At 43.3% G+C, this 57,671-nt stretch carries 46 protein-coding genes (1 of these 46 running past the window's edge); 23 read left to right on the plus strand and 23 right to left on the minus strand.

The window, feature by feature from the left end:
• The first annotated feature begins 152 nt into the window (after window positions 1-152).
• Window positions 153-620 (plus strand): hypothetical protein, encoded by a 468-nt coding sequence (locus F0261_RS03910; protein ID WP_014979921.1) that lies wholly within the window; start codon window positions 153-155, stop codon window positions 618-620.
• Window positions 621-825: 205 nt separating this feature from the next.
• Here F0261_RS03910 and F0261_RS03915 read toward each other — a convergent pair whose 3' ends face one another.
• Entirely contained in the window at window positions 826-2,169 is a 1,344-nt protein-coding gene (locus F0261_RS03915) for a M24 family metallopeptidase (RefSeq protein WP_171337272.1), read from the minus strand.
• Window positions 2,170-2,329: 160 nt separating this feature from the next.
• Window positions 2,330-2,710 carry a VOC family protein gene (locus F0261_RS03920; protein WP_014979919.1) on the minus strand — a complete coding sequence of 127 codons (381 nt, stop codon included), beginning with the start codon at window positions 2,708-2,710 and terminating at the stop codon, window positions 2,330-2,332.
• 107 nt (window positions 2,711-2,817) lie between these two features.
• On the opposite strand from F0261_RS03920, the gene soxR reads away from it, so the two are divergent.
• The 3 genes from soxR to F0261_RS03935 all read left to right on the plus strand — a co-directional run bounded on the left by soxR (window position 2,818) and on the right by F0261_RS03935 (window position 7,482).
• Complete coding sequence (soxR, locus tag F0261_RS03925) at window positions 2,818-3,294, plus strand: redox-sensitive transcriptional activator SoxR (protein WP_014979918.1); 477 nt, start codon at window positions 2,818-2,820, stop codon at window positions 3,292-3,294.
• Window positions 3,295-3,300: 6 nt separating this feature from the next.
• Entirely contained in the window at window positions 3,301-4,296 is a 996-nt protein-coding gene (rlmF, locus tag F0261_RS03930; RefSeq protein WP_014979917.1) for a 23S rRNA (adenine(1618)-N(6))-methyltransferase RlmF, read from the plus strand.
• Window positions 4,297-4,431: 135 nt separating this feature from the next.
• A complete protein-coding gene (locus F0261_RS03935) occupies window positions 4,432-7,482 on the plus strand; it encodes a diguanylate cyclase (protein WP_014979916.1) in 3,051 nt (1,016 codons plus the stop codon).
• 15 nt (window positions 7,483-7,497) lie between these two features.
• On the opposite strand, the gene F0261_RS03940 is transcribed toward F0261_RS03935, so the two are convergent.
• The 5 genes from F0261_RS03940 to F0261_RS03960 form a co-directional block, all read right to left on the minus strand.
• The gene (locus F0261_RS03940) at window positions 7,498-8,220 is read right to left on the minus strand and encodes a TorF family putative porin (protein ID WP_014979915.1); all 723 of its coding nucleotides are present in this window, start codon (window positions 8,218-8,220) and stop codon (window positions 7,498-7,500) included.
• A 134-nt stretch (window positions 8,221-8,354) separates the two neighbouring features.
• On the minus strand, window positions 8,355-9,572 hold the full coding sequence (locus F0261_RS03945; RefSeq protein WP_014950283.1) for a choline transporter: 1,218 nt from the start codon (window positions 9,570-9,572) through the stop codon (window positions 8,355-8,357).
• A 170-nt stretch (window positions 9,573-9,742) separates the two neighbouring features.
• A complete protein-coding gene (gene betA, locus F0261_RS03950) occupies window positions 9,743-11,395 on the minus strand; it encodes a choline dehydrogenase (protein ID WP_014979914.1) in 1,653 nt (550 codons plus the stop codon).
• A gap of 18 nt (window positions 11,396-11,413) precedes the next feature.
• Window positions 11,414-12,880, minus strand: a complete 1,467-nt coding sequence (betB, locus tag F0261_RS03955) for a betaine-aldehyde dehydrogenase (RefSeq protein WP_171337273.1) — start codon at window positions 12,878-12,880, stop codon at window positions 11,414-11,416.
• 678 nt (window positions 12,881-13,558) lie between these two features.
• The gene (locus F0261_RS03960) at window positions 13,559-14,422 is read right to left on the minus strand and encodes an META domain-containing protein (RefSeq protein ID WP_171337274.1); all 864 of its coding nucleotides are present in this window, start codon (window positions 14,420-14,422) and stop codon (window positions 13,559-13,561) included.
• Between the two features lie 187 nt (window positions 14,423-14,609).
• Between F0261_RS03960 and F0261_RS03965 the strand changes: the two genes are divergently transcribed.
• Window positions 14,610-15,125 carry a DUF962 domain-containing protein gene (locus F0261_RS03965; RefSeq protein ID WP_171337275.1) on the plus strand — a complete coding sequence of 172 codons (516 nt, stop codon included), beginning with the start codon at window positions 14,610-14,612 and terminating at the stop codon, window positions 15,123-15,125.
• A gap of 58 nt (window positions 15,126-15,183) precedes the next feature.
• On the opposite strand, the gene F0261_RS03970 is transcribed toward F0261_RS03965, so the two are convergent.
• The 3 genes from F0261_RS03970 to F0261_RS19860 all read right to left on the minus strand — a co-directional run bounded on the left by F0261_RS03970 (window position 15,184) and on the right by F0261_RS19860 (window position 16,355).
• A complete protein-coding gene (locus F0261_RS03970; RefSeq protein WP_014979910.1) occupies window positions 15,184-15,840 on the minus strand; it encodes a crotonase/enoyl-CoA hydratase family protein in 657 nt (218 codons plus the stop codon).
• A gap of 106 nt (window positions 15,841-15,946) precedes the next feature.
• Window positions 15,947-16,153 (minus strand): hypothetical protein, encoded by a 207-nt coding sequence (locus F0261_RS03975; protein WP_171337276.1) that lies wholly within the window; start codon window positions 16,151-16,153, stop codon window positions 15,947-15,949.
• A 1-nt stretch (window position 16,154) separates the two neighbouring features.
• Entirely contained in the window at window positions 16,155-16,355 is a 201-nt protein-coding gene (locus F0261_RS19860) for a hypothetical protein (RefSeq protein ID WP_232306409.1), read from the minus strand.
• Between the two features lie 349 nt (window positions 16,356-16,704).
• Between F0261_RS19860 and F0261_RS03985 the strand changes: the two genes are divergently transcribed.
• The 7 genes from F0261_RS03985 to F0261_RS04015 all read left to right on the plus strand — a co-directional run bounded on the left by F0261_RS03985 (window position 16,705) and on the right by F0261_RS04015 (window position 24,039).
• Window positions 16,705-18,735 (plus strand): aminotransferase class I/II-fold pyridoxal phosphate-dependent enzyme, encoded by a 2,031-nt coding sequence (locus F0261_RS03985; protein WP_014979908.1) that lies wholly within the window; start codon window positions 16,705-16,707, stop codon window positions 18,733-18,735.
• A gap of 44 nt (window positions 18,736-18,779) precedes the next feature.
• Window positions 18,780-20,018, plus strand: coding sequence for a hypothetical protein (locus F0261_RS03990; RefSeq protein ID WP_171337278.1), 1,239 nt, complete (start codon window positions 18,780-18,782; stop codon window positions 20,016-20,018).
• An 18-nt stretch (window positions 20,019-20,036) separates the two neighbouring features.
• Entirely contained in the window at window positions 20,037-20,921 is an 885-nt protein-coding gene (locus tag F0261_RS03995) for a transglutaminase domain-containing protein (protein ID WP_216600710.1), read from the plus strand.
• 119 nt (window positions 20,922-21,040) lie between these two features.
• A complete protein-coding gene (locus F0261_RS04000; RefSeq protein WP_171337279.1) occupies window positions 21,041-21,823 on the plus strand; it encodes an RNA methyltransferase in 783 nt (260 codons plus the stop codon).
• Window positions 21,824-21,861: 38 nt separating this feature from the next.
• Entirely contained in the window at window positions 21,862-22,863 is a 1,002-nt protein-coding gene (gene ylqF / locus F0261_RS04005) for a ribosome biogenesis GTPase YlqF (RefSeq protein ID WP_171337280.1), read from the plus strand.
• Between the two features lie 79 nt (window positions 22,864-22,942).
• Window positions 22,943-23,434: a WbuC family cupin fold metalloprotein gene (locus F0261_RS04010; RefSeq protein ID WP_171337281.1), complete on the plus strand. Its 492-nt coding sequence runs from the start codon at window positions 22,943-22,945 to the stop codon at window positions 23,432-23,434.
• Between the two features lie 383 nt (window positions 23,435-23,817).
• Entirely contained in the window at window positions 23,818-24,039 is a 222-nt protein-coding gene (locus F0261_RS04015) for an XRE family transcriptional regulator (RefSeq protein ID WP_014950268.1), read from the plus strand.
• A gap of 218 nt (window positions 24,040-24,257) precedes the next feature.
• Here the strand turns inward: F0261_RS04015 and F0261_RS04020 are convergent, their stop codons facing one another.
• Window positions 24,258-25,541, minus strand: coding sequence for a pectin acetylesterase-family hydrolase (locus tag F0261_RS04020; RefSeq protein WP_014979902.1), 1,284 nt, complete (start codon window positions 25,539-25,541; stop codon window positions 24,258-24,260).
• Window positions 25,542-25,869: 328 nt separating this feature from the next.
• Here F0261_RS04020 and upp point away from each other — a divergent pair, with 328 nt between their 5' ends.
• Together upp and F0261_RS04030 are read left to right on the plus strand one after the other, a co-directional pair.
• Entirely contained in the window at window positions 25,870-26,499 is a 630-nt protein-coding gene (upp, locus tag F0261_RS04025) for a uracil phosphoribosyltransferase (protein WP_014950265.1), read from the plus strand.
• A gap of 185 nt (window positions 26,500-26,684) precedes the next feature.
• Window positions 26,685-27,710 carry a LacI family DNA-binding transcriptional regulator gene (locus F0261_RS04030; RefSeq protein ID WP_014950264.1) on the plus strand — a complete coding sequence of 342 codons (1,026 nt, stop codon included), beginning with the start codon at window positions 26,685-26,687 and terminating at the stop codon, window positions 27,708-27,710.
• Window positions 27,711-27,725: 15 nt separating this feature from the next.
• Here the strand turns inward: F0261_RS04030 and F0261_RS04035 are convergent, their stop codons facing one another.
• The 4 genes from F0261_RS04035 to F0261_RS04050 form a co-directional block, all read right to left on the minus strand.
• Window positions 27,726-29,228, minus strand: coding sequence for a tryptophan halogenase family protein (locus F0261_RS04035; protein WP_171337282.1), 1,503 nt, complete (start codon window positions 29,226-29,228; stop codon window positions 27,726-27,728).
• Window positions 29,229-29,378: 150 nt separating this feature from the next.
• Window positions 29,379-32,282 carry a TonB-dependent receptor gene (locus F0261_RS04040; RefSeq protein ID WP_049587165.1) on the minus strand — a complete coding sequence of 968 codons (2,904 nt, stop codon included), beginning with the start codon at window positions 32,280-32,282 and terminating at the stop codon, window positions 29,379-29,381.
• A gap of 351 nt (window positions 32,283-32,633) precedes the next feature.
• Window positions 32,634-33,212 (minus strand): thymidine kinase, encoded by a 579-nt coding sequence (locus F0261_RS04045; RefSeq protein ID WP_014950261.1) that lies wholly within the window; start codon window positions 33,210-33,212, stop codon window positions 32,634-32,636.
• 5 nt (window positions 33,213-33,217) lie between these two features.
• Window positions 33,218-35,236 carry a bifunctional diguanylate cyclase/phosphodiesterase gene (locus F0261_RS04050; protein ID WP_171337283.1) on the minus strand — a complete coding sequence of 673 codons (2,019 nt, stop codon included), beginning with the start codon at window positions 35,234-35,236 and terminating at the stop codon, window positions 33,218-33,220.
• 477 nt (window positions 35,237-35,713) lie between these two features.
• On the opposite strand from F0261_RS04050, the gene F0261_RS04055 reads away from it, so the two are divergent.
• Window positions 35,714-38,224, plus strand: a complete 2,511-nt coding sequence (locus tag F0261_RS04055; protein WP_171337284.1) for a TonB-dependent receptor — start codon at window positions 35,714-35,716, stop codon at window positions 38,222-38,224.
• 73 nt (window positions 38,225-38,297) lie between these two features.
• On the opposite strand, the gene F0261_RS04060 is transcribed toward F0261_RS04055, so the two are convergent.
• Window positions 38,298-39,005, minus strand: coding sequence for a hypothetical protein (locus F0261_RS04060; protein ID WP_216600713.1), 708 nt, complete (start codon window positions 39,003-39,005; stop codon window positions 38,298-38,300).
• Window positions 39,006-39,157: 152 nt separating this feature from the next.
• On the minus strand, window positions 39,158-41,407 hold the full coding sequence (locus tag F0261_RS04065) for an acyl-CoA dehydrogenase (RefSeq protein WP_014950257.1): 2,250 nt from the start codon (window positions 41,405-41,407) through the stop codon (window positions 39,158-39,160).
• 410 nt (window positions 41,408-41,817) lie between these two features.
• Here F0261_RS04065 and F0261_RS04070 point away from each other — a divergent pair, with 410 nt between their 5' ends.
• The 4 genes from F0261_RS04070 to F0261_RS04085 all read left to right on the plus strand — a co-directional run bounded on the left by F0261_RS04070 (window position 41,818) and on the right by F0261_RS04085 (window position 44,627).
• Window positions 41,818-42,372, plus strand: a complete 555-nt coding sequence (locus F0261_RS04070) for an outer membrane protein (protein ID WP_014950256.1) — start codon at window positions 41,818-41,820, stop codon at window positions 42,370-42,372.
• Between the two features lie 105 nt (window positions 42,373-42,477).
• Entirely contained in the window at window positions 42,478-42,735 is a 258-nt protein-coding gene (locus F0261_RS04075; protein ID WP_014950255.1) for a DUF3081 domain-containing protein, read from the plus strand.
• Between the two features lie 185 nt (window positions 42,736-42,920).
• Entirely contained in the window at window positions 42,921-43,856 is a 936-nt protein-coding gene (gene lpxL, locus F0261_RS04080) for an LpxL/LpxP family Kdo(2)-lipid IV(A) lauroyl/palmitoleoyl acyltransferase (RefSeq protein WP_014950254.1), read from the plus strand.
• A 153-nt stretch (window positions 43,857-44,009) separates the two neighbouring features.
• Window positions 44,010-44,627 carry a TcpQ domain-containing protein gene (locus F0261_RS04085; protein ID WP_014950253.1) on the plus strand — a complete coding sequence of 206 codons (618 nt, stop codon included), beginning with the start codon at window positions 44,010-44,012 and terminating at the stop codon, window positions 44,625-44,627.
• Window positions 44,628-44,637: 10 nt separating this feature from the next.
• Here F0261_RS04085 and glnE read toward each other — a convergent pair whose 3' ends face one another.
• Window positions 44,638-47,571: a bifunctional [glutamate--ammonia ligase]-adenylyl-L-tyrosine phosphorylase/[glutamate--ammonia-ligase] adenylyltransferase gene (gene glnE, locus F0261_RS04090; RefSeq protein WP_171337285.1), complete on the minus strand. Its 2,934-nt coding sequence runs from the start codon at window positions 47,569-47,571 to the stop codon at window positions 44,638-44,640.
• Between the two features lie 314 nt (window positions 47,572-47,885).
• On the opposite strand from glnE, the gene F0261_RS04095 reads away from it, so the two are divergent.
• A complete protein-coding gene (locus F0261_RS04095; RefSeq protein ID WP_014950251.1) occupies window positions 47,886-48,791 on the plus strand; it encodes a DUF350 domain-containing protein in 906 nt (301 codons plus the stop codon).
• A 45-nt stretch (window positions 48,792-48,836) separates the two neighbouring features.
• On the opposite strand, the gene F0261_RS04100 is transcribed toward F0261_RS04095, so the two are convergent.
• The gene (locus F0261_RS04100; RefSeq protein ID WP_014950250.1) at window positions 48,837-49,184 is read right to left on the minus strand and encodes a GIY-YIG nuclease family protein; all 348 of its coding nucleotides are present in this window, start codon (window positions 49,182-49,184) and stop codon (window positions 48,837-48,839) included.
• Window positions 49,185-49,422: 238 nt separating this feature from the next.
• On the opposite strand from F0261_RS04100, the gene F0261_RS04105 reads away from it, so the two are divergent.
• Complete coding sequence (locus tag F0261_RS04105) at window positions 49,423-50,487, plus strand: XrtA/PEP-CTERM system-associated ATPase (RefSeq protein ID WP_014977100.1); 1,065 nt, start codon at window positions 49,423-49,425, stop codon at window positions 50,485-50,487.
• A 139-nt stretch (window positions 50,488-50,626) separates the two neighbouring features.
• Here the strand turns inward: F0261_RS04105 and F0261_RS04110 are convergent, their stop codons facing one another.
• The 4 genes from F0261_RS04110 to F0261_RS04125 are packed head-to-tail and all read right to left on the minus strand — an operon-like array spanning window position 50,627 to window position 55,454.
• Entirely contained in the window at window positions 50,627-52,261 is a 1,635-nt protein-coding gene (locus tag F0261_RS04110) for a TIGR03016 family PEP-CTERM system-associated outer membrane protein (protein ID WP_253819178.1), read from the minus strand.
• A 10-nt stretch (window positions 52,262-52,271) separates the two neighbouring features.
• Window positions 52,272-53,222, minus strand: coding sequence for an XrtA-associated tyrosine autokinase (locus F0261_RS04115; protein WP_171337287.1), 951 nt, complete (start codon window positions 53,220-53,222; stop codon window positions 52,272-52,274).
• On the minus strand, window positions 53,222-54,790 hold the full coding sequence (locus tag F0261_RS04120; protein WP_069944660.1) for an XrtA system polysaccharide chain length determinant: 1,569 nt from the start codon (window positions 54,788-54,790) through the stop codon (window positions 53,222-53,224). Before F0261_RS04120 ends, F0261_RS04115 begins: the two co-directional genes overlap by 1 nt.
• A 31-nt stretch (window positions 54,791-54,821) precedes the next feature.
• Window positions 54,822-55,454, minus strand: a complete 633-nt coding sequence (locus tag F0261_RS04125; RefSeq protein WP_014977096.1) for an XrtA/PEP-CTERM system exopolysaccharide export protein — start codon at window positions 55,452-55,454, stop codon at window positions 54,822-54,824.
• Window positions 55,455-55,603: 149 nt separating this feature from the next.
• Here F0261_RS04125 and F0261_RS04130 point away from each other — a divergent pair, with 149 nt between their 5' ends.
• Both F0261_RS04130 and F0261_RS04135 read left to right on the plus strand, forming a co-directional pair.
• Window positions 55,604-57,016 (plus strand): TIGR03013 family XrtA/PEP-CTERM system glycosyltransferase, encoded by a 1,413-nt coding sequence (locus tag F0261_RS04130; protein ID WP_171337288.1) that lies wholly within the window; start codon window positions 55,604-55,606, stop codon window positions 57,014-57,016.
• A gap of 2 nt (window positions 57,017-57,018) precedes the next feature.
• On the plus strand, window positions 57,019-57,671 hold the 5' portion of the coding sequence (locus tag F0261_RS04135; RefSeq protein WP_171337289.1) for an XrtA system polysaccharide deacetylase. The gene runs 187 nt beyond the window's last position; 653 of the gene's 840 nt are visible here — the first part of the coding sequence; it begins with the start codon at window positions 57,019-57,021; its stop codon lies beyond the right edge, outside the window.

Genomic DNA, 57,671 nt, shown 5'->3' on the forward strand with positions numbered 1-57,671 from the left:
GTAAATAACTTTCAGTTTTGTCGTGATCTGTCTGTTTATTTTGCTATTTCTGTAATTAAATTACAAAAATGCTTTATTTTTTGAAAGTATTGTTCATAATGTATTCATCACTCAGGTGATATCTAATTTAGTTACAAAATAGGAATTCAAAAATGAAACTGTCTACTTTCGCAATCGCTCTAACACTATCTGTTGCTGCCACTCAATCTTTCGCAAAAGATGTGGTACTAAAGCCAATTAACGACAACATCGAAACACAAGCATGTTTAACTGCTGCTGAAGATGGTTTTGGTCCTGCATTGCGTCTTATCCGTTCAAAAGGTTTTAACGCAGAAGAGTTCAGTGCATCTGTACGTTGCAACGGCGAATCACTTCGCACTTTTGCTTACATGTACAAAAACAACAAGGCGACTGAAAACGCGAAAACTGTAGCACTTGTTGCTAAAAACCAAGATGTTGCGTCACAGGCTTGTCTAGAAGCGCTTTCAGTAGGTAAAGAAGCGGCACTAGCGAAGTTTGGTTTGGAAGGTGAGAACATTATTTGTAACCACAAAACAATGTCTGATTTTGTTCGCGAATACAGTGTAGAGAACGTAGTTGTTCGCACTGCTGCTGAATAAGACTGCGTTTTAGGATAGCAACCTACTGCTAATATTTAGTACAGTTTCATGGCCTTTCGCTTGAAAGGGCGAAAGGCCTGACACTTTACGTTTCGCTTGATTTAATTCTACGTAAGTCTTCTCGCATCGGCCAACCTTTAGCCGCACCGTTCAGTTTTTTTAATTTCGTATAGGCCTTAAAATAGGAGTAACGCTCCACCTATAGTTATTGGTTTTCATCTGAATGAATCAAATGAAACTCAGTTTGCCTGCCATCTAAATAGGTTACTGACTGACCGTCAAAAAATGCATCTTCTTCCAGCATAATTCTAATTTCTTTGTTCCACTCTTTAATAAAGCTTGCTGCATTGAGTTCTATCGAATAAGCCGTCTGTGCAAACACTGGATAGTCACCTTGAACTGGTACTCCTTCCTGTGCATCCCACATTCCTATCGTTGGACCTGCCGCGTGCCCATGAAAACCAAGCGGGTGGGTGTAAATAGCGGGCGTAATGCCTTGTTCGATAGCCTGCTGTCGCGACATACTCAAAATAGTGTTACCTGTTCTGCCTACTTTAAAATTACCGACCAGAATGTCCTGCAACTGGTTTCCAGATTTAAGTGCTTCCTTAAGTGAAGCTGGCGCGTCTTTTTCACCAGGCTTTAACACGTAAGCATGCTGCTGTTGATCAGTATTAAGTCGAAGGTAAGTAATGCCGAAATCGACATGAATGAGATCGCCCGGCCGAATGATGTTTTCACCAGGACGCTTGCTAAACGCGGTAATTTGGTCGAAGACTTCACTGTCTTTACGTTGAATTGAGACAGTAGGATGAAACCAGTTGGTCAGCCCTAAAGCGCGCGTTTGATCACGCAGCCACCACACCACATCGTCTGTAGTTGTCACGTTAGGGGTTATAACTTCATTTGAAAATGCCGTTGCTATCAGTGAATGACCAATTTGAGTAAGTACCGGATAATATTGCATTTCAAGGTCACTGCGCGTTTCCAGCCAACCGATTGAGAGTCTTTCGCCACTTACAACGCGGCTTTTCAGCGCTTCAGGAAGTACGGCCATAAATTTGTTGTGCTCGGTAGAGGTCATGCCATCAGCGAGTGCAAATGAATCAGACGTATTAATGGCAATTTTAGCGGGATTCCGGGCTTCGATAATGTGTTTCAATGCCTCCCACTGGTCGGGTTGTGCTTCCTTATCCCACGCTTTTTTAAATAGTGATCCTACCGCATATCTTGCAACGGCCAAACGTTCTAGCGGTTGACCATTGCCGGGGTTATAAATGACTAGCATGGTATGACGTCGTGCGGAAATCCAAGTAGAAGGTAACATGGTTTTTAAAACGGGATCTTCGTTGTATTCCCGGGACATTAACACCCACATGTCGATGCCTTCACGCTCCATAATTTGGGGCAGCACGGAATTGAAGCGTTCAACGGTGATCTTGTCAATCAGCTCGCTTCGCTGTTTCATACTAAGAATGTTATTCGCCCATGCGTTTGCCGATAGGGATAACATTGCTAAACCTAAACTTATCGCTAGTAACTTTCTCATCAATGTTTCCTGTCTATTATTATTAAAATGACCACAGTGCGCGTTCATTTTTAGTAAACAAACCTAGCAAAGAAAAATACAAAGTAAAACGCGCACGAGTGAGGTAACGTTAATCTAACACTAAATTTGAAAGTTCAGCTAGGCGTATCACCTGATAGCCCTAGTTATATGAAACGACTTCAATCTCTATGTTTTGCTGAGCCATGAAATAAAAGCGTCTACCTGGTTCATAATCGCCATGGTTAAAAGTATTGAAATTAAGTGCCAAAACCTGCTGCTCTGTTTCGTCTAAATTAGGCACAACAATACCGATGTGGTTGATATTGGCGAGGGTTTTATAATCGCTTTCTATATCATTGATAGTTTTAGGTCTGTAAAGGGCTAGGTAGTCTTTATCGTTTCCTACGTGCACCGTGTAGCCGTCATTTTTGGCGCCGCCGCTCCACCGTACTTTCCAACCAAATAGCGTACAAAGTAAGCTGGCTAGCTCATCTGGGTTTTCAACGGTGATATTCGCGTGCTCTAAGTATGCAGTTGTCATGTGTTTTTCCTTGTGTAGATAATCAACGAAAAACAGCTTAATATCTAAAGCTAACTTTAGATCAAGCGTTTTTTACCCGCTATTTCGAAATTGGAAAAGGGGGCGTTATGGCACCAGAACCTATGGTAAGCATTGGCTTTATTGCTAAACGTACTGGCAATGCTGTTTCATTAATTCGCTATTATGCCAACGAAGGGCTAATTCCTTCTGTGCGCACAAATGGCGGAAATAGAGCATTTCCTCGCTCTGTCATTCGCAGAGTTTCCTTTATTTTGATTGCGCAAAATATGGGGTATTCCCTTTCTGAGATAAAGAATCTGTTGTCTACACTTCCAGACAACAGAACGCCAACACAAGCTGATTGGGCAAAATTAAGCACGGTATTTAATCAGCATATCGAAGCAAAAATTGCAGCGCTGACCAGTTTGAAGACGTCGTTAGAAGGCTGTATTGGCTGTGGGTGTTTGTCATTAGACCGCTGTAGGCTTTACAATACCGACGATAAAGTGGCAGCCCAAGGTAGCGGTGCCCAGTTGCTCGATGAAAACGTGCAATCCCAGTTCTTAGTTTCACACAAAAAGTAGCGCTTCATGCACCCAAAAAATCTTCACAAGAACGGCTATCCTATGGATACGCTGTGCCAGACATACCCAGCGCTCAAGTCTTTTCTCGTTCGTGCTAAAAGCGGCAATACCAGTATAGATTTCACCAGCCCAAAAGCGGTGAAGGTGCTTAATTCGGCCTTACTTCATCACTACTACCGCCTTGAATATTGGGATATTCCTGATGGCTACTTATGCCCCCCTGTACCTGGAAGAGCAGATTATATCCACGGTATTGCTGATTTACTAAAATCAACGAGCAGCAGTGCGCAGGGTGAGCAGAGGCAACAGGGGAAAGATCAAAACGTTCGTGGGCTTGATATAGGCGTGGGCGCAAATGCTATCTATCCTATTATCGGCGTTACATCCTATGACTGGTCGTTCGTAGGGAGTGACGTTGACGACGTCGCAGTAAAAAGTGCTAAAGCTATTGCTAGTAAAAATAGTGTGTTAGCCCATAAATTCCAAGTGCGTAAACAAGCGAATAGAGCAAGTATTTTCAACGGGGTGATTGAAGCAAACGAACGATTTACGTTTACTATGTGCAATCCTCCGTTTCATAAGTCTGCGCAAGAGGCACTGTCAGGCACGCGAAGGAAGACATCTAATTTAACCCGTAATAAACAGAAACGAAGTGGTACAAAGTTCACCGATAATCATGAGCAAGGTTTTGGGCATCGTACATCCAAGCTACAAGGTAAAAATGCCGCTTACCAAGGTAAGGACGCAAACTTAAATTTTGCGGGCCAAGCGAATGAACTGTGGTGCGAAGGGGGTGAACTTGCCTTTATTCAGCGCATGGTTAAAGAGAGTGTCTCTGTAAAAGACAATGTAGAATGGTTCACCTGCTTGGTGTCGAAGAGTGCCCATTTGAAACCAATTAAAACCAGTATTGATTATTACGGCGCTGCGCAGTGTAAAGTGATTGATATGGGGCAGGGAAGTAAATTGAGTCGTTTTGTTGCGTGGACTTTTTCTCGCTAGTTTCATACGAATGTTGATTTGACAGAGTGTGTGATGTGAACAACTATTGTGGTATTGGCATGTTTCGAAGTAACACGGCTCCATCGTTATGAAATTCCAGCTCCAGGCGTCTTTATCTGTTTTTTCTGAGGCTCAATGAAAAACCTTTTCTTTTCACTATTCAATATCGCTTTTTTATATCCTTTTATCATACTTTCGGGCTTTTCAAACACTGATGCTGCAGCTGAAAGTTATCGGGTTGAACAGTGGAGCGTGGCTGGTGTACCAACCTATGATGTCGGTCAATATGTATCTGCAAAGGGGCTGCCTCAAATATCCATAAAAGCAATAGTTAAGGATAAGAATGGCTTTGTGTGGCTTGGCACTGAGAATGGACTTACTCGATTCGATGGACGTAAGTTTGAGTTCTTCAATACCATTAACACTCCCGAGCTAGGTTCAAATTGGATCCATGGCTTGTTTCTTGACGATACGGGTCGACTTTGGGTAGTGACAGGCGTTGGGCTAGTGAGCTTCGATGATGGTAAATTTGAGGCACATAACGTTTATTTTGACGATAAACCAATAAAGCAAGTTATTGCAGGTGCCAAGAGCAAGGTGTGGGTAGTTACTGATTCACTGTGGTCACTTCAAGGTGCCCAAGCAAAGGCTCATGACTACGCAAATGATTCGATTATACACTCATATTACGACGCGCATCAGTTGTGGTTGCTAACAACGCAAGGTGAGTTGCTGCAGACGCGTATTGCATCATCTGTTCAAGAAGTTTGCCGCTATCCTATTGGCAATTTTGCCAATGCAGAACGTTTGTTAGTTCAAGGAGATACAGCCTATATACACAAAGATAAAAAAATTTATCGCTTTAAATTATCTTTTGAAACCTGTCGTTTCAACGTGATGTCAGCAAGTGGCGAAGGTAGAATTAAAAGCCTGTTTAGCACTCATGGTGGTGGTGTTGTTGCAGTTTCAGACAATGGCAAGCTTTTAGATATCAAGCCACGGGCAAAGCCAACTCTCCATCGCTTATCACCCTCCATAGATAATCGCTTTTTACTCGACAATAGCGTGCTGCTCAACGACGAAGAAACGTGGTTTCTAGGAACCAAAACTCATGGATTGATTATTTATTGGAGCACGAACGTAAGGCGCGTAGCACCTACGCAAGATATATCCAGCGCTCGTATTTGGTCATTTTTTTCTCGTGAAAATCGCTTATATGCCGCAACTAATAAAGGCGTGTTTATTAACGATTCAAAAGATAGTTGGCCGCTGATAGTTCCTCCAGGGGCAATCGCAGGTAACGATGCTTACAGCGTCTTTGAAAGTGATGGTGAGCTCTGGATTGGAACTCGAAGAGGACTGTTTAGGGAGCGAAAAGGGACAGCACAGTTTGACGCTATCCCTGAATTCTCCGAACTTCAAGTAAATACTTTATATCAAGGAGAGGATGCGCTTTATGTGGCGACGACAAAAGGCCTTTTCAAATTTAACGGTAATGATTTCAAACATATACCCATATTTGAAAATCAATCAGTTCGCAGTATCTTAAAAGCAAAGGATGGTGTGTTATGGGTAGGCACAGAATCAGGACTGTTTAGCCGAAAAGAAGATAAATGGCGAAAAATTGAGTTATTAAGTGGGTCGAGTGTATTTGTTTCTTCATTGCTTGAATTAATTGATGGAAGGCTATTTGTTGGAACTTATGGACAAGGCTTGATGATGCTTGATGAAACCAAGCAATGGCGCTCGTTCAACATTAAGAACGGGTTAGCTTTTCAAGATCTTTTTAGCGTTACTAGGCGTGATGATAAGCTCTGGTTGAGTGGTGCAAGTGGCATTGCTTATGTTGAAATAGATGACATTAGTAATACACAATTGAAAAGCACGGTTGTTCTGCGAGATGACGGCACTTTTAGCGCGCGAGCTGATTTACGGTGTTGTAATGGCGCGGGTAATTTGAGATCTATTGTATTTAAAGACACCCTATATTTGCCGACATTAAACGGTGTAGTCGCGGTTCAAAAAAGTGAAAGCCATGAGTCGGCGGCGCGAACTACCATTACTGGAGTTTATATCGATGGCAAGAGAGAAAATAGCAATAGTAATCGAATAAACCTGAACAAAAAGAGAAATGCTGAAATTATTTTTTCTCATCCCATTTTTGCGGCAGAGTTTGTTCCAGAGTACCGATATCGTTTAGATGACAGTGATTGGATATATTCCGGTTTACGGGAAGAGGCTTTTTTGGCCAAGTTGTCGGCGGGCGAGACCGTATTTGATGTCCAGTCTAGAACCAATGGCGAGGATTGGCTACCTGGAGATACCATAATACTCTATGTAGAGCCAAATTGGTGGGAGGCTACATGGGCAAAATTAGTAGGGACCTTTTTGATACTTGTCATTGTTTATGTGACCTACCGCCTACGTATTGCCTCTTATAGACGACGAAATGAGATACTTGAAGCGAGAGTCAATGAACGTACTGTAGCTTTCGAACGCGTAAACAGTGAACTTCAAGAGAAAAATAAAGCGCTAGAAGAGGCCGCAATTACCGACCCGTTAACTGGTTTATATAACAGAAGAGCGGTGAAACGTTTCGTACCAAAGATCTTAGATACAGTAAATGTGAAAACTGAACAGAAAAAGGCGTCAGTTGCCATTAATGAGGTGTGCGCTATTTTTCTCATCGACTTAGACAACTTTAAGCAATTAAATGATACGTATGGTCACGACAAGGGGGACAGCGCACTACATCACGTTGGTCAAGCTTTACGTACAGTCAGTCGAAATACTGACCGATTAATTAGGTGGGGTGGAGAAGAATTTCTGTTGGTTGTTCCTTCAATAAACTCAAGTGATATTGATGAGTTTAACAAGCGACTTCATAAGTCTATAGCGCCGCTTCACCATGTACTGGAACTGCCCGAGCCTATTTCAATGTCAATAGGAGCAACCAAGCTTCCTTGGGATGACTGCCAGCTAGATTCCAGGGTTTGGGAACATGCCATTTTGATTGCGGACTGGGCATTGTATCAAGCGAAAAATAATGGTCGAAATACCACTGTTTTTATCAATGCATCTAAAGAGATGGCAGCGTGGACAGACTGGAGTGTAGATGGCCTTTCCAACGCTGCAAATAAAGGTCTATTGCTTTCTACATCGCTAGAAAATAAAAGCGAAGCTTAGGGCGAACCTATTGGTTTAGAAGCTGAAGGTTTTTGATACACCAAATACAATGCGCTCATCGGCGGTATCAAAATCAAGATTGGTGTTTTCAGCAGCAATTTCGAAATCGAACCCTTCATAGCTTGTTTGGTAAGCCAAACGGTAGTGGTAGAAAGAGGTGTCATCACCATTCCACAGCCACTTGTCACTGTCTAGTGAGTTAGATACGTCAAAGCTTGCACGTAAATGATGGTTGGGGGCGAGTTCAAAGGTATGAGCTACCATTGCGATAGCGTGTTTTGCGCCTGTTCCAAAGTAATCCCACGTGTACCAGAAGTTTAGTTCTGAGCTACCGTAGTCACTGGCATAACCAAACTTGGTATACACCTCTGGGTAATTGCCATCACTTGAATCATCGCCACCGTGATAAGAGTAATAAGCGATGCCGTAGTCCAAACTCACCGTTTCGGTTAGCATTTGGTAACGACCCACGTAAAAATCCCATTCAAGGTTTGTATCGCCACCAAAATCTACATTAGATGCCCACGTGCCTGCATAAGTGCCGTTATCAAATGCTTTATCAACACCGCCTTGTAGTGCAGGGTCGTTTTGCGTTTGGCTAACGCCGTTGAAGGTATAATCTGAAACCGCAGAGATATTGGCGCTCCAATCAGCGAATGAAGCTGAAGAATATAACGCTGCGACAATAGCCACTGTGAAAATATGCGTGGATGTAAAAAAAGAATTCAATTTTTTCATTGTTAAACACCTGTTTTTATCGTTGTTTTATTTGGCCCGCTTGCTAGTTAATGCGCGTTTACGCCGGTTTCGGGCAACACTTACCCCCATTGGCTCAAAGTGAGCCAATGTTAATGAGGTAGGATGTGATTTGATTAGTTAAGATTTTCTATCTTGGTAAAGTCGATTTTGTTTTCTTTCGGCGATGTTTTGATGGCCGTCACCGATTTAAACTTCTGACTTAGAATGAAAGCAAAGCAGCTAAAGAAGATAGCGATAACTAACGCACCCACCCACTGAATTTGCAAGAAGTCTAGTTTGAACAGCAGCGTGAGTAACGAAAGCGCCACGATATTGAGAGCAATGTAATTGCCTTTACCGATGCGTTCAACGGTCATGTTTAGATTATCTGTGTACAGTCTAATCAGTGAATCAAGTGAGTTGATCACAAAGACGACACCCACACACACCATGGCTAAATTGGTTATCCCTTCAGTAGGAATACCTGCACTGTGATAGTGGTACAGTACTGAAAACCAAGCCGCAATGGGAATAGATGGAATGACCATCATAGCCAACATGACTTGATAAGTTTTAAGACCGCCCACGAAACGAGACGTAAACTGACCAATCATGATGCTCCAGCTGAACCACCAGAATAGATAGAACTCGTGATACTCATTAATGGGTAATACGAAGTTATCGATGTTCGCAAAGTACCCGCCAATAAGACCTAGGTTGGTAAAATAAGCCGTTATCTCACTTTCGCCAAATACAAATGCTGCCGCCCACATGCCAACAATGAGAGCGATAAATACCCAAGTTGTGGTAAGGCTTAAAATACGCACGTATTTAATGCTAGTGCTCGAATATACGGCAAAAGCAATGGCTGCAAACACAATCAGGTAGAACGCAGGCACTACAGATTCTCCGTCGCCTATCGACGGTAAATACCACGGAAGGTTAGACAGTAATAGAAACGCCGTGAAAGCACAGGTTCCGATGATTACAACGTTGTTTACGAACTTAACAACGGGAAGCTCGAAGAACTTTACTTTCGGTTCGATTACGCAGAAATAAAAACAAGTAAGAAAGTAGAATCCCCAAATTAAGAATCCCCAGAACCCAAACTCAATGGCGAGCGGATTGGTGAAGGCATATTCAGGACTTGCGCTTATGTCAGCATAACCAGCAAATTCAGTGAGCGGGAACATAATAAGGCCCACGTCCAAACCTGAGGTAAAGAGAATGGCAATAAAGGTAAAGGTTCTAACTGGCGTTACGCCGACCACTTTCATGTTGCCCCATTTAAACAAAATATAGGCTACAGAAAGTAGAGTGAAAATAATGCCTGCACTAAGCCATACTGTCATTATCACCCTCCCAATATTGATAAAAATGAAACATGTTTTTTCCTTTTTTTCGTTATTAAACAGCCCACCCAACTACACATTAAAGCCTTATATTCAAGGCGGCATGTAGGCACTGTGGAAGGTGCGCTTGTTTTAACAACAAGCACACTGGTGCGAGATAGTTCAAAAATTTAGCGTTGCTCTGTTTGCCAATGCGGGTGAATATCCACGGGCACATTTTGTGGTGGCAAAGCGGGTTGACCCAGAATGATGTCTGCCGCCTTTTCCGCCACCATGATGGTTGGCGCATTTAGGTTTCCGTTTGGAATTGTGGGGAAGATAGAAGAATCAACCACTCGCAATCCTTCAATGCCATGAACATTGGTTTGAGAATCTACCACTGCCATCTCATCTTCACCCATTTTGCAAGAGCATGATGGATGGTAAGCGCTCTCAACGGCTTCACGCACAAAAGCGTCTATTTCTTCATCCGTCTGAATGTGCTCGCCAGGCTGAATTTCGCCGTCTCTGAAGTCGTCGAATGCTGACTGTGCGATGATTTCTCGTGTAAGTCTTACGCATGCTCTAAACCCTTCGATATCATCTGGATGCTGCAAATAGTTAAACAAAATTTTAGGTGGAACCGTCGGGTTAGCCGACTGAAGGGTTACGCTACCTCTACTTTTAGGTTTGTTGTGACCTACGTGTACTTGAAAGCCATCGCCATCAAACGCGGACTTTCCGTCGTATCGAATAGCGGCAGGCAAGAAGTGGTACTGAATGTCAGGCCACTCCACATCTGCTTTCGAGCGAATGAAGGCGCAAGATTCAAAGTGATTCGTAGCGCCTAACCCAGAACGGTTTAACAACCAGCGAGCGCCGATCAACCCTTTTGAAATTAAGCCCAGTTTGCGGTTTAACGTTATTGGTTGTTTGCACTTGTACTGGAAATAAAATTCCAAATGATCTTGCAGGTTTTGACCCACACCCGGCAGGTGGTGTTTAACATCGACACCTGCTTTTTCAAGAATATCTTTGTCGCCAATTCCAGAAAGTTGCAGGATGTGTGGCGAGCCAATAGAGCCGGCACTTAAAATCACTTCGTTAGATGCGGCGGCAGTTTCGGTTTTACCGTTCACCACATATTCAACGCCTTTTGCGACTTTATCTTCCAGCACGACTTTAGTAACCAGCGCGCCAGTCACTATAGTTAAATTCTTACGCGATTTTACCGGGTCAAGATATTCACGGCTTGCCGAACTGCGTACACCGTCTTTCACGGTCATATGCATAGAGCCGAAGCCTTCTTGCTGCTTGCCATTGTAATCGCTAGTGATGTCGTAGCCCGCCTGTTCGCCGGCTTTAATGAAGGCCGTATAAAGCGGGTTCTTCATTTCGTTACCGTTGTTAACGCCGAGTTCACCATTGCCACCTCGGTAAGCGTCGTTACCTTTGTACCAGGTTTCAGCTTTTTGGAAATAGGGTAGGCACGCCTGATAATTCCAGCCCTCTGCGCCGTGAGCTTCCCATTCATCAAAGTCTTTAGCGTGGCCGCGTACGTATACCATTCCGTTAATGGATGACGAGCCGCCCAACACTTTACCGCGTGGGCAGTGCATTTCACGGTTGTTTAAATAGGGCTCTTTTTCAGTGTTGAATTGCCACGCATACTTGTCGGTATTCATAGGAATAGACAGCGCCGTTGGCATCTTGATGAAAATGCTTTTATCTGAGCCACCGGTTTCCAGTAGCAACACCTTGTGCTTTGGGTTTTCTGATAAGCGGTTCGCTAGCACGCAGCCGGCAGAACCAGCTCCAACAATAATGTAATCAAATGTCTGCATATGTACTCCTACTGCGGCTTAAAACGGGCTCTCAATTTGGCTCATACCTACATAAACCGATTTGGTCTGTGTGTAGCTATTAAGCGTTTCAACGCCGTTTTCACGTCCAATGCCAGACTGTTTGTAGCCGCCTACAGGCATTTCAGCCGGAGAGTTACCATATGCATTTATCCAGCAAATACCGGCTTGAAGCTGGTGGATAACGCGGTGCGCGCGCTGGATATCCTTACTAAATACACCGGCAGCTAAACCTAGCTCAGTGTCATTCGCGCGTGCGATCACTTCGTCTTCATCATCGAAAACTAACACGCTCATTACTGGTCCGAAGATCTCTTCTTTAACGATAGTCATATCGTCAGTGCAGTCAGTGAAAATTGTTGGCTCAACAAAATAGCCATTTGGTGCAGATGCCGGAGAGGCAGCGTTCCCGCCGGTTAACAGCGTTGCGCCTTCTTCTTTTCCTTTTGCAATATAGCTAAGTACCAGCTCTTGGTGCTTTTTAGAAATAAGTGCGCCTAGGTTTACGTTGGGGTCAAGCGGATCGCCCATAACAATGTTGTTTTCGGTACGGGCTTTAAGCTCATCAATAAAGGCTTGATAAACAGAACGTTGAACGTAAACACGGGTGCAGTTAGTGCAGATTTCACCTTGGGTATAAAAATTACCAAGCATAGCGGCGCTAATAGCTTGGCTAATGTCGGCATCTTCGAATACTACAAGCGGTGACTTCCCGCCAAGCTCCATTGTTACGTCTTTTAAGTTCGACGCAGCGGCGCTTTGCATCACTTTTTTACCTGTGCCTACTTCACCAGTAAACGATACTTTCTCTATGTCAGGGCTGTTTGTAAGCCACTGACCTACTTGTGCTGCGCCTTGAACCACATTAAATACGCCGTCAGGTACGCCAGCTTCGGTGAAAATTTCAGCCAGTTTAAGCGCACCCATTGGGGTTTCTTCTGACGGCTTAAATATAAACGCATTACCTGCGGCAAGGGCAGGGCCTGATTTCCAGCAAGCGATTTGAATAGGGTAGTTCCATGCGCCAATACCGGCACAGATACCTAGCGCTTCTTTGCGCGTGTAGAAGAAATCGCCACCCACAGGTTGCTGGGTACCTAGTTGAGTAGGAGCTAGGCCGGCATAGTACTCAATGACATCAGCGCCAGTTTCAATATCAACACAGTCGGCTTCTTGAATAGGCTTACCGGTATCGAGTACTTCAAGCTTTGCGAGTTCGTCATTACGCCCACGAAGCAATGCAACCGCTTTATTAAGAATGCGGGTTCTTTCAATTGGCATCATTGCTGACCACACTGAAAAACCTTCTTTAGCGCTTTTAATTGCTTCTTGTTGAATAAACTCATCAGCCACTTCTACGTGGTAAATTACCTCACCGGTTGCGGGGTTGGTTACAGCAAAGGTTTCTTTGCTTTTGTTTGCCATCGGCTTGCCGTGAATGAAATTCTGATAAGTCGGTAATGACATGCATAAACTCCTACTTTTAAAAGGACTAAAACTTTCGCCAATTTGCGGGTACTGCGAATTAACTTCTATTACGAATACCTAATACGTAGAAATAGTTTCAAAATGATGAATAGTGTTGAAACTATTTTCTCTATTGAGTTGTTGACTTGCTCGAATAGAACACTTTCGCTTTGTAAAAGTCACCCTGTAAAAAACATCATTACCTACTGCGCCCAATACGCATTATTGAAGGTTTTAAAACGTAATGTCGAACGTCTTTTTACTGATGCTTTTATTTTAATTGGTCGTTCAATAAAAATAAATTGTATAGTGTTCTAACTATTGTTTCAACTTGTGAGCATTGTTACAGAAGCGGAATGGTAAGGAGTAACCTGCGAAATTTTCTGGTAACTAAATGATTTTAAATAGTAAAAGTGCAAACATTAAATATATAAAGAATTAGCTATCCCCATGCTTAATTCACTTTTGATTGACCAATTAAAGGTGCGGAAATGTTTAACTGAAACTAATTGAGTTGGAGGTAAGGGTTAATCTTGAGGGGCCAAAAGCAATTGCTCTAAGCAATTTGATAGTGTTGAAAAGAGAAGTTAAAAGGGCAGCTGAGGCCCTTTCATCATGTGAGATAAATATTAAGGTAGAGACTAAGCCTAAAACCGACAAGTAAACGTCGATTTCGGTTTAGGTGCTTAAACTGCAATGGTAATAACCTGAGTTGATCGATAGGGTAGCAACATCCCCTTTATTCCAAAACACTACATTCTTGTTGTTGGTGTATTTTGCCCCCGATGCTGAACGTGATAACTGCACAATGTGATGGGTATTGTTTAATGATAAGGCCAATGTGTCAGGCCCCAGCGTATTTACACGTAATGTAGCGAGATTGGCATTAGGCGTTTCACATTTGTACGTTTTATTCGACTCTTGTTCATTTGAGCCAACCACATCTTGTTTTTGCGATGAAGTTTGGTCAGACAATTTCGTATCTACATTACTTTTTGTCGTACTTGCCGATTTGTTTGTCGTCGATTGAGAAATCTGTGCGGCAATCGCTCTAATCGTTTCATTGCCACTACTGTCGTAAAGCACCAACCAAGTATTTTCCACTATCGAATAACTTGCCGATGCGGCCAACATTTCGATGAAGCGTTGCTCTTGTTTCATCAGTGCAGGCGCACATGACTTTTTAGTGAGAATGAGCTTATCAGTGGAAAAGGATTCAGCTGAGCTTTTATCACTAAATACCGTATCGGCTTCATCAACATCTAGCGCTCCGGTAAACTGATTACAACCTGTACTGCCGCTTACTCTGCTAGTGTCTCCGATTGAATTTACGTTAAGCGTAACATGGCTGAAATCGATAATTCCTGCTCGGTCTATACTTTCAACCTGCCAATGACTATCCGCTAACGTAAGTGGTTTGCCTTCGGTATGCTTTTCACTACCTTCACTTTCATTTGAATAGAGAGAGGAGACCGAGCTGCACGCTGTTAAAGAAAGAAGCGCAGAACCTGTCAAAGCCCAAAGGTACTTCCTGTAAGTCATGAAAACTCCAATTGTTTTTAATCAATTTCACTATGATTCGCGATAGCCAACTAAGTTCATCTTTAATCGTTGAGCTCAAATAGAACGAAGAGCACAACTATACCTCCGCTTTGTCGTCAAAACGACAGTTCGTAAGCGAATGAACGGAGTAAACTAACACCTTGATATAACTTATGGGTGACGCAGTATGAAAAATTTAGAACAGCACTTGAGTGAGTACGCCAAGTACCACAGAGATCAAAGAAACATATACACCCATTATGTCGGTATTCCGCTAATTGTTTTCTCGGTTTTCTGTCTACTAAGTAAGCCTGCGTTTCTAGTTAGCGCGCCAATTTTTGGAGATATGATCATAAGCCCAGCGCTCTTTGTTTGGGCAATTGGTAATGCGTTTTACATTAAGTTAGATATAAAACTTGGCATAGTGATGACGCTTTTTACGGGGGCTATGGTCTATTTCGCTCAACCCATCGCACAGAATGAAGTGGGAACATGGCTTGCTATTTCACTTGGTATTTTTATTGGTGGTTGGGTGCTTCAATTTATTGGTCATCACTATGAGGGTAAAAAGCCTGCGTTTGTCGACGACATAATGGGGCTGGCGATAGGACCACTATTTGTGCTTGCGGAATTAAGTTTTGAGCTAGGCCTTCGAAGTGCACTTAAGGAAGAGATAGAACGCCGTTCTGGCCCTGTAAAGTAATCACTTCTAAACAACGCGTTGAAATAACCACTCTCAACGCGTTATTACAAACTAGGGCCTAGGCTTGCATCTTGGCTATTGTCTCTTTACGCAACTGAAGCTTAGATTCAGCAAAAGACTGTCTAGGCAACATCTTCAACTTTTCTGCATAACCCATGGCCGTTGCTAAAACCTGCTCTTGAGGCACCGCGGCGTCGATAAAGCCCGCTTTCACTGCTTCTTTACCTTGGTAAATACGTGAAAAAAGCAATGCTTCAGTTTGAGACGTATTCGCTAGTCTAGCTTTGGCTAGCTCCATACCGAAAGGCGGCAGCACCATACCAATGGCGGTTTCATTAAGCCCATATTTAGTATCTGCGTCTTTACCAATACGCAAGTCGGCAGCTAAAAGCATAATAGCGCCCATTGCAATGCTGTGACCTTCAGCAGCAACGACAACAGGTAGTGGGAAGCTATAAAGACGTACGATTAACTCAGCGCCTTTTGATACCAACTCGTGTTGTTTTGCTTTGTCGTCGGCTTTCATTACCGATAAATCAAACCCGCCGCAAAACTTGCCTTCACCGCCGTGTAATACAACCGCTTTTGCGTTTTGCTCTGCTTCATCTAAGGCATCGTTAAACTGCTGAATAAGCTCAAAGCCAACGGCGTTAACTTTTCCGTCGTCAAAGGTGATTACTGCAATATCGTTATTAATAGCTAAATTAAACGCCATGGTATGTCCTGTCACTTTCTTAGTAGGAATTAATTTACGTTACGCTCTGTTAAGCGCAACTTTCTAGCAGTGATTGTAGGTAATTGATTTCTTTTATGATAGTGCTTTAGGCTTCATCTTCGGGATATGTGCTATGAATATCGGTGATAATTCGCGGAAGTTCTGCAATAAGCTTCTTTTTATATCGGCGTTGTCTGCGACGCGCTTTCGCGTTATTAGCACGCCATTGCGCACGTTTATCTTTCACATTTCGCTCTAGGTCTTGGCCATCCTCTATTAAAATTGCGTCGTTAATGGTTGTTCGTTTTGTCATACTAAAACTCCAGTTTTAGCTGCTTATTGCGCCATTGTTTCGAGCGTTGGTTGAGTGCGTGAAGCGAGACACTCTCAGTGGCTATTTGTTTGGCAAGGTTTAATGCTGCGCTGGCTTGCTCGTCGGTCAGGTTGTTATAGGCCGGCGAGGGAATGACCTCATACCACGCACAGCCGACAATATTGTCTAAAATCACCCGCATAAAGCAGTGGTCATGATGTATTGGCCAGGCGTTTTTCTTTGTAGATGCAATAGAAGGGAGCACACTTTTCGCGTAGTGTAGAAATTCTCGTAGGTTCTTCGTGTGCTCCGTTGATTTTGAAAGATAAGCGTGTGGGAATTGGTTCTGAAGGGAAGGTGTGTGCATGCGTGATTTAGCCCTCGTCCAATTCGTTTACGCACTTTTATTACGACATAGCAAGAGTTTACACGACACCAGTGAAATTCAGAGTTACACTATTTTTAGTTTTTCGATGTTTAGTTTATTGATTCTTAGTTTTACGAGTTTTAGCCTAGCGCTAAATGCTCATTATTAATTACATGGTTGGTTAATGCGCCCTCATTTAAAAATTCTTGTTATAGAAGATGCTGTTGATTTATTGGAACAAATCACCTCGAGTATAGGCAACACCATCACTTACTTTGACCGAAGTGACGTTGAAATAAGCCTGCTTGAAGCGAACTCCGTTGCAAAAGCACTGCAATTTGTTCGTGAAGACGGTGACATTCAGGCTGTGGTATTTAGCTGGGATGTGGTGGCGAAGGTTAAAGAGCTAACAGACGTAGTGCCTTTAAATGGCGTACTTAATGAAAATACGAGCCCCGCAGCCGAAAGCGTCAGTTCACAAAACGCGAACGAGAAAACCACAGCCGAAAGGTCGTCTGCACGCAACGCTGTTATTGATAATAACGCCAGAGTTATCGACGCCATTAAACGCATTCGGCCTGAACTTCCCGTGTATGTCTTAGGTGATGCAGTAAAAGGGCTAGATATAGTAAACCAAGCCAATGGCATTGAATCATTCTTCTATCGTAACGACATTATTTCAGACCCAGAGTCCATTTTGGGTTATATCATCAATGACTTTGACGATAGAAACGAAACGCCGTTTTGGACTGAATATAAAGACTATGTGGTAGAGTCTAACGACTCGTGGCATACGCCAGGTCACAGCGGTGGCGCAAGCTTTAGAAATTCACCCTACATTAGTGATTTTTATCGTTTCTTTGGCCGTAACGTGTTTGTTAGTGACTTATCGGTAAGCGTAGACTCGCTGGGCTCCTTATCAGATGGCACCCACGCGATCGGAAAAGCGCAAGCCGCTGTTGCCAATACATTTGAAGTTCGCCATTCCTATTTCGTCACGAATGGTTCTTCGACATCAAACAAAATTATTTTGCAGACGCTGTTGCGTGAGGGCGACAAAGTTATTGCCGACAGAAACTGCCACAAGTCAGTGCACTACGGCATTATTCAGGCGCGAGCCATGCCTGTGTATTTAGACAGTGTATTTAACCCTGAATATGGTATTTTTTCACCGCCTAGAATGGCGCAAATTAAGCAGCTTATTGAAGAAAATACTGACGCTAAACTTATCGTACTGACGGGTTGTACCTATGACGGGTTACTTACCGATCTTAAGCAGGTGGTAAATTTAGCCCATGAGCATGGCATTAAAGTGTTCATTGACGAAGCATGGTTTGCGTATTCCTTGTTTCACCCTGCATTGCGTGACTACTCGGCTATCGCCGCTGGGGCAGACTATATTACTCACTCTGCGCACAAAGTGGTGTCGGCGTTCTCGCAAGCATCCTTTATTCATGTAAACGATCCAGATTTCGATAAAGACTTCTTTAAAGAAGTGTTTGCAATTCACACCAGTACCTCGCCCAAGTATCAACTCATTGCCTCGCTTGATGTATGTCGTCAGCAGCTGGAAATGGAAGGCTACAAAATCCTTAATGAGCTTCTAAGCAATGTTGCCGAACTCAAATCGCAAATGGCCAAGTTCAAGCGACTTAAAATACTCTCGCCTAGTGACTTTGCAAATATGTTTTCTCACTTTGAAAGCGATAACATTGGGCACGACCCGCTTAAAATCTTAATTGACGTATCTGCGCTAGATTACTCTAATCAAGAAATACATCGTTTCTTGATGGACGAAGTCGGTTTAGAAATAGAGAAGTTCACTCATAGCACTATTCTAGTACTGCTTACGCTAGGTGGAATGCGCTCTAAAATTGTAAGGCTGTACAACGCGTTAAAACGTCTTGATGATGGCGCCGTTAACCTAAGCAAGCGCAAGAGCAAAAGCCCGTTACCGGCAGACATTCCACCAATTCATTTAGACGACCTTCCGTCAAAAGCGTTTTTCAGCCCCAGGGAAGCCATACCATGGCAAAACAGCGTTGGACGCACAGCAGCAGGTTTAATTACACCGTATCCGCCTGGTATTCCGCTTATTGTTCCTGGACAGAAAGTGGAACAAGCGCATATTGATTACCTTCAGGCACTGGCAAGCCAGAAGCTTACCGTCCAAGGTATTTACGACGGTGAAATTTATGTTGTCGCTGAAGAATAAACTGAACTAATAAATAAAAACCTAAAAGTTAAAAGGAATTAAAAATGATGAAAAGTTCTTTGCTTGTATGCGGCTTAATGTCAGGTCTTGCTGCTTCACCCTTGAGCGCTAACGATTATGTAACAAGCGAACAGTTACCTGAGTGGTTTAATACATCATTGAAGAAAGAGGCGAGGGACTTGCCTCGCACCCGAGTCTCGCTACCGGTATTTCCTATCAACGCAACCGCCATTGGTACGTGGTCTGAAGCTAAACCAATTGATGACTATTGGTATTTTACCGTTGATATTGGTTCAGAGTCTCCCGTCGAATGCTGGGCTTTTCAAGACTATGACGGCTTAGCAAACTCTCTTGTGAATATGATGAAATATGCAGTATCCAATATTTCAAAAGCACAGGAGAAAGTGCTCGATAGCCAGTTTAATTTTAGTTTAGATATGTCAACGATGGGTGATACACCGGTTTTCGCCTATAACTTGCTGTACAACCTTGGTGAGCCTGAACAGCGCGTGTCGGGCCTGCTCAAAGGGATGTCTGCTGAAACAGCAAATGGCCTTCAAGTGTGTTTACACAATGAAGTCGGCTACCGAGAAACATTTAAAGACGTGTTTGCCTCTTTTGTGAATGCCGTAGACAAATCCTCAAACCCGCAGCCTTTCTTTCACGCTATTAATGGTATGAAAATGCACGGCGAATTAGTGGGAGTAGTGTCGGAAAAGTTTATAAAAGATGCCGACGGCGATGTGGAGATTGTTGAGACAACGTCGTTAATATTACCCGTCGACGAAAACACGGTAGCCTCCACTGATGTTCGCGTTCGCTCTTGGAGCCGGGCTGATGGTACGCTAATTAACGCTTATCAGTATGCAGTAGAAAATAGTGAATTAAGTTCTGCGATGGGCGTTTCTATGCCAGACGATAAATGGGTGTTAGAAGGTGAAATTCAAGGGAAGGCAATTTCTTCTGAACTCGCTTTCACTGGAGAGTTTATTTCAAACTTTGGTGCCTATCTTGAAACGCAAAAACTTGCGGCATCAGATAAAACGTCGGCTACCTATTATATGTGGAATGCTGACACAGACCCCACCCAGGCGACAGCTACAGAGTTGCAAAAAAATGGCACTGAAAATGGCTTATTAAAACTGACTGCGGACGTCATAGGTTTTAAAGTCAACTATACAGTGGATGAGGCGTTTATCATGCAAAACGCTGAAATGAAAATGGGGCCTATGGATTTCCACATTTCACCCATGTATGTGTCTGGTAAACCAACAGAGTTGTAACTCGGCTTTCGATAACTTATGAAACATACAATAGTCAGAAAAAAAGTCGCTATTATCACATTATTGCTTAGCCTTTTCGCTTACAACACTGTTTATGCGCAAAGCTCGCCTAAGTTCGCAGTAATTCCCCTAACGTTAAGCGACAATGTGTCATTGCCCCTTGGTAAGGAGATATTGCTCGATGTGAGCGTCTACGATCCCGACATGGTTAGCTCGGTTTTAGGCCAGTGGAGTGGAATAGAAATAGTGGGTCACCGCAATGGTGTATTAAGGCTTTCGATAAGTGAGAATGTGATGGCGGTGGTAGATGCCCAATCCCCACACCCTCAATATCTTGCTAATACATTCGTAATCGACTACGAAGAAGCATCGGTGAAAGAGGTAGTCTCAGCGTTTTTAGCTGAACATGGCAAGGGTGTAATCACAAAGAAAGTAGGCAGTAGTACTAGCCATGAAGAATCGAAGGTGGAAAGCAATCCTGCTGAGGTAGGCGCGAAGATTGAAGCATTCATTGCAAACTATATTACTGAGCCTTCTTATATTCACAGCTTCTCTTTTGCATCGACTGTTGCGAAATCTAGAAGCGGAGATTGCACAGAGTACGCGGTACTTTCTGCCGCATTAGCACGAGCACTTGCTATCCCTGCCAGAGTAGTTATTGGTACGATAATAGTTGAAGATGACAGTAGTGTAGAAGCGATTGGTCATGCATGGAATGAATTTTGGCTTGATGGGTATTGGCGGCGAATAGACGCAGCAATGTACGGTGCTGAACCTCTCAAAAAGTATTATTTACCCTCACATATCTTAAATAACGAGGGGCCTGGTTATGCTCTGGGTCTATCGAAAGCGGTATTAAATGCCCCAGAGAGTATTACCGTTGTTTCTGAGAAAGATAGATAACACCTTCTGTTATCGGAATTTAACAACGCCTTTTTTACTCACCTATTAAGACTTGTTGCTTTGTGTTTTGGGTTTCATACCTTACACTTGCGCCGAAAGTTATAAAAAGGGCAGTGCAAATGAAACTAAGTGACGTGAAAAAGCTTCATCAAAAGAAATTTAGAACGCAGTTCGGATTCTATTTGGTGGAAGGAGAGCACTTAGTTTTAGAGTTAATTAATGTTGCTCAGCATGACAGCAGTACATTAGGTGATATCACCCTTTATGTGACTGCTAATTATGAGGCGTGGGTGAAAGAAAGACTTGATTCTTCAGTCTCTAATATAAAGGTAGAATCGGTATCGTCTCAACAAATGCAGCAACTCAGCGATACTAAGTCACCTCAAGGTATAATTGCTCGCGTTCCACTTCCTAACACTTCGTTATGTTCAGAGCGGTCACAAACCAACATTTCAGCAACCAAATCCAGTGCCGAAAAGTACATTTATTTGTATGAAGTTCAAGACCCCGGCAACTTAGGCACCATACTAAGAACGCTAGCGTGGTTTGGCGATTTTACGCTATTACTGAGCCCTAACAGTGTGGACCCGTATAACTCGAAAGTTGTACGCTCAAGTATGGGGGCTATTTTCCATGTGAACATGGAATTAAACGTAGCGCTTGAAAGCCTAGGCGAGCGGTTCGAACGTTTCGCTTTCTTGGATATGAATGGTAGTAATATCACCTCTAACACCTTTGGTGATTATCAGTGTTATCTGTTTGGTAACGAAGCCCGTGGCGTGCCTGTTGACGCACTATCAAAGCTAAACGCAACGGCGTATACCATTGCGGGAAGTGGTAATATTGACTCGTTAAACTTAGCCAGCGCTGTGAATATCTGCGCTTATGAATTAACCCGTTAAGCACACTCCCCTCAACTCGATTACGATAGGAAACAACCATGGCATTACAATGGTTCCCAGGGCATATGCACAAGGCCCTGAAAGAAATTAAAGAGTCGCTTAATCAAGTAGACATTCTTATTGAGGTGCTTGACGCACGTATTCCGTATTCAAGTGAAAACCCTGAAATTGCAAAAATACGCGGCGATAAGCCCTGTATTAAAATTCTTAATAAGTATGATTTGGCAGACCCAGAAATTACTGCGCGCTGGCAGGAGAGCTTAGAGAAAGAGCGCGGCGTGAAGACGATAACGACCTCTAGCGATAACCCGGGCAACAGCAAGCAAATTATGCAGCTGGTGAAAAGCATTTGTTCGTATAAAGAAGGTCAGCCTAAAGCAATTAAAGCTATGATCACGGGTATACCTAACGTGGGTAAATCGACGCTAATTAATATTTTAGCCGACCGAATCATTGCTAAAACAGGCAACGAGCCAGCTGTAACGAAAAGCCAGCAGCGCATAAATTTAGGTAGCGGTATTATCTTGTTTGATACACCGGGAGTACTGTGGCCTAAGCTTGAAAACCCACATTCTATTTACCGGTTAGCTTCATCAGGTGCTGTTAAAAACACCGCCATGGAATACGACGATGTCGGTTTTTTTGCGGCAGATTACCTTATTAAAGCGTATCCAGAGGTAATGAAGGAGCGCTATAAGCTGGACGAGTTGCCAGATACTGAAATAGAGTTTCTGGAAGCCGCCGCCAAAACGCGTGGAGCAATTCAAGCGGGTGGTCGCGTAAATCTTCATAAAATATGCGAGATCCTGCTTAAAGAACTGCAGTCGGGTAAGTTGGGGCGAATAACGCTTGAGACTCCAGAAATGCTGGCGGTCGAAAAAGAAGAAATGGCACTTGAGGCGGCGAAGAAAGCTGAAGCAAAAGCCAAGCGTAAAGCAAAATTCAAAACAGGCTCGTTAACGCCTGATAAGAAAGATCGGAAAGAAAAACGAGAAGAGAAGCGCCAAGAGCAAAGCCGTAGAATGAAGAAAAATAAATGATTACTTTTGATGCTTGCGCACTCGAAGGAAGAAGCGATAGGGTTTAATAAAATACCTAAGCATTAATCAGGAAACGACGTTGGACAATATTCAGTATTTTGATAAAGCGTTGTTTGAAACGCTTAAACAGTCGGCTGAGGAAAGTCCTCGCCGACGGGCTAATTTGAACGTACATAAATCTTATTCCGACATGGTACAGCGTTTGTTTATTGCAATGATGCCTGACTCCTACGTGCGGCCTCATCGACATGTACAGCCTCATAAGTGGGAGTTCTTCATGGTGGTAGAGGGCGAGTTAGACATTCTATTTTTCAGCGACGATGGCGACGTTGAAAACAGAGTAACGTTAACGGCTCATGGAGAGACCAGCGGAATTGAGATTCCTCCTAATACCTGGCACGCAACGGTGTGTCATAGCCCAGTAGTTTTCATGGAAGTTAAACAGGGTCCATACGAAGTCACCGATGATAAAGGCTTTGCAAGCTGGTCTCCTGAAGAAGGAAACGACCAGGTTCCCAATTTTCTAGCATCACTTAAGAAAGCGGCGGTGGGTGATAGCGTAGCCTTTTAAAGGCATTTCTTGTCTAATTACGCACTCATAGCATGCTTTAGACGCTTTCCTTTTTGGAAAGTCATTGCTATTGCTTATCTACATGGTATGGTTAAGGATAAGTAACAGAAGGCCGCTGCTATATATTTTAAAAGCACCGAGGCCAATACATTTAGCTTAGTCGCGGCAAAGGGCCGATTGTACAAGCACATTGTGAAAAGAGAATTATCATGCAAAACGTTTCAACTGGTTATTTTTATAATTTTAATTACTGATTGCACCTGACCGTCGGTGTTCAGGGGCAAGTATTGGCTTCTGGGCACTGCAGGTAGAACGTTTTGCAAAAGCCCAGAAGGTATCACCATCTGGGCTTTTTTAATGCCCGTAATTCTCGGTAAAAGACAATGAAAGAAATCACACTAGGTGACATCAGAAAGCAGCACAGAGTTAAACAGGAAGTCGTAGCAATGGCGTTATCGGTCACAGCTTCTGGTGTAAGTAAGTTGGAATCAAAACGTATTCAGGACGTTTCACTTCAACGTGCAGCTGCATATTTAGCTGCGGTTGGCGGGAACATGAAAATTGAAGTAACTATGCCTGATGGCGCTACTTTACAAGTAGGGTAGTAGGGCGTGTTAATTTGTTGCTGCATAAATGCACAGCAAGGAACGACAAATCCTAGTTGTAATACCAGTCCTCATAGATAATTACCCATTCAGTGAGACTTAAAATGTTCGTAATCGCGGCGTGTTACCGAAGGTATAAATATGGCTAATCCAACCACTTCTGGGTTGGACTTGCCATGTTATTGATTACTTTTTAATACAAGTTGGCACTACGTATCCTAGTGATAGTATGCCGCGCTATTTTCTCTAAAGCGGCGTGACGTAGCAAACGTGTGTAGCCATTCGTTAAAGGAAATACCCCGCGCACTCTGCTCATTATAAAATGGGCTAGGTGAGGATACTGGGAAGGCATTATCTTCACAAAAATCGTTAAGCACCATGTGACAGGTGCCTTCACCAAGGTAAAATTGATAATTCCATGTGAAAGCTGACAGCGCATGAAGTGACGCATTAGCCTGAAGCTGCCAGCCAAGTATGTAGCCTAAATCAGATTCTGTTACACCCCATGTCGTTGGGTCTAAATTACCTCTAGAGACCTGATCAGAGATTTTAGAAAACTGAATTTGAACAATGTCGGTTCCTGTTGAATATTGCGCAAAACGGTTCCAAGGGTACTGATAAGCTAATCGCAACATCACCTGCTTATTGAGCGTTAGATGGTTAAAATTGCCAATCAGTGATTGGAAATTACGTGGTAGTGTATCTTCTATCCCCCAAGGCCCTTGATAGTTTAGTACTGTTTGCGTAAAGCCTCGGGATATAACACCAAGCGACGCATCTGCGAAGAGGGCAACCTTTGTGCGACCAAACAGTGATTGGAAGTAGGGGAAGTTGAACGTTGCACCATAACCGCCCGCACTGCTTCCACTGAGTAGCACTTTGTTGGGTGAAAAGTCATCGTTGTTCAGTTTTTCTTTAATCCACTGCATAACAACTAGCGCGTTGTCGTGACCACGGTGCTTTAAAGTAACTTCGGCACCAGGTAGACCTGTAACGATACCAAGCTCGTCAACGTACTGCGTGTCTTTTGAGCCTAAGTGTAGGTCGCCAGTACAGTAGGGAATGAAAACTTTTGACCACGTTTGAAAAGGGTTTTCTTGTGTATCTTCAAATATTCCGCCTGAAATAAATGGCGTATTTTCGATTACGGCTGATGGGTTATAAGCGGCTCGCGACATCGGGTTGTCGTCAAACTCAAGCTGCATTGACGCTAAGCAAGTGGCACTGTCCCAGCAGGCGCCGCCACCATTGAAGTAGATAAGTAGGTTATCACTTTCTCCTTGTTCGAAATAAAACGAGAATGGGTTGGATGCTAACCCCTCTGGTCCCGGTAAAGCAGGAAGAGAACATGATGGGTAAACGGTTTTTTCACCGCCGCCAGGTACTGATACCACCACCTCATTTTCAGGAGTGATTTGCTCCCATTGTGCAAAGGCATTATGGGCACAGAAACTCAGTGCCATTACAGCAAAATAGCGAAAACGTTTAGCGTAAGAATGCATAAACAATTCCTTTTGACATAGATAAACATGGTTTGAATAGTAAGTTTGATTCGGCTGTTATGAGAAAATTGAACTTCCTGAAACTTTCTCAATCGATCTCATTAGCGCGTAACTACGACAATTCATAGCGAGCGCTATACATTCATGATCGTGAATTGCGCCACGAACTGTGGCTATAGCCTACGCACTAGGTTATAGCATTTATCCACTCTGTCTAGCGTTGATGTGGCGTTTTAAAGCATTGAATAAACATATTTTTACGACTAATCGCTTTAACTAAAATACTTCTGGGTTAAAATATAGCTAAATCGATTACAAGGAGTCTTACATGGCCGTTCACGAAATTACCCACCCGCTTATTGCGCACAAACTAGGGCTTATGCGATACGCTAAAATTAGCAGCAAAGACTTTCGCGAGCTTGCCTCTGAAGTAGGGAACCTTCTGACTTATGAAGCAACGCGAACACTGCCTACGGAAAGAGCGACGATTAAAAGCTGGTCGGGGGATGAGGTAGAAGTAAGACAAATTAAAGGTAAGAAAATTACTGTTGTCCCTATTCTTCGTGCTGGCTTAGGTATGCTTGAAGGCGTACTGGAACTTATTCCAAATGCGAAGATTAGTGTAGTTGGTCTGTACCGTGATGAAGATACACTTCAGCCAGTTGCCTATTTTGACAAGGTAGTAAAAAACATAGATGAACGTACCGCACTGATTGTTGACCCAATGCTGGCAACAGGTGGTACGTTGATTGCAACAATCGATCTTCTGAAAAAGAAAGGCTGTCGAAGAATAATGGGACTATTTCTTGTTGCTGCGCCTGAAGGCATTAAAGCCGTTGTTGAAGCACACCCTGATGTTGATATCTTTACCGCCGCAATCGATGATAGATTGAATGAGAAAGGCTATATCCTACCGGGATTAGGAGATGCTGGAGACAAAATCTTTGGCACGCGCTAAGAGCGAAAATCTCTAAAAATTAAGTCATTGAGCAATTTGTTACACAACTCATCGAATTAGCGCTAAATTTCACGCGTTAAACGTTTAAGTTAATGATATAGTCAGAGGGTAGTCAGAGCGCACGCTTGCTACCCTTTTTTGTTTTTAAATCTGGGTAGTTAGTTTCGTGAAAAGAGCTAAAAATAATGAATAAAACAAAACTTACCCTAAAAGACGTTGCTGAACAGTTGGGCGTTTCAACGGCAACCATTTCAAATGCATTTAACCGCCCAGACCAATTATCAAAAGCGAAGCGCGAAGAGATTTTAGCGCAGTGCAAAAAGATTGGTTACAGCGGCCCCAATAAAGCAGCACAGATCCTCAGAAAGGGCACATCAAATATTGTGGCTTTAGTATTAGCCGACAGCATTTCATATATGGTGAGTGACCCCGTCGCGAGTACTTTTATTAAAGGTGTTTCTTCTGCGCTTCAAGAAAATGGCAAGCATTTGTTACTGTACGCGGGCGACTCTGACAGCATTCTTGATGTTGTAGATTTTGTTGATGGTTTTATCTGTTACGGACAACCGCGCAACAGCAACTTGGTAGCGGAGTTGGCAGTGTCGCCAAAACCTGTGGTCACCGTTGACTTTGATATCGAAGACAAGCCATCTATTAATATTGATAACGAAGAGGCGGCCTATCGCGTTGCGTCTCATGCGTTAAATGAAGGTGACAATGTGGCAATCTTTGGGCTTCGCCTGATTGACTCGCCTTCTACATGTCGTATTTACGATAGTCCGTTGATTGACGTAGACAGCTCAATTGCTCACCGTCGACTAGATGGTTATTTAAGGGCCGCTGAAGAAAAGAACATCACGGTAAGCAATGAGCGTATTTGGCACCTTCCAGAAAGTGACAGACACTTTGCAAGACAGGCTGCCAAAGAAGTACTGACCAGCTCTCCAAGACCTAATGTGGTTTTGTGTATGAGTGACATTATAGCCCTTGAGCTACTTCACTTAGCCTTGGATATGAATATTAAGGTACCGGAAGAGCTGAAAATTACAGGGTTTGATGGAATTGGGGAAGCCGAGCGTGCGCGCCCGCGTCTTACTACAGTTTGCCAATCCAGCAGTGGCAAAGGCGTAGAAGCAACAAAAGCACTGCTTAATCAAGTAACAGCAAAGAGTACGCTGCCTTTTGAATTGCAAGTCGGCGAGACGGTATAGGCTGAGCCAAGAGGTTCAGCCCGCGTTAAATAAGGTAGATTGCTTATCAAAGTTTAACGAGCAGCGATTGAAAAATGCGGCAAGTTTCTTTTCTTCAAAAAGATCGCCGCTTTCCTTCAAAGAAGCGGGCTGATTGAGTGCCGGTGGCGGGTATACACCATAGCCAGACAACAAACAGTGCCACGACGTAGTGCTGAAATGTCGACCAATACCTTGGCGCTTTATTTCCGCAACAATATCCCCTTTTCTGTACCACACATCAAGTAAACTAAGCAGTGATTCGGACAGCTTCATGTTAGCTCTGTTGTCTCTCCAATAGTCACTGTCGTTGCGCCCGTTTAGCTTGTAATGACACACGATATAATCTCGGACGCGTTCAAAGCGCTCTGAAACTTCCCGATTAAACGCCTGTCTCTGTTGAGCACTTGTTTCGTTGAACGAATAGTTGTCCGCGAAAAGCTCGATGCTCGTTTGAACTAGGTGTAGTGCGGTTGCTTCTAAAGGTTCAATAAACCCTTGCGACAAGCCTAGTGCAAGACAATTCTTCTCCCAGTGCCTTTCACATTGACCTACACGCATAGATAAATGCTTTGCTTCAACGTCGGTATTTTCCATCCCCAATGCGCGTCGCAATTCACATTCTGCAGCGTCTTTCTCTTGGTACTCCTGGCTATACACATACCCGTTTCCCGTGCGGTTGCGAAGCGGTATCTGCCAACGCCAACCGTTCGACATGGCAACCGATTCAGTTTCAACCGGTAAATTAGCGCATGCTGGTGTAGGCAACACAACGGCCGAGTCATTGAATAGGTTGTCACTAAAGTCCCTAAACGGTACGCCTAGCGTCTTTTGTAAAAGGAGCCCCGAAAAACCCGTGCAATCTATGAACAGGTCTCCATCAAGTTTTTGTCCGTCTTGACAGACGAGATGTGAAATGTCGCCAGATGGTGAGGTATGCACCGATTCAATATTACCAACAACGTGATATACGCCTTTTGATTTAGCGCGCTCGCGTAAAAATCGTCCAAGTTTTAGAGAGTCAAAGTGGTAGCCGTATTCTATATCGAATGGAAAATTATGTGAGGGAAGAGGGGCAAGGTTTTTCTTTGCCAAATACCCAGCCATAAGAAACTTATCAGGTCGAGTTTCAACATCGAGGCCCAGTCTTCTGGTTAAGGCGTTAACGTGAAATGCCCGTTCACTAAAAACATCTAACTGGCTAATAAAGGGGTGAGAATAGCTGTGTGAATCATTGCCATTCCAGCCCGTGAACTTGATATTAACTTTATACGTTGCTTGGCACTCTTCCATCCAATCATACTCAGGAATATCAAGAGTTTGAAAGAAACGCTTGAGAGTAGGTGTCGAGCCTTCGCCTACGCCTATAGTGCCAATGTCTTCTGATTCTATGAGTGTGATGGTCACAGCTTGATTAGCCCAGCGGTGAGCTAAAAGGTTGGCAGCCATCCAACCTGCTGTGCCGCCTCCAGCAATAACAATTCGGTGTGGTGTTGTCATTAAAGGCTCTGCAATAAAAGAAGGGTGAAATTAAACAGTATCAGAGTTGCGCATTACTGCCACACTTTACATGGCAGTAATGCAAGGCACGTATCCACTATCTAAAGGTGCGTGCCATTATTTTCGTGCGTTCAAAAGGGATGGTCCCTTTTAATAGAACGAATAGTTGAGGTTTAGCATATAAGAAGGACCAAACTCGCGGCGGAGCGTAACAATGCCCGCATCATCAATGGTTTCTTCTTTCTCATCAGTCAGGTTTACGCCTTGTAACGACACTCTTAGCCCTTCCAAGTACTCAATTCCGCTATCTGCAAAATCGTAGCTAATTTGAGCATCGACTTGGGTAACGGCGTTACGAGTTGCAGGCTCAATTTTGTTTGAACCTCCACGCTGATACGTAAGGAACTCAGAACGATCGGTTGCCGCAACCCTAATCTCAAAGCCGTTCATCTCATAGTACGCTGTAATGCTGTACGTATTGTCTGATTGGCCTGGAATGGCTGTTCCATCTTCAAGCTCCGCATCTAGGATTGTCGCAGAAGCGGCAATACCAAATCCATCCAGAGAGTCAGTGAGCATTCTCAAAGGAACATTGGCCGTTAGCTCAACCCCTTTCATTTCACCTTTTAGGCCATCTTCGAAGAATGAATAGAAGCCCTGGTCTGGCGGAGTTACTAAATCGCCCACTTCGTAAGGCGTGTCTTGCGGGCCGTAGTTACCCGCAACGTCCACTATCCTGTCATGGAATCCAGGGATGAAGTAGTTAGCACCGTCATTGGTCACGTCGTTCGTGAAATCAATAAGCTGGTTACCGTCGCGGGTCCAATTAACCAAATCTTTATAGAAAAGCGCAATTGAGACATAACCTTCTTCATCGAAGTAGTTTTCAAATGAAATGTCAAAGTTGTTGGCTTCTAACGGACGAAGGGTTGGGTTACCTGTAAATTTAGACCAAGGCGACCCGAACTCTCTCACCGCTGCCTCAGAATTTTCTGTGGCAATCAGTTCAATATTTTGATCAAACTTAACAAAGCCCGATGCTTTCATTTGGTCGATACGTGCTCGACTAATGGTTTTCGATGCCGCAAAACGCAAATAGCGATTCTCATTAAGTTCGACACTTACGTTCAGGCTAGGGAGGAAGTGAGAGTAATCATCGCCATCGGTAATAATACAGTCCGCATCAACCACTTCGTTGCCATCGTCGTCACACACGGCAAAGTTCGGGCCTACAATACCAATGAAACCCGTTGAGCTTTGGTCCGTTTGTACATATTGTGCACCCACGTTACCTTTTACATTGAAACCTTGAACTTCAGTCTCAAAGTCTAGCTGGGCGTATAATGTAGTTACTTCTTCATCAATGGTGTAGGTATCACCTAAACGATCAGGCTCTAGAAGCCCTGCATCATTAAGCGTATATTCACCATCGTTGTAAGGGGCAAAGCCGTCGTAGGCTACAACGTAACCCATGCCAGCCCAGGTTAAGTCAGCTAAGCCGTTGTACAGATACTGCTCAGGGATCGCTTCAGAAAATGGATAAGATGAAGCGGTTGCGAAGAAACCTTTGTTATCTTTTGCTTTGTATCGGTCGCTATAGTTTACGCCGGCCGTAAAAGTGTTGAAGATTCCCCAATCTACATAACCAACTGCCTCAAAACGTATTGTGGTCAACTCTTCTTCAAAATCAGCAAAGTTCAGGAAGCCGTCTTGGGCGTTGAAATAGCTGTAAGGTTGACCATTTGCCTGTAAAACATCGGTGGTAAACTGATCGGCAATGTTAGCCATACCGCCCCCCCAAACTTGAGGACCCGCAAGCTGTAACATGGTGGGATCAGAGAATGCATCAAGGCCGCTACTGCCGGTAAAGTAAATACCATCAGTGCTCATTTCGAATTGACGTGAACCTAATTGCCCTTCGCCGAGCGCACCAGAACGCGCTAAACCAGCGTATGATTCACCACGCAAGTCACGTTTGTTCGACTCACTGTCTGCCACATCTAAAGTAAGAGACCACTCATCGGTTATGTCGTATTTGATATTTAAACCGAAGGTTTGAAGCTCGCCATCTTTTTGCGCGGGATCTGTACGCAGTACTGGATTCGCGTTAACTTGCGTGCCCGAGTTGTTAATGCCTGTACCACTTACATTTGCCGCAGCGAAGGGTTCGATGAAACCGCGAATCACACCTGAGTCGGAATAATCAATATCTAGCGCATCAAAAACAATGTCTAGTCTATCGGTGGGACGCCATTGAAGAATGGCTGAAATCGTGTCGCGTTCTAGCACGCGGCTAATGGCCTGAGTGTCTAAACCAAACGGAAGCACCTGACCATCGTCATTCTCACCATATCCCCAAACACCGTATTTTCTCTCGTTTCTGGGGGACTCCGTTGATGCAATGGCAAGTGCGAGACCTACCGTGTCATCTGCAAACTTTTCTACAAAGGAAAGAGCAAAACGGTTGCCGCTATTGTCGAACTCTGGATTATCTGAATCGTTGCCACCAAGTTCGTAGACCCCAGTGACGGTAAGGGTTTCCTGGGCTGCTAGAGGACGTACTGTTTGCAAGTCTACTGTACCGCCAATACCTTGGACAATAAGCGAAGCGTCAGAGGTTTTGTAAATTGTGGCACCTGTCATGATTTCAGCAGGGTATAAGTCGTACTCTACGCCACGGTTATCGCCAATACCGATAAGCTCTCGTCCGTTCAGCGAGGTGCCGGTAAAGTCTTCTTTGAAGCCACGTACCGAAATACCAGACGTTCGTCCGCCTACGCGCTCACCTGATAGGCCTGGCAAGCGGGCAAGTGATTCTGCGATTGAAGAGTCTGGAAGCTTACCAATGTCTTCTGCGGAAATGGCCTCAACAATGGAATCGTTGTCCATTTTCACCGCTTGGGCGCGCATCAAAGAGCCTCGAATACCCGAAACTTGAATAATTTCTACTTGTTCGTCGTCTGGTGTGTCTTGTGCTACTACTGAACCGCTGTTAAGGGCGGCGGTAATAGAAATAGCGATTAACGCAGGTTTAAACGTACTGGTGTGCTTCATGAGTCATACCTTGCTGAGTGTGTTAAACAAAGGTTTTATTATTTACAACGCTTTAACAATAGTAGTTGTTTTACTCATACGCAAGTGTTTTCTTAATTGTTTAAGAAAGGTGTTTGCAAATACAGGTAATAATCGGCTATTTGTGGCTAGCAAGAATGCTTAATGCTTTTTCTTGCTACCTCTAGATAGTACCGAGAAAGTTTGGATAACGCCGATTGAAATCTGGCAAAGAGCTGAAGGGGGAGTGGCAAATTTTTTAGAGAATGAGAAGCGGACAATAAATGCTATAGCCCGCAACAGATATGAGGTTCAGAGACCGCTTATTTTAGTTAGGTTACTTGACGTTGGGATTTAGTCCCAAACCAGTTCTTTAAAGTGCTTGCGACACATTGATTCATAGGTGTCGTTGCCGCCAATTTGTACTTGATCACCATTTTTTACAGCATTGCCATTTTCGTCTAAACGCACCACGAAACTTGCTTTTTTACCGCAATGGCAAACGGTTTTTAGTTCAGATAGTTTATCTGCCCAAGCCAGCAAATAATGACTGCCTTCAAAGGTTTCACCTAAAAAGTCGGTACGCAGGCCGTAGGCTAGTACCGGCACATCAAGTTCATCAACTACGTCCACTAGCTGCTTTACTTGTGCCTTTGTTAAGAACTGTGCTTCGTCAATAAAAATGCAGTCGGGCTTTAACGCTTCGCAGTCTTTGCTTATTGAGGCAAACAAGTCATCGCCTTTTGCGTATAGCTTGGCATCTGCTTGTAAGCCGATACGAGAAGTGACTTTCCCAACGCCGTATCGATCATCAAGCGCTGCGGTATAAATCACTGAATGCATACCGCGTTCACGGTAGTTATAAGCTGATTGGAGGAGTGATGTAGACTTCCCTGCGTTCATTGCAGAGTAATAAAAATAAAGTTGAGCCATGGTTATTAGTAGTTTTCGTTATACCAAGAAATAAGGTCGTTGGCGTTCATTGGTCTAGCGAAGTAAAAGCCTTGCAAATAGTCGGTTCCAAGCTGCGACAAATGTTGCCTTTGCTGCTCAGTTTCGATGCCCTCTGCAATGGTTTTACAGCCAAACTCTTTAGCCATTAAAAGTGTTGCTCTTATTATGGTATCACTCTCTTCAGAGCTATTCTGTATAAAAGAGCGGTCAATTTTAATAAAATTGAATGGCATAGATTGAAGACGGTTTAAAGATGAATAACCTGTACCAAAGTCATCAATTGATATTTTGACATCACGGGCTACAAGTTCGCTCACTCGTTTAGTCACTAGATCTTTATCAATAGCGAATACGCTTTCAGTTATTTCTAGGTAGAGGCGTTCTGGTGAAATTTTAGTTGTGCTGAGGGCATTGTCTAAAACTTTAAAGAAGCTATCATCGAGCAGTTGCGCGACTGATACATTTATCGACATTGCGAGACCGGGTTTGAACCGCCAATGTGAAAGGTCGATAAGCGCTCTATTTAATACCCACGCACCTATTTCTGGCATTAGCCCGCTGCGCTCTGCAAGGGGGATAAATACCGCAGGAGAGATATTTTCTCCGTCGCAGTTCCACCGTAAAAGCGCTTCTACTGACGACAAGGAGTTTGTCGTGACGTCAATGATAGGTTGATAAAAAACAGTAAACTCACTATTTTCAATGGCTAATCTTAAGCGTTCACAAAGGCGCTGCTCTCGCTTTATTTCGTTGTGCAACGTTTCGTTAAATACGCCAATAGAGCCTCTTTGCTTACGCTTTTGATCATACATAGTCAGGTCGGCCTGTTGAATTAAATCAACAGCGCTGTCGCCATGAACGGGGAACATAGCGATGCCGATAGTGGCGTCTAACGTTACCTGATTGTCGTTCGCAATAATGGGTATAGTGACGCCACTGCGCATAGCGTGTGCTACGGCCTTTGCGGTATCAACATTAGCATAAGGAATTACGGCGACGAATTCGTCTCCTCCCCATCTTCCTAGGTGATTTTCTTCCGTATAGTTACGAAGTCTGTTGGCAATTTCGGCAAGGACAATATCGCCGACTTTATGTCCTAAACTGTCGTTAACTTGCTTGAATCCGTCTAAGTCGATAAATAAAAGGGCGAGCGAGTTATCAAGGGCACGTGTAGTGTCTATCAAATTGTTGAGATGCTTGAGAAAGCCATTGCGATTAAGCAAATTTGTCAGTGGATCTCTGTTAGACAACCGATATAAATCCGCCGTTCTTCTTTCCACTTCCGCTTCAAGGTTGGCGTTAGATGCATCGAGCTTTTCGTTTGAAGCTATGAGTAGTTTGTTTACTTTAACTGTTTCACTACGTTCAATACGCATCTGTTCCATCAAACTATTATTCTTAGCTTTAAGGTGTAACGTACTGATGAAAAAGCGATGGTAGCGAAAAGCACTGGCGAAAATACCAAACCAGAAAACCAAGCCAAGCACACCTAAAATAAAAAATTTCCCGCTAGCATCTATTAACGCACATAACGACATAGGTACAAGAAGAGCAGTAGAGTAGAATCCGACGAGTTTCATGTTCGGAGACAGGACGGTTCCAGCTCCTCCGGACATAGCGGCGAGTACAACCATAGTCGCTGCTAGTTCGACAGTTGTCATGGATGAATAGAAAAGCACTGAATAAAGCGCCCAAATACAACCCGTAACATAGAGACCGGTCGAAAACCGAATCAAAGCAGGGCGCGGGTTATAAGCTTTTCCTGCCAAATTAGTGCGCCAATATAATGCATCAATTAGCCTCAGAAGTGAGACGCACACCATTACTCCCCAAATCTGTAGTTTATTTGCAAATGTTGAAGGGGAGTCGCTTTCAAAGAAAAATACCAGGCCAGAAAAGGCAAATATCGTCATCAAGAAGCCGACAAAGCTATTGCCAATTAGCATGTCGGTTGTGTCTCGTTCTATTTCAGTTTGTGATATCGATTCTTGATACGTGTTCAAACGGATAAAGCCTTAATTACATTGTGATTCAAATTTAATGCATTACTTCAAAAGCAAATTTAGTCGTACAGAGTAGCGGGAAGCGTACAAACTTAAGTGCACTAAATGATTGTAGTATAGGCTAAATATAATACATATGACGGGGGCATTTTAAAATTCGACTAAAGCAACCCGCTTTTAGTCTATCTATGTTTTTCACAGTTCGTTCTAAATACCTGAAAGTGTAGTGTTCTTAATCGATATTGCTTTTAATTTCTTATCTGCGATGTGAACCGCTAAATATAGCTAAAACTTTAGTATACAAAAGTTGAATAAGGCGCTGCGCAAGAGTAAAAACTTTTCACAGGATGTTTACAATGTTGTTCCTTTGTTATAAATTCTTAATCGATTAAGTTTAAATTGTGCTACCGCCTCCCTACGTTAAAGGGGCAGAGGCTACCTTGGATTTAACAAATTCAACACATTGTCGGAGAAAAAATGAACAAAAATCACACACTCAACGCTTTGACCCTAGCGATTTGCGCCGCTTTTTCGGGCTCGGTTATCGCGCAGGAATCATCAACAGCTGATGCTGACGCAAAGTCGAAAGAAAAATTCGAACAGATTGTGGTTACCGCTGCACCGGGTGGTGCAACGATGCAAGAAGCTAGTGTTTCTGTAAGTGCATTCGACGAAGACGATATTCTTAAACTAGCTCCTCGTTCTACCGCTGAGGTATTTCGCGCGTTACCCGGTATTCGTGCCGAGTCTTCAGGCGGTGGCGGTAACGCAAATATTACTATTCGCGGTATTCCACTTGCGACGGGTGGTTCTAAATTCTTGCAAATCCATGAAGACGGTTTACCTGTTTTAGAATATGGTGATATTAACTTTGGCAATGCCGATAACTTTTTACGCTACGACTGGTCAGTAGCGAATGTGGAAGCAGTACGCGGTGGTTCAGCGTCAACATTCGCAAGTAACTCGCCAGGCGGTGTTATTAACTTGATCAGTAACACGGGCGAAGTAGGTGGCGGTGCCATTGGAACGTCATTTGGCGTCGATTACGAAGAGTTTCGTTTAGATTTTCGCTATGGCGGTGAAATTAGCGACGACCTTTACTACCACATTGCTGGCTTTGCCCGTGGTGGAGAGGGCCCGCGAGAAACGGGATACAATGGCGACCAAGGCGGTCAGGTTAAGTTCAATATCACTAAGATGCTAGATAACGGTCACATCCGTTTCTTCTATAAAAACCTTGATGACAAAGTATCAACATACCTTCCTTCTCCGGTATTGGTGAAAGGCGATGGTGAATATGGCCCAGTACCTGGTTACGATGCTAGCTCACAGGCATTAAACTCAGCTTACAACACAAACATTTCTACTTTTGACAGCTATGGTAACCCAGAGAATCGCGACGTTCGCGATGGCATCGAATCAAAAGTAAACTCATTTGGCGTTGAAGTTGACCTCGAAGTGGCTGAAAACTTGTTCTTATTAAACAAGTTCCGTATTTCAGATATCTCAGGTGGTTTTATTGCTCCATTTACTGATGGATTTCCAGCGGGCCCTGGCGATGTATCGAATTTCGCTTCTGCACTTTGTGCCGGCGCTACTGACGGTGACGGAAACGCGCTGAATTGCGACAGCACAAGTGTTGTGCTCGCGAACGGACCTGGCGCTGGTGAAGTGTACACAGGACAAGCATTTACAAACCTTCAGTTCGACACAAGAATCAACGATCTGGGTAACATGATCAACGATTTCAGCTTGCGTAAAGAATTTGATAACGGTATCGACCTCACAGTAGGTTATTACTACTCAAACCAGGACATCGCCACAAGCTGGTCAAGCTGGCAGACATTTATTCAGACCCTAGATGGTGACAATTCACAGCTTCTAACAATTACAGATGGCGATGGCGTGGAACTTGTTTCAAACGGTTTATTGTCACCAAGCTTCCTTTCGTGGGAGTGGGACTTAAACTATGTAACAAAAGCGCCGTACATGAACGTTGGTTTTGAATTGTCAGATAACATTCTTGTTGATGCATCGGTACGTCATGACACGACCGAAGCTTCAGGTGAACTCATCAGCTCATGTTGCGGCGGAAATGCTGACTTCGACCTAAACGGTAACGGAACTATTGAGCAAATTGAAGATGCTTCAGCAATCAACAGCGGCTTCATTAGCGGTGGTGTTATCAACTTAAATCGCGCCGGTGCGTCTTCTCAGATTGTTGACTACAGTGCGAATAATACGTCTTATTCAATCGGTGGTTCGTACCTACTAAGCGACAGTCAGACATTCTTTGCCCGTTACTCAAAAGGTGGCCGTGCTATTGCCGATCGTTTACTGCAGATTGGCGGTACACTGAATACAGACGGCAGCTTAACAAGCACAACATCGGGTTACGATACAACGAAGCAATTCGAGGTAGGTTACAAGTACGGTACGAAAGACCTCATGGTTAACGCAACCTTGTTTGATACTGTTACTGAAGATACGCAAGCAGAGGTAACCAGTGGTTTAACCTTTATGCGCGAATATGAAGCAACAGGTTTAGAGCTTGAAGGCCGCTGGACAGCAACTGATAATTTCGTGCTATCCGGTAACTTAACGTGGACAGACGCTGAAATCAGTAAAGACGTAAACAACCCTGCACTTGAAGGAAATACTCCACGCCGCCAAGCAGATTGGATTTGGACTATTACCCCTGAGTACGTTACAGATACATGGTCTGTTGGTGCCTCACTACAAGGCTCGACAGAGTACTATGTTCAGGACAATAACGACCTTAAACAAGAGGGTTATAACCTTGTAAACTTGTTTGCCACTTATTGGGTGAACGACCAATTTTCTGTGTCGCTTAATGTGAATAACGCCACTGATGAATTTATCATCACTGAGTCAGAAGAAGGTTCAGCAGAAGTTGGTAGCTACATCAGAGCACGTCCATTGAACGGCCGTACTACAGTACTGTCGCTTAAATATATGTTCGACTAACGAGCAAGTATCTAGTGCAAAGGTACTAGTTATTGTTCAATTAACGCCCGCAATTGATGCGGGCGTTTTTTATTTATTCACTCTCTGCGGTTTTGAGTAGTTGAAGCTGCTTGGCGATTGCTGCAGAAAGTTGGTCAATTAAATGGCTATGTTTCTTATGAATAACGTGTACCAATTCGTGTTCCACTAGAGGTATATACTCAATTCCAGATTGTTCGAAAATGGCTTCTTCAGAATAGTCACTCGGTAAAATAGCGTAGTCAAATCGCCCGTTGAGCAGTAAATTTATGACGTGGTGAAAGTCATCAAATTCAAAGATGTTGGCATTTAACTCGCCAGGTTTGGCGTGCATATTGAAGAAAAATCGGGTAGTGACGGCTATTGCCTTATCTGGTTGTTGAATTATGCTTTTATTGCACTCAGCTCCCCGTATACACAATAGAAATGATGCGCCATGAGACAGTGCTGGAGGAACAATTACAATGTTATTGTCAGGCTGAGACACTACGTCATAGCGAATAATATCTGCATCTGTCATTCCTTCATCCAAAAGCCGTAAGCCTCTTTCCCCACCCACTTTTTCGAATGTAACCTCAATGCCGATATCTTGATACGCACGTGCTATTAAGGGTTTATAGAAGCTACTTACTCGAGGATGAGTTAGTTCTCCAATGACGAAGTTAGTATCATCGTGCTGGGCACTGGCGTTTGAATTGAATAGCAGCGACGAGATAAAGAGAATAAAAAATGTTGAAATGGTTTGAATGCCAATAAAGCGCATCGTTTTCACTTTACAAATCCTTGTTTAAGAAAACCACGATAAGCTAAGGGTAGAGTACGAACGAAACAATAGAAAGGTAATTTAACGGGCAAATAAAAAGCCCCATCTCAAGGATGGGGCTTCGTTAATCAAGTTACTGCAATTATGACAGTTTACGCAGCGTTTTGACCGCCATCAATCGCTTTAAGCGTTTGAGACGCTGGAACAAGTTCCATATCGAACGTGTATTCGTCTACACGAACTGCTAGCTTGCGCTTTTCGTTATAGTCGTGAAGCTTAGCGGCTTCATCAGCCGTTACTACGCCTTTTTCTTGAAGCTTGTTAAGTGCATGTTCAAAAGAAATGAACGGCACTACAGGCTCTTTGCGAAGTGCTTTTTGCACTTTGCCAAGAAGGTGCGCTACCGCGTGCTTCGCTTTAAACGCTTGCTCGTTAATGTCATTGCCGTCTCCCGGCGTAACGCGAACAAGGTGAGTAAGCTGCTCTTTCACGCTGTTATCTTGCATAGACGCAATAGAAAGCTCACGCACTAGGTCGTCGCTAATACCCGCAACACTATTGGTGTAGGTGTTCGTAAGAAGACGCATTAAGCCACGTGTCGCCGTATTCGGGAAATTGTTGATAAAGTTAACAATTGCCTGATCAGCTTGTTGTAAAGACCACTGCATCGCGTATTCGAAATACGGTAGTGCAAGTTTTCTGTCTTCAATGCGCTGCTCGTAGAAACGAATTGCTGCCATTGCACCGTATAGGTAGCTCATTACGTCACCTAGACGTGCTGATAAAAGCTCAGCTTTCTTCAGGTCACCGCCTAACACAGCAAGTGACAAGTCAGCAAGTGGTGCTAGTTTTGCAGAGATGCTGTTAACACGCTTCTCATACTTGCGAACTTCCGGTAAAGCAGACTCGCTCTCGCGTAGGAAAGGAAGGTAGCCTTTACCTAGGCTGCGGAATGCATTTTTAACGCTGAAGCCAACAGTCTTACGAAGTACCTTGTTGAACTCTGCATCCGCAGAGCTTTCGTTGCTGTGGATTAGGTCAACCATGTCTTTAAGGTAAGGGTGACAACGCATTGCACCTTGGCCAAAGATCATCAGGTTACGGGTAAGAATGTTTGCACCTTCTACCGTAATAGCAATAGGAAGCGCAGCATAGCCGCCCGCTAACGTATTCTGAGGACCGCGTTGAATCGCTTTACCTGCCTGGATGTCCATAGCAGAGTTCATCACATCACGACCTAGTTCAGTCATGTGATACTTAGCAATAGCGGTGACTACTGATGGCTTCACGCCTAGGCCTAGACCTTCAGTTGTAAGAACACGCATAGCCTCAAGTAAGAAAGTCTTACCCGCAATGTCAGCCATTTTCTCTTGAATACCTTCAAAACGACCAATTGGAAGACCGAATTGCTCACGTACGAAAGAATATTCAACCGTGCCTTTAAATGCAGATTGTGCAGTCGCTACGCCCATCGCTGGAAGTGAAATACCACGACCTGCACCTAGACAGCTAACTAGCATCTGCCAACCACGACCAATGTTCTTTTGACCACCAATGATGAAGTCCATAGGAATGAACACATCTTGACCACGAGTAGTACCGTTGTAGAAGCGTACACCCATTGGGTCGTGACGGTTACCAAGTTCAACACCTGGGTGAGACTTAGGTAGAAGGGCACAGGTAATGCCAAGCTCTAGTTTGTCGCCAAGTAGTTGGTCTGGATCGAATACTTTAAACGCAAGACCTAGTACGGTCGCAATTGGTGCAAGTGTAATGTAGCGCTTGTCCCAGCTTACACGTAAACCAAGCACTTCTTCGCCGTTGAATTCGCCTTTAGTCACGATAGCCGCGTCAGGAATAGCACCTGCGTCAGAACCTGCTTCAGGGCTGGTTAGCGCAAAGCACGGAATATCGCGACCATCTGCTAGACGAGGTAGCCAGTAATCTTGCTGCTCGGTCGTACCGTAGTGCATAAGAAGCTCGCCTGGACCTAATGAGTTAGGAACCATTACGGTTACCGCAATTGCACCACTTTTCGCTGCGATAGTGGCAACGATAGTAGAGTTTGCATACGGGCTGAACTCAAGACCACCAAATTTCTTTGGAATGATCATAGAGAAGAAGCGGTTCTTACCTAGGAAGTCTAAAACGTCCTGAGGAATGTGCTTGCCGTTGCCTAATTCAAAATCATCGATCATGTTCAGCAACTCGGTTACTGGACCGTCCATGAATGCTTGTTCTTCTGCGCTCAGTTTTGCCTGAGGGATATCGCGTAGCGCCTGCATGTCAGGCTTACCCTGATAAATAGAAGATTCAATCCACACATCGCCTGCATCTAAGGCTTCTTGCTCTGTGATTGAAATTGGGGGTAATACTTTCTTTAAGCTAGTTCTGATACTCATAATAACTCATCCGCTCATCTGACCAGTTGTTTAGGTTAATACTACACCTAATTTAAAAAAGATCAAATTTTGTAAAAATTATCAAATAATCATGTGGTTATATAAACTATCTGCGTCTTTTGTATACGAAAGTGTGATGCAAGGGATTAACATTGCTGATATTTAATGGTCAAAAAACGCTCTGCTTGTTGTGTCACCTTGATGTAGAAACACTATACCTGCGGTAACACGCCGCGATTACGAACATTTTACCTCTCGCTGTGTGGGTAATTATCTATACGGACTGGTATAGAACCCGCTTTTTCGTGCAGCTGTCCGTTAACTGTATTCATCTAAACTCTGTTTGTTCGTTTTAATCAGAGGCATTGTCTTTTATAGTGAGCGCTCTTTAACATGGAGAAGTAATTAAAATGCGCCGTCTTTCATCATTTTTCGCTAAGTTCCTTATTGGAAGTGCAGCTTTAACAAGCTTGGGTTTTTCTGGACTAGCATCAGCCAACGGATATGCAGTGGCAAATATTGGCTTTGGCAACGTAGATACTGAAATAGATAATGAGTCTGATATTAGCTATTCAGCTGCTTTAGGCTATCAATTTCACCGTCAGTGGTATGTAGAAGGTGGCTATATCTCTTTTATTGATACAGATAACGACGAACAATCAATCTCATCTAAAGGCCCTTATTTGGCGTTACTAGGTAAAGCGAGTAGCCAGAAAGGTGAGCTGTATTATAAATTAGGCGTGGCAAGCGTTGACATCGAGCACGCGTCGATAGATAGCTCTACCTGTGGCCCAGAAGCCGCTGTGTGTGGATACGATGACACAATTATCGCAGGATTAGCTGGGCTAGGCTTCGATTACTACTTAGGCTTACAGTCGATGGTACGCGTGGAATACACCTACTTTGGTGGCAAAGATGATTTTTCTGCGCATATTGTAAATTTAGGTTTTCGCTACAACTTTTAGGTTGTAGTTATTAACTCGCATAGTCGTTTTAAATATAGGCTCTAGATAAATCCAAAAATCGTTTGATTGTGTAAAAATAGATAAATTCTCAACAATGGATTTACAATGAAAAACGAATTAGACAGCAAGTTCTTGCTTCAGGTTTTCGACAAGATCCGCCAGCATGGCGCGAAAGAAGATGAACAGTATAAGCTTAATGGGATTACTGCGTTTACAGATCACGATGGCTATACGCTTTACATTGAAGACGTTAATGTGAAGCTGCAGTTCGGCTTTCACAATCAATACCATTTTGACTATGACTCAAAAGAGCAATATGAATCGTTTGAGAAAAAGTTGAAGCAAATCGATAAAGAATATTAGTGACCTGATTTCAGTTTGTATTGCTAACAAGCAATATATTTCTTAAGCAGAGAAAGCAAGTATGGGCTCTCTCTGCTTAAGTGCTTCTATTAATCGCAAGAGCACTGTGGGCTGTCTGTCTCAATTAGCCCCACCAAAAACCTTCTGCTACAATGCCGCCCACTTCGTTTCAAAGGATACAGACATTGGCGGCGGCAATTAAAGCTCCTAAATTTAAACTAGCATTTTTAGGCCCTAAGTTTTGGCCTGTATGGTTAGGTGTTTTCGTTCTTTATACAATTACATGGTTGCCTTTACCCGTGATACGCGCTATCGGTGGCGGTACCGGTAAACTTATCGCATTAATTGTTCCTAAACGGGCAAAAGTCGCAAAGCGTAACTTGACGCTCTGGAACCCTACACTTTCCGCCAGTGAAGTAGAGGCGCTTTACAAAGAAAATGTGCGGCGTACAGGCATGGCACTATTTGAAACTGCTATGGGGTGGTGGTGGCCTAGCTGGCGCGTAAAACGAGCCATTGAGATTGAAGGCACTGAGCATGTTGAAGCGGCCCTTGCAAATGGCAAAGGTGTATTTGGTATGGCACTTCACAATATGAATCTGGAATTTGCCTGTAGAGGTATTGGCTTCTTCCGTCCAAGCATCGCGTTTTATCGCAAACACAACAACCCTCTCGTTGATTACCTTCAGTATCATGGGCGAAACCGCTCGAACAAATACATGATTGATAAACGCAACGCAAAAGCCTTACTTGCTGCACTTGACGATAAAGAACTTTGTTTGTATTTGCCCGACCAGGATTATGGCCCGAAACAAAGTATCTTTGTGCCATTCGGTGGGGTGAAAGATACCGCGACAACTACAGCAACGCTGATGTTTATTCGACGTAGTCACTCTGAGCCAATGATCATCACGTCACAGTACACCAAACGCGGTTACAAAATTAAAATCTATCCACCGCTTTCTCAGTTAGGCGATATGGAAGACGCTGAAGCACTAACATTACTGAATCAACATGTAGACGCTGCGGTTAAAGAACAGCCAGAAAGCTATTTGTGGATGCACAAGCGATTTAAAACCAGACCGGAAGGTAACCCTGAATCGCTGTATAAATCACTATAGCTGTGTATGAATAAACACCTAGCGATGAAAATTAGATAAATAGAATAATAGGCTTTCCGTTCGAAGGTAGACTAAAATAGAAGAATTATGCTTAAGTTCATACACATAGCATAAGCTGATTTTCGATTAAAAGTGGCTACACATTGGTAAGGTATGGGACAGACAAGTTACTCAAGTTCATCGTTTTGGGCAAAGCAAATTGGCATAGCTGCAGTGCTTGTGATCATTGCTGGCGTACTCATTTACATGCTTCAAACACAGGACCAAGAGCCTGTTCCTCAAGGGCAAGCGGAAGAAAAGTCTGTATCACGTGGGTTAAGTGAGTTCTATCGAGATTTCCGTATGTCTGCCACTGACCCAGCAGAAGAGGAGCAGGGAGACTTTGTACTGGATATTGCGGGCGTTGATCCAAATTTAGACAACAAGCTTGCACAAATGTCTAGCCAAACACGTCCGGTTGAAAAGAATTGGACCGGCGAACATAAATACCGCACGTTCCAGGAAGGGAACACACTGCGCGAAGCTATTTCGCAATATGCTCAAGCTGAAGGCATGCAGGTGATATGGAACCTGGAGCAAGACTTTGTTATTAAGCACCAGTTTCAATTGGACAACACGGTTGCAGGATCGCTTGCTAAAATTGCCAGTGCCATAGACAGTAGTTTTGAAGGGCAAGTAAAAGCATATTTATGTGCAGAGCAACGCTCGCTGGTGGTGACTGCCCAAGAAACAGAATTTCTCACCACCAACTGTCGTTTGGTTAGAGGTTAAGCTTCATCGCCTAGCCGCTACACGTTCCAAATAGTGTATTCCAGTGAATGGTTACTTGCTCTCGTATGGCATCTAGTTCTTCGCTCTGATCTGCGTACTTGGTATCTGCTAACGTTAAATGGTGGTATTGCTCTCGCAGCTTTAAATACGCCTTTTGCAGTTTGTGCGCAGTGGCGACATCAATAATGTAGGTCTTGGCTGCGGCGTCAAAAATGCGAAGATTGTCAGGATATTCTGTCATGGCAGCCTGTGACTTTGCATTAGCGAGTACAAGGTATTGAGCCATGAACTCAATATCGGTAATACCACCTACACACTGCTTTAAGTCTACCTTTTCGTTGTCCTTTGAAAGCAAGTGCTCCCGCATTTTTAAACGCATTTTGCACACATCGTCAGCCAACGTTTTAGCGTTTCTAGAGCGAGTTAGTATAGAATTTCTTACCTGCGTGAAGTCATTCAAAAGGCGTGGGTCTCCGCAAATGGCTCTTGCACGAACCAGCGCTTGATGTTCCCAAGTCCATGCTTCTTCGGTCTGGTATTTTTCGAAACCATCGATATGGCAACATAACAATCCCGCATTGCCAGAAGGGCGTAGACGCAAGTCGGTTTCGTATAATTGTCCAAACAACGTCTTCGTATTGAGAAGATGCATGATGCGCTGCGCCAACTTAATGTAAAACTGTTGCGCTTCAATAGACTTCTTACCGTCTGTACTTATGCCGCGAGGGGCATTATGCAAAAACACTAAATCTAAGTCTGAGCCGTAACCTAATTCATACCCGCCTAGTTTTCCATAGCCGATAACGGCAAATCCTTTGTCAGTTCCCTCTAGGTGTGCTGGAACGCCATAGCGCTGGTGCATTTGCATCCAGGCAGCATCTACTACGTTCTCCAATATCACTTCAGCTAGCACCGTAAGCTTATCGCTCACGTTGTTTATAGGTAGTGATTCACTGATGTCGCTGGCGGCTATGCGAAGCTGTTGGCAAAGTTTGAACTGCCTCCATCCATCCATAAGCATTTCAACATCGTCTTGTTCAATACGAAGCATGATTTCACGCAGTTCCAGCTGATATTCCTGCTTGCTGGTATGGATATCGGTATTTTGCTGACCGAGGTATAACGGCGTGAGTAATTCGTCTAATAGTAATGGGAAGCGCTTAATTTCTTGAGCTATCCAGTCGCTTCGTTCACATAGCCTTACTAACTGTTTTAATACATCCGGATTTTCAAGTAGTAAGTCAAGGTAAGTGGTTCGGCCTGTAATCGCTTCTATAACACCGAGTAAACGGTCGAGTACCTGAGGGATGTAGTTTGGATGTTGGTTGATGAGCACATACAAGATTTCGGGAAGCAACTTATTTAACGTGTCTTCACCTTTTTGGCCTATGCGATAATTGCGTTGCTTATCCTTGAAGGCGACAAGAATAGAATATATGCCTTTAATATCGCTAGCAGACAGGTATTCGCCAAAGGTTTCAGTAAACTCATCCTCTTGCAATGCAAGACGCCACGCATCTTGGCAGGCAGTGAAAAGCTGGTCTTCTTCTGAGTGCGTATCATGAGACTCTTCTACTAACTCGTTGAAATGGGCATGAATACGCGCCATTACAGTATCTAAATGCACTAAAAATTCACTGTAAGAATCAAAACCCATGACTTCAATAAGCGCAGCTTGTTGCCAAGGTAACTCAGGAAGAGTTTGGGTCTGGCGATCTTGAGCTTGTTGAAGCGTGTGCTCTACTTTTCTTAGGAATAAATAGTCACTTTTTAGCTGTTGCGTTACATCGCGTTCGACTATATCGAGTTCAGTTAATGCGTCTAACGTGCTAAGTAATGACTTACTTTGTAATGCTGGCTCTCGTCCTCCGTGAATCAGCTGAAAACTTTGGGCAAAAAACTCCACTTCACGAATGCCACCTGCGCCGAGTTTTATATTGTTACTCAGTCTGCGTCTGCGTATTTCTGTGGCGATCAGCTTTTTCATATTACGAAGGGCATCTAATGTGGTGAAGTCTAAGTAACGACGGAAGGTAAACGGGTGCAAAATGCTCTTTAACCATTTCACATCTTGCGAATTATCATCGTTAATCACCCGCGCTTTTACCATGGCAAAGCGCTCCCAGTGTCGACCTTGGTCTTGATAATAATCTTCAAGTGCCGCGAAATGCATCACAAGGGGGCCAGAATCGCCGAAGGGGCGTAAACGCATGTCGACGCGGTAGACTTGACCGTCATTAGTCACTTTGTTCAATGCTTGGATAAGTTTTTGCGCGAGTTTGGTAAAAAACTGCTGATGCTCTACGCTTTTTCGACCGCCTTGGGTTTCGCCTTTTTCTGGGTACGTAAAAATCAAATCGATATCAGAAGAAAAGTTGAGTTCCTTTCCTCCTAATTTCCCCATACCTAAGATATACATGTGCATGTCTTGGTTATGGCTTTGTGGTTTTCCATAGCGCGCAGCTAAATGTTGATAAAGCCAGTGGTACGCACCGTTAATAAGTACATCAGCTAATGCTGAAACCTGCATAAGTGATATTTCGATGGGTTGCTTGTTCAATACGTCGAGGAAAGTAATCCGCGCCATCTCTTTATTTCTAAATTCCCTCAACACTTGCATTAAGTCATCTTCGCTGGCGACGTTGTGCAATTCATTGTCTAGGTTTGCGAGATAGTCAGATGACATGGTATGAACACGGGATTTAAGCGCTTCACTTTTCTCAAGGGGTTGAAAAGGCTCAACGATGCGAGAAACAAATGAAGGGTTTTGAATCAAAGTCTCTGCCAAGAAAGAGGAACGCGTGAAGGAGAGCATTAGTGTTTCACAATGAGCCTCAATTACGGCTTTGTCACTTTCGCTAATTGCTGGCGCTGTTAACAACTGCTGCCAAAATTTTTCGGCAAGTTCTACGTTTGTCATGCTATTTTCGTTGTCTGTTGGCATAATGCTCGCGTCTTATGAGATATCGCTCGTGTTTTACGGTTGAATACTCACAATTGCCATTGCAAGTACTCAAAACAAGGTCTGCTAAGTGCGCTAACGTGCAGCTCCGCATTCGATTTGGTTAAGTGCCTGCTAACCCAGGGTGTGATCTACAGGTCATTTAGCCCTAACTAAAATAAATCTGAACAAGTTCGATGTCATCGTTGTACAAGTTTGTATTAGATGAACGCTATTCAATTAGCCATCACTGATTTTTCGAAACTACATCAAAAACTAATCAGAAGAACTTTGTGTGTTCAAGGAGTAAAGATAACGTGGAAGCCTTAGTAAAACTAGTACCTCTAACGCAAGAACTGCTGATATATCTCGCTATGGATGTCGCAATTGCGTTAGTACTGCTAATGATTATGAAGTGGCTGACAGGCGCATTTAGGAAATACTCGGTAACAGAAGAACTAGGTGTTAAAGATAACTTCGCATTTGGGATAAGCATTGCGGGAGGCATGCTGTCGTTGTGCATAGTATTGAGCTCGGTTGTTGGCCGTCATATTGGCGTGGGTTATAAAGAAGCGGCGATTGGAATGGTAACTTTCGGCATTGTGGGCATTATATTGGTGAAGTTCGGACGCTTCGCTCACGATAAACTAGTACTTAATAAAGTTGATACGCATGCGATGATTGCCGAAAGGAGTGTGAGTGTGGCGCTGGTTGATGCGGCTAGCTTGGTGGCAAGCGCAATTGTTTTACGCAATATTATGGTGTGGGTTGATGGCAGCGACATGAACGCAATCATTGCTATTGTGACCGGTTTTACCGTAGTTCTGACCATGTTGCTTGTTATGACGCGCATTTTAGAGTTTAGATATGCAAGAGATAATCAAAACGACTCATTTCAAGGGGCGCTAGAGAAGGGCCAGTTAGCACTCGCTATCGAGCACACTGGTAATTTACTTGGAACTGCTATGATTGTGTCGGCAGCGAAGAATTTACTCATTTATAACCCATCAGGCTACGTGAGCAATATAACAGGTTGGCTGATTGTTAGTGTTGGCCTAGCAATCGCACTTCATATTTTGGTACTAGCGAGCAAAAAAATTATTTTATTTGGCATGAATTTCCGGCAGGAAGTCGACCAACAGCATAACGTTGGTGTAGCTGCACTTGGGTTTACCCTTAGCATAGGAAACGCGATGATCATTAACGGTGTTTTAGGCGGGTAGGGGCATACTCTTTTCTGGATAACGAACCTAACGCAACCCAATGTCTTAATCTTCAAATTGGGTTTTCATACACATTAGCTCATTGAGTTGCCCTTTACGAATAATCCCGTTTTTTTGAGGGCGGCTCATTCTCTTTACCTCATATTCAAGCTTTGAGGCATGTGACTTGTCAATCATTTCGAATATGGCTTTAAAGGTCAGTGGTGCCTTACCTTTTAAGGCCTTGGCGCCCCCTTTTAACTCTCCTCGGTGTTGCGCTATGCGGCGCTTGGGGTTAGTGGTAATTCCTGTGTAGAGTTGGCCAAGCTTATTTTCAACTAAGTAGAGATACCACGTAGCTTTTGTACTTCCCTGGTGGGTATTGCCTTCGTTGGCTGGTATACTTTGTGCCAATGTAATTCAATGTATAGAAATTTCTCGTAGCTTTATGTTAGCAGAATTAACTAGTGCTTGTTGACCTTTGCTGTACAACATAGATCAACCAGCCCTAAAGACTCGGCGTAAATATATTACTTCGATAATCGCGCGATGTTGGTTACCATATATACGAGAATAAGCGCGCTGTTTCGAACTCACGTGTTCGCACTCATGTTTTCGAACGCACATTTTTAATGGAAAAACGGTAAATTGCATGTACGAAAGTTATTATGGACTTAACTCGAAACCGTTTCAGTTAACCCCAGATCCAGAATTTTTCTTCGCAAGTAAATGGCACAAACGCGCCATGTCTTATCTACAGTATGGACTTTCTCAAGCTGAAGGGTTCATCGTTATTACCGGCGGAATTGGAACCGGGAAAACCACCGTAGCAAACAGCTTACTTGAAGAAATTGAAGACGACATTGCGGCAGCTCAAATAGTTACGCCAAAGCTGTCGCCAGACGAACTGGTAAAAATGGTCGCGTCTAAATTTGATATCCCTACGGAAGGTCGCTCAAAAGCCGATATTTTAAAAGCGCTTGAAATTTTCTTATACGATCTAAACAAAGCGGGTCGCCGCGCCTTACTATTGGTTGATGAAGCGCAAAACCTTCCGTTAGAGACCATTGAAGAACTAAGAATGCTGAGTAACTTTCAGCTGAACGGCAAACCGTTGATTCAAAGCTTTTTGCTGGGGCAAGAAGAATTACAGCCTATTCTACGCGCACCGAATATGGAGCAATTTAGGCAACGTATTGTGGCGTCTTGTCATCTCGCTCCGCTTTCGTTGGAAGAGTGCAAAGAATACATTGAGTACCGATTGCACCACGCGGGATGGAATGGCTCACAGTTATTCAGTGAAGAGGCGTTTGAACGAATTCACATGTTCTCTCGCGGTATTCCTCGTAAAATTAATACCCTAATGGATAGGGTAATGCTTTATGGCTTTTTAGAAGAACTAGAGAGCTTTGACGCGGACGCGGTAAACGAAGTAATTGAAGAAGTAAAAGCAGAGATGTTCGAGCCTGATAAAACGGGCGCGGAAGTGACGGAGCATATGGGATTTGCTGACCACCCTGAAAGCCAAACTATCATGACACCTAAAGGCAATGTTATTCGCGACACCAAATACTACTTGGATATGTTAGCAGAATTAGTTGATGCTTTAGATGACGCCATTTCACAAAAAGTGAAAATGACGCAATACGTTGATAAGCTTATGAAAAAGAAGTTCAAAACGTATGTCCGACTTAAGAGTGATGATAAGAAAGAGTGATACTTTCTTTGTAGCCACCATCATTTGATAAACAAAAAAAGCGCCTTTTTACTAACGTAAAATCGGGCGCTTTTTTTTTGAGTTTAGTTGACTAGTACTGCCTACAAACTACAACCGGTAGATTGAAAAAGTCAGTGAATTAGTCATAGGTGTAGGTAATAGAGGCGCTTAAGCGTCTGTCAGTATAGTTGTTACCAAACTGAGATATGCCTGTATTCAAATCCCCCTCTTGCTTGAGGTACCTAGCATCAATACTTGCTTTTAACCGGCGACCGAACTCTCTTTCTAAACCAATGGATGCATTCCAGTTGTCGCTTTCGCCTCTGAATACGTCTTCTGCACCCTGACCTGTGATATTGGCGTAGTTAATACTGCTAGTTATGTTGGTATAGCTACCAATTTTATAGGCTACGTTTGTACCGAAAGAGTAGGTGCGTCTTAGTCTATCTTCGTCTAAGTAATCATCTTCGGCATATCGCCAAGAAAAAGCGAGGGTAATTCTAGAAAAGTCATAACCTGCTTGAAAATTAGCACTTTTTCGCAGAATGATGTTGTCGTCAAACTCTAGATTTTGAGAAGTAAGCTGAACCAATTGCTCTCCCGCGGAGGGTGTATAACTTAAGCTATTGGGCTGAAAACAGTCAGCAATGGATGTCGATGAAGCTGGGCAAACAAATACGCCTAAGTTCTCTGGATCAGCTAACAAGCGAGAGGTGTTTGTAACGTCTTCCGAATAGCTGAACGAGGTGCGTAAGTATTTGGAATTGTAGCTAATATTTGCTGATGCCGATTCACCATAGAAACGACGCCCGTATGTAGCCGCAATGCGAGTACGGGTACTCAAAGCCCATTGCATATCAACACCTACGAATGTTTCACCGTCGTCATCCTCTATATCGGAATCACTTTTATTTGCCGTAATTGAGATATAACGATTTTCAGCTTGTCGATAGGTCAAGCCCGCGCCATATGAATTAAACTCTCTGACTAAACTACCTGTGTCATTTCTGTCAGAGATCTGGTTGGCTTCGTGCCTTGCAGTTAAACGAATGGCCCAGTTGCCATAAATTCGAGTATCAATATAACCGTCACCAGTTCTCGATTCAAAGTCACCATTGTTTGCTTGGCCTCGCTCAGTATTCTGATAAGTGCCCGTCACTGACCAAATGAAATACTCGGCTTCATCACCGTTTATTAACTTGCCGCTCAGTTGATAACTATCATTATCGAGAGCATTGCTGTTAGTCAAAGACCGTTCTGAAGCTGTATCTGAGTAGGAGGCTGTGCCTCGTCCTCTTACCCAGTCGCCTTGGTCAAGTGTCAGCGTTGATGAGAGTCTGTTGGAGCGTGTTTTTGCCAAGCTGTCAGAATTTGCAATAAAATCTGTTACCAGAAAATTTGAAGCATTAGTATTCTGATAGCTTAATGCCCCAGCGGCTTGAAAAGATAATAAATTTTCAAGAGGTTCCCACTGAGCAGAATAGCTGTACTCTGCATAATCTTGGCGCTGGCTAGCATCGTCGTTATCGCGTTCCAGATGGGTGTATGTACCGGACCATAACCCTTGAAATGTTCTTGTTTGATAAGTAGCGTTTACTTTTGGTGCCACAGTCACTGTTGTAAGTGAACGGTTTCCATTTTCCTCAGTATCGACACTTTGGTAGATGGTTTCGGCTGTGGCAACAGCATTCACGTCAAGTTTTGCAAAAGCAGGTAGACTTGTTGCGACGGCTGCAGCAACAAGTGTCGGCTTTATTATTCTTCTTTTAGGCATTGTATTGCGCCTATTCGCTGCGCTCTGAGTAATAATACCCATAATATCCGCTTCCATCGGTGTCGTTATGTACAGACTTGTTCACTACAAATCCTATGGCCATCTCAGGGTTCAATCGCTCCACAGACATTTTAATATCGCCTATCTTCGCTTTGCCCTCTTCTACGACAACAACCGCTTGGCCAGCGAAATTAGCGAGAATAGCACTCTCGTTTATACCAATGAGAGGAGGCGTATCAAAAATAACTATTCGATCTGGGTATCTATTTGCAAATTCATTAACAGTGTCATGCATTTTCTGGCTTGCTAGCAGTTCGGTAGACAAATGATGCGATTTTCCAGCAGGAATAATTTTCAGCTTATCGATGTTGGTTGGGTACAGCACATCTGAAATATCGTCAACGTCCCCGGTCAAGTATTCCATTAGCCCTTTACGACGCTCTAACCCTAAAGTGTTTAATACATTAGGCTTAAGTACATCGGCGTCCACAAGAAGTACGGTTTTATCCTGCTCCGATGCGATACTCATCGCCAGGTTGGTTGCAGTGAATGTCTTCCCTTCAGAAGGGCGACTACTGGTAACCATAATAATGTTCGGGTTGTGAAGGGTTTTCGCTAGTGAACCAAAAGCATTTGCTAAAAGCTTACGCTTTATTTCTCGGTACTCTTCATTAATTTGTTTTCTCTCACCGTTAAGCGAAATATGTCCGTTCTTATCAAGTCGCACGAAATCAATAACAAATTCGTCGAGTGGAGATTTCTTATTGATAAATTCCTTTTCTTCAGCAATTACGGTTTCAGCAGGAAGCTCTGCGGGTGCAGGTTTGTCAATTGATACCTTCGACTCTTCAGGCGCGTTTGAATAACTAGCGTCTTCAATTTTTTCTGTAGACGAAGTCTTTTGACTTGCTGCTTTCGCCTCTTTTTGTTTTTGAAGTGCCTTCTCAATTGTATTTTTCATTAAAGAAGCCCTCCAAACAAATCTATATTCATAATTTCAGCGGCGACCAAGGCGCCGTACATTGCCAAAATAGTACCACTGGAAAGCAGAAACACTAACAGACGGTTTCTGTTTGTTTTATTTATTTGCTCAATGTTCAAGTGGGTTACAGTACCCCATATAGGATAATCTGACACATTGAGTAACTGCTTAGGCCTAATCAAAATAGGATTAAGTTGGCTTATGAGAAATGCGATGCCAATTCCTGTACCGAAACCCAAAATTAACACTGCAGTGTAAAAAATTAGCCTGTTGGGGCCTGAAGGGCGCTTGGGAAGAAGCGGGGGCTCTATAATTCTGAATTGAAGGTCTTCTGCTGACACATCAGCTCTTCGAGATAAGTCTGCTGATTCTTTTCGTGACAAAAGTTCTTCATATTTTCGTTTTGTAACATCGTAATCTCTATTCAATGCAGAGGATTCTGCTTCAATCTGAGGAATCAGGTCTACTTTACTTTCGAGTTCTGCAATTTTTCTTTGCAAATCACTATCTTTAACACGAAGGGATGCAATTTGGCTCTCTAGACGGCTGGCTTCGAGCTTAATCTCTCGGTTCAGTTCCGTTAAAGGTTGAGTATTATTACTTTCATCAGCGTTTAGGAAGGCATCTATCTCTTTTTGCCTAGACTTCTCAAGACTTTCTAATAAAGCTCGTGATTCAACGACGTCAGGGTGAAGATCTGTAAATCGAAGAGATAGTCTATCTAGTTCTTCCTCTAGGGCTTTTATTCTTTCGTCATATCGTGTCTGTAAAACTGAGTCATTCTGATTGGTAACACTAAAACTGTCAGCTCGTTTTACATTACCGATTTGATTTTTAAGTGAATCAACTTGTTGCTGAGTTTGCCTTATCTGCAATCGAGTAGCTTCAAGTTCATTATTCAAAGTCTGTAGGTTTGAATAATATGTCCCGGCTAGCGGGAGAATATCATTATATTGTCTTTTAAAATTAGCCAGACGCTGTTCCGATTCTGAAAGTCTCGATTCATACTCCGCAATTTGTTCGTCTAAAAACCTACCAGCGGTGTCTGTATCCTTCCTGTTATTACCCAGTGCGCCTTCGACAAATAGGTCTAGCGTTTCTTGAACCACACGTTGAGCTGTGTTGGGAGATTGGTTGGAATACGTTATATTGTAAATATTATCTCTACCAGTTTTATTCAGCTGTATGCTATTGGATAGCCTGTTGACCAAGTCATCAAACTCATCTTCATTTTGCGTCGTTATATCAAGGTCACTTTCTCGAGCAATTTTCTCTACATTACTTCTACTGAGTAATGTTTTGGCCATCATTTGAATCTCTTGGTCAGGATTAGTCTGAATTGCTAATCCTTTCAGTAATGGCTGTAAAACCGAGCGAGTATCTACAAACACTTGGGCTTTTGAAGAGTAGACATCGGGAAGGCTGGCAACATATAAAAAGCCAATAGGGCAGATAAGCCATGAAAAAATAATCACGTAACGCTTTTTAATCCAAACCCCTTTAATGTAATCAAGAATTTGGATTAGCGTTTGTTGTAAGTCCTGCATTTTATTATTTGTTCCGTTTACTGCTTTACAACTAGAACCAAGCTTCTGGAATAATTACAATATCACCAGGTAGCATATCGACATTTTTTGAGATATCACCATCTCTAATCAAATCGTCAATGTTTATTTCGAACGTTTTTTGTTTTCCGGCGATTACTCGAACCAGTTTCGCGTTATTTCCGTCTGCAAATTCCGTTAAACCACCTACGGCTATCATTAAATCCAGTAACGTCATGTGCTCGGAGTAGCTTACCGCACTTGGATTTGTGGCTTCACCAATCACGCGAACCTGTTCACTCAAAGGACCAGTGAAATTGTTCACACTTACCGTCACTCTCGGGTTGTTTATGTAGGTAGAAAGCTGTTCTTCTATTTCCCTTGCAAGCATTGTTGGCGTTCTACCAGCAACATCAATATCTTCCACTAGAGAAGTGGTCACCTTTCCGTCCGGTCGAACAATAAAATTGCCAGAAACCTCTGGGTTTCTCCAAACAAAAATAGTTAGCGAATCACCTGGGCCAATTAAATATTGGTAATCATTAACATTGGTAGTTAGTGAAGGTCGGGTAGTTGCTTCAGGCAGAGTGCCAGTGTTACTGCAACCATTAAGACCGATAAGTAAAAGTGGAGCACAGCACGTTATTAGTTTTTTAAAGCGGAACATAAGAGATCATCCTACACTCATTATGGTTAATTTATGGCTTTTGTCGTTTACCCTACGGTAAATGTCACTATAATGCCAATAACAATTGTAGTCTATTGGAATAAATCCCTTTATGATGGGAAAAACGCCGCAGTTTTAGGGGGCCAGGGGTGGCAGTAAACAAGCGCAATCAAAATAAACGCTCAAATATACTAGTAATAACAGAAGCGTTGCTCATTGCTTACATGGGCTATATTTCTCACTTTATCCTTACGCAAATTGGAATGTCGCCAAATGTGGCGGTGGAAAAACTGATAATCAACGTAGGAATGCTTACAGTTTCAATATTGTTGTGTTCGTTATCCGTTGGGTTGTATGAAGCGAAGTTAAGAGAAACTTTCCGGGGTATCATCCGTCGCATATTCGTAAGCGTGGGACTGAGTTATTTTTTAGTCGAAGTGCTAAGTCGAGCATTTTTTGATGACTTGGTTATGGATTCTTATTTCCTGCCTGCATCGGTTTGTTCAATTATTATAACCTTAGTTGTTTTCAGGTATTTCACAAACCGTCTCGGCTTGTTGGGCCTAGGGAAAGTGCGCATATTAGTCCTTGGGGCAGGGGAAAGAGCTTCAATTATTGAAAAGCGTATGCGCAGAGATGTGGATAGAATTGGGTTTGAGCTTGTGGGGTTCATCCCAATTCCAGGTGATAACCGCGAAGACGGTATTAAGAAGGAAAAAATAATTCACCTCAAAGTCGATGAGAGTTTTCAGCAGTTCATTGCAGATAATGAAATAGAAGAAATAGTCATTGCTTGCGACCAACGTCGTGGAACGCTTCCTGTAGAAGTGCTTTTTGACTGCAGGCTGAGAGGGATTGAAGTTACCGAGCTTTTAGATTTCATGGAGCGAGAAACAGGGCAAATAGTGGTAAACCTGATGTACCCGAGTTGGGTTATTTATTCCAATGGATTTCAGAGCCAGAATTATTTGCGAGACGCGCTAGATTACACCCTCAACGCGTTCCTAGCGTTCATCATATTCCTCTTTGTTTGGCCAATTATGCTGATTACCGCATTCATTATTTATTGCGATGATGGCAGACGTACAGGTGTGTCCGTTTTCTATAAACAAGAGCGAGTGGGGTTAAACGGAAAGCTTTTCAAAATAATTAAATTCAGAAGTATGCGACCTGATGCAGAAAAAGATGGCGCTAAATGGGCAAGCAAGAATGATGATCGCGTTACTCGTATTGGCCACTTTATTAGAAAGTACCGCGTAGACGAATTACCACAGCTTTTAAATGTGTTTAAAGGTGAAATGGCATTTATCGGACCTCGCCCAGAGAGACCTCAGTTTGTAGAGCAGCTTGTACGCGAAGTGCCCTATTACAATCAGCGTCATAACGTTAAACCAGGTTTAGCTGGCTGGGCACAGCTAAATTACCCTTATGGCGCCAGCGTAGAAGATTCTATGGAAAAGCTTAAGTTCGATCTTTATTATGTAAAACACCAAAGTTTGCTGTTAGATATTTTGATACTTATCCGTACGGTTGAAATTGTACTGTTTGGCAAAGGGCGATAATCATGAAGCTAGATAATCGACTCAATGCCATGACAGTCGATGTGGAAGACTACTTTCAAGTTTCTGCTTTTGAAGGCGTAGTAAACAAAAGCGATTGGGATTCGATCGGCTTGAGAGTGGGAGATAATACCCATCGCCTTCTAGATTTGTTTGCTCAAAATAACGTTAAATCGACATTTTTTACGTTAGGCTGGGTGGCGCAGCGCTGCCCAGATGTTATCAAACGGATAGTAAGTGAAGGTCATGAGCTGGCGAGTCACGGACTAGCGCATCAACGCGCTACAACGATGACCGAGCAAGAGCTTTTCGATGATATTAAGCAAAGCAAAGAGATTCTTGAAGATATAGGCGGTGTGGCGTTAAAAGGCTATAGAGCGCCGAGTTTTTCAATTAACGATTCGAACACGTGGGCGTACGATATCCTAAAGGAGCTTGGCTTTGTTTATTCTTCTAGTACTTATCCAATCAACCACGATCTCTATGGTGTACCAGATTGGCCGCGCTTTAAATACAAACGTGAGAATGGTCTGATAGAGATTCCAATACCAACAGTTCGTAAGAAAGGAACAAATATTGGGATTGGTGGTGGCGGTTATTTTCGTCTTTATCCTTATTGGTTATCTAAACGCCGTATTACTGAGTTCATGCAATCTGA

This window comes from Alteromonas sp. 07-89-2, from assembly GCF_013113925.1.
GTDB lineage: Bacteria > Pseudomonadota > Gammaproteobacteria > Enterobacterales > Alteromonadaceae > Alteromonas > Alteromonas macleodii.

Coding starts and splice junctions, on each gene's coding strand:
- F0261_RS03915 (WP_171337272.1), bottom strand. CDS start 2,169: ATGAGAAAGTTACTAGCGATAAGTTTAGGTTTAGCAATGTTATCCCTA.
- F0261_RS04000 (WP_171337279.1), top strand. CDS start 21,041: ATGAAACTAAGTGACGTGAAAAAGCTTCATCAAAAGAAATTTAGAACG.
- F0261_RS03960 (WP_171337274.1), bottom strand. CDS start 14,422: ATGACTTACAGGAAGTACCTTTGGGCTTTGACAGGTTCTGCGCTTCTT.
- F0261_RS03910 (WP_014979921.1), top strand. CDS start 153: ATGAAACTGTCTACTTTCGCAATCGCTCTAACACTATCTGTTGCTGCC.
- soxR (WP_014979918.1), top strand. CDS start 2,818: ATGGCACCAGAACCTATGGTAAGCATTGGCTTTATTGCTAAACGTACT.
- F0261_RS04035 (WP_171337282.1), bottom strand. CDS start 29,228: ATGACAACACCACACCGAATTGTTATTGCTGGAGGCGGCACAGCAGGT.
- F0261_RS03985 (WP_014979908.1), top strand. CDS start 16,705: ATGCGCCCTCATTTAAAAATTCTTGTTATAGAAGATGCTGTTGATTTA.
- rlmF (WP_014979917.1), top strand. CDS start 3,301: ATGCACCCAAAAAATCTTCACAAGAACGGCTATCCTATGGATACGCTG.
- F0261_RS04070 (WP_014950256.1), top strand. CDS start 41,818: ATGCGCCGTCTTTCATCATTTTTCGCTAAGTTCCTTATTGGAAGTGCA.
- F0261_RS03990 (WP_171337278.1), top strand. CDS start 18,780: ATGATGAAAAGTTCTTTGCTTGTATGCGGCTTAATGTCAGGTCTTGCT.
- upp (WP_014950265.1), top strand. CDS start 25,870: ATGGCCGTTCACGAAATTACCCACCCGCTTATTGCGCACAAACTAGGG.
- F0261_RS03940 (WP_014979915.1), bottom strand. CDS start 8,220: ATGAAAAAATTGAATTCTTTTTTTACATCCACGCATATTTTCACAGTG.
- F0261_RS04115 (WP_171337287.1), bottom strand. CDS start 53,222: ATGAAAAATACAATTGAGAAGGCACTTCAAAAACAAAAAGAGGCGAAA.
- F0261_RS04105 (WP_014977100.1), top strand. CDS start 49,423: ATGTACGAAAGTTATTATGGACTTAACTCGAAACCGTTTCAGTTAACC.
- glnE (WP_171337285.1), bottom strand. CDS start 47,571: ATGCCAACAGACAACGAAAATAGCATGACAAACGTAGAACTTGCCGAA.
- F0261_RS04020 (WP_014979902.1), bottom strand. CDS start 25,541: ATGCATTCTTACGCTAAACGTTTTCGCTATTTTGCTGTAATGGCACTG.
- F0261_RS19860 (WP_232306409.1), bottom strand. CDS start 16,355: ATGCGGGTGATTTTAGACAATATTGTCGGCTGTGCGTGGTATGAGGTC.
- F0261_RS04015 (WP_014950268.1), top strand. CDS start 23,818: ATGAAAGAAATCACACTAGGTGACATCAGAAAGCAGCACAGAGTTAAA.
- ylqF (WP_171337280.1), top strand. CDS start 21,862: ATGGCATTACAATGGTTCCCAGGGCATATGCACAAGGCCCTGAAAGAA.
- F0261_RS03965 (WP_171337275.1), top strand. CDS start 14,610: ATGAAAAATTTAGAACAGCACTTGAGTGAGTACGCCAAGTACCACAGA.
- F0261_RS03935 (WP_014979916.1), top strand. CDS start 4,432: ATGAAAAACCTTTTCTTTTCACTATTCAATATCGCTTTTTTATATCCT.
- F0261_RS04060 (WP_216600713.1), bottom strand. CDS start 39,005: ATGCGCTTTATTGGCATTCAAACCATTTCAACATTTTTTATTCTCTTT.
- F0261_RS04030 (WP_014950264.1), top strand. CDS start 26,685: ATGAATAAAACAAAACTTACCCTAAAAGACGTTGCTGAACAGTTGGGC.
- F0261_RS03920 (WP_014979919.1), bottom strand. CDS start 2,710: ATGACAACTGCATACTTAGAGCACGCGAATATCACCGTTGAAAACCCA.
- F0261_RS04110 (WP_253819178.1), bottom strand. CDS start 52,261: ATGCCTAAAAGAAGAATAATAAAGCCGACACTTGTTGCTGCAGCCGTC.
- F0261_RS03970 (WP_014979910.1), bottom strand. CDS start 15,840: ATGGCGTTTAATTTAGCTATTAATAACGATATTGCAGTAATCACCTTT.
- F0261_RS04045 (WP_014950261.1), bottom strand. CDS start 33,212: ATGGCTCAACTTTATTTTTATTACTCTGCAATGAACGCAGGGAAGTCT.
- F0261_RS04120 (WP_069944660.1), bottom strand. CDS start 54,790: ATGCAGGACTTACAACAAACGCTAATCCAAATTCTTGATTACATTAAA.
- F0261_RS04075 (WP_014950255.1), top strand. CDS start 42,478: ATGAAAAACGAATTAGACAGCAAGTTCTTGCTTCAGGTTTTCGACAAG.
- F0261_RS04040 (WP_049587165.1), bottom strand. CDS start 32,282: ATGAAGCACACCAGTACGTTTAAACCTGCGTTAATCGCTATTTCTATT.
- F0261_RS03975 (WP_171337276.1), bottom strand. CDS start 16,153: ATGACAAAACGAACAACCATTAACGACGCAATTTTAATAGAGGATGGC.
- F0261_RS03995 (WP_216600710.1), top strand. CDS start 20,037: ATGAAACATACAATAGTCAGAAAAAAAGTCGCTATTATCACATTATTG.
- F0261_RS04125 (WP_014977096.1), bottom strand. CDS start 55,454: ATGTTCCGCTTTAAAAAACTAATAACGTGCTGTGCTCCACTTTTACTT.
- F0261_RS04085 (WP_014950253.1), top strand. CDS start 44,010: ATGGGACAGACAAGTTACTCAAGTTCATCGTTTTGGGCAAAGCAAATT.
- betB (WP_171337273.1), bottom strand. CDS start 12,880: ATGTCATTACCGACTTATCAGAATTTCATTCACGGCAAGCCGATGGCA.
- F0261_RS03945 (WP_014950283.1), bottom strand. CDS start 9,572: ATGACAGTATGGCTTAGTGCAGGCATTATTTTCACTCTACTTTCTGTA.
- betA (WP_014979914.1), bottom strand. CDS start 11,395: ATGCAGACATTTGATTACATTATTGTTGGAGCTGGTTCTGCCGGCTGC.
- F0261_RS04055 (WP_171337284.1), top strand. CDS start 35,714: ATGAACAAAAATCACACACTCAACGCTTTGACCCTAGCGATTTGCGCC.
- F0261_RS04065 (WP_014950257.1), bottom strand. CDS start 41,407: ATGAGTATCAGAACTAGCTTAAAGAAAGTATTACCCCCAATTTCAATC.